The 57,671-nt window shown below is 57.4% G+C and carries 44 protein-coding genes and 1 tRNA gene (1 of these 45 only partly in view); 15 read left to right on the top strand and 30 right to left on the bottom strand.

Annotated elements, in window-relative coordinates:
• On the bottom strand, positions 1-98 hold the 5' portion of the coding sequence (locus tag ABUK73_RS08680; RefSeq protein ID WP_353576921.1) for a flagellin N-terminal helical domain-containing protein. 781 nt of this gene lie to the left of the window's left edge; only the first 98 of its 879 coding nucleotides appear in the window; the start codon lies at positions 96-98; its stop codon lies off the left edge, out of view.
• A gap of 381 nt (positions 99-479) precedes the next feature.
• Here ABUK73_RS08680 and ABUK73_RS08675 point away from each other — a divergent pair, with 381 nt between their 5' ends.
• Positions 480-2,402: an O-linked N-acetylglucosamine transferase, SPINDLY family protein gene (locus ABUK73_RS08675; protein WP_353576920.1), complete on the top strand. Its 1,923-nt coding sequence runs from the start codon at positions 480-482 to the stop codon at positions 2,400-2,402.
• Between the two features lie 89 nt (positions 2,403-2,491).
• Here the strand turns inward: ABUK73_RS08675 and visR are convergent, their stop codons facing one another.
• The 15 genes from visR to ABUK73_RS08600 form a co-directional block, all read right to left on the bottom strand.
• Positions 2,492-3,238, bottom strand: coding sequence for a transcriptional regulator VisR (gene visR, locus ABUK73_RS08670; RefSeq protein ID WP_353576919.1), 747 nt, complete (start codon positions 3,236-3,238; stop codon positions 2,492-2,494).
• An 11-nt stretch (positions 3,239-3,249) separates the two neighbouring features.
• Entirely contained in the window at positions 3,250-3,981 is a 732-nt protein-coding gene (gene visN, locus ABUK73_RS08665; RefSeq protein WP_353576918.1) for a transcriptional regulator VisN, read from the bottom strand.
• Between the two features lie 361 nt (positions 3,982-4,342).
• Entirely contained in the window at positions 4,343-6,031 is a 1,689-nt protein-coding gene (fliF, locus tag ABUK73_RS08660; protein WP_353576917.1) for a flagellar basal-body MS-ring/collar protein FliF, read from the bottom strand.
• Between the two features lie 123 nt (positions 6,032-6,154).
• Positions 6,155-13,324 (bottom strand): beta strand repeat-containing protein, encoded by a 7,170-nt coding sequence (locus ABUK73_RS08655; RefSeq protein WP_353576916.1) that lies wholly within the window; start codon positions 13,322-13,324, stop codon positions 6,155-6,157.
• A gap of 311 nt (positions 13,325-13,635) precedes the next feature.
• Complete coding sequence (gene glf / locus ABUK73_RS08650; protein WP_353576915.1) at positions 13,636-14,793, bottom strand: UDP-galactopyranose mutase; 1,158 nt, start codon at positions 14,791-14,793, stop codon at positions 13,636-13,638.
• Positions 14,794-14,900: 107 nt separating this feature from the next.
• A complete protein-coding gene (locus ABUK73_RS08645) occupies positions 14,901-16,952 on the bottom strand; it encodes an O-linked N-acetylglucosamine transferase, SPINDLY family protein (RefSeq protein ID WP_353576914.1) in 2,052 nt (683 codons plus the stop codon).
• Positions 16,953-17,178: 226 nt separating this feature from the next.
• Entirely contained in the window at positions 17,179-17,562 is a 384-nt protein-coding gene (gene cheT, locus ABUK73_RS08640) for a chemotaxis protein CheT (RefSeq protein ID WP_353576913.1), read from the bottom strand.
• 104 nt (positions 17,563-17,666) lie between these two features.
• Positions 17,667-18,212 carry a chemoreceptor glutamine deamidase CheD gene (cheD, locus tag ABUK73_RS08635; protein ID WP_353576912.1) on the bottom strand — a complete coding sequence of 182 codons (546 nt, stop codon included), beginning with the start codon at positions 18,210-18,212 and terminating at the stop codon, positions 17,667-17,669.
• Positions 18,209-18,598, bottom strand: coding sequence for a chemotaxis response regulator CheY2 (gene cheY2, locus ABUK73_RS08630; RefSeq protein WP_042618009.1), 390 nt, complete (start codon positions 18,596-18,598; stop codon positions 18,209-18,211). Before cheY2 ends, cheD begins: the two co-directional genes overlap by 4 nt.
• The gene (cheB, locus tag ABUK73_RS08625; protein ID WP_113089698.1) at positions 18,598-19,653 is read right to left on the bottom strand and encodes a protein-glutamate O-methylesterase CheB; all 1,056 of its coding nucleotides are present in this window, start codon (positions 19,651-19,653) and stop codon (positions 18,598-18,600) included. Before cheB ends, cheY2 begins: the two co-directional genes overlap by 1 nt.
• Positions 19,650-20,558, bottom strand: coding sequence for a protein-glutamate O-methyltransferase CheR (gene cheR, locus ABUK73_RS08620; protein WP_113089697.1), 909 nt, complete (start codon positions 20,556-20,558; stop codon positions 19,650-19,652). Before cheR ends, cheB begins: the two co-directional genes overlap by 4 nt.
• A gap of 13 nt (positions 20,559-20,571) precedes the next feature.
• Positions 20,572-22,830: a chemotaxis protein CheA gene (locus ABUK73_RS08615; protein WP_353576911.1), complete on the bottom strand. Its 2,259-nt coding sequence runs from the start codon at positions 22,828-22,830 to the stop codon at positions 20,572-20,574.
• Between the two features lie 16 nt (positions 22,831-22,846).
• Positions 22,847-23,212, bottom strand: coding sequence for a chemotaxis response regulator CheY1 (gene cheY1, locus ABUK73_RS08610; protein WP_113089695.1), 366 nt, complete (start codon positions 23,210-23,212; stop codon positions 22,847-22,849).
• A 2-nt stretch (positions 23,213-23,214) separates the two neighbouring features.
• Complete coding sequence (locus tag ABUK73_RS08605) at positions 23,215-23,508, bottom strand: STAS domain-containing protein (RefSeq protein WP_113089694.1); 294 nt, start codon at positions 23,506-23,508, stop codon at positions 23,215-23,217.
• On the bottom strand, positions 23,508-25,109 hold the full coding sequence (locus ABUK73_RS08600; RefSeq protein ID WP_353576910.1) for a methyl-accepting chemotaxis protein: 1,602 nt from the start codon (positions 25,107-25,109) through the stop codon (positions 23,508-23,510). Before ABUK73_RS08600 ends, ABUK73_RS08605 begins: the two co-directional genes overlap by 1 nt.
• A 506-nt stretch (positions 25,110-25,615) precedes the next feature.
• Here ABUK73_RS08600 and ABUK73_RS08595 point away from each other — a divergent pair.
• From ABUK73_RS08595 to ABUK73_RS08560, 8 genes are all read left to right on the top strand, one after another.
• The gene (locus tag ABUK73_RS08595) at positions 25,616-26,011 is read left to right on the top strand and encodes a hypothetical protein (RefSeq protein ID WP_353576909.1); all 396 of its coding nucleotides are present in this window, start codon (positions 25,616-25,618) and stop codon (positions 26,009-26,011) included.
• A gap of 99 nt (positions 26,012-26,110) precedes the next feature.
• A complete protein-coding gene (locus tag ABUK73_RS08590; RefSeq protein WP_353576908.1) occupies positions 26,111-29,029 on the top strand; it encodes a monovalent cation/H+ antiporter subunit A in 2,919 nt (972 codons plus the stop codon).
• Complete coding sequence (locus ABUK73_RS08585) at positions 29,029-29,364, top strand: Na+/H+ antiporter subunit C (RefSeq protein ID WP_062586443.1); 336 nt, start codon at positions 29,029-29,031, stop codon at positions 29,362-29,364. The genes ABUK73_RS08590 and ABUK73_RS08585 overlap by 1 nt, the downstream gene beginning before the upstream one ends.
• Entirely contained in the window at positions 29,361-31,007 is a 1,647-nt protein-coding gene (locus ABUK73_RS08580) for a monovalent cation/H+ antiporter subunit D (RefSeq protein ID WP_353576907.1), read from the top strand. The genes ABUK73_RS08585 and ABUK73_RS08580 overlap by 4 nt, the downstream gene beginning before the upstream one ends.
• Positions 31,004-31,492, top strand: a complete 489-nt coding sequence (locus ABUK73_RS08575; RefSeq protein WP_353576906.1) for a Na+/H+ antiporter subunit E — start codon at positions 31,004-31,006, stop codon at positions 31,490-31,492. The genes ABUK73_RS08580 and ABUK73_RS08575 overlap by 4 nt, the downstream gene beginning before the upstream one ends.
• Positions 31,489-31,770, top strand: a complete 282-nt coding sequence (locus ABUK73_RS08570) for a K+/H+ antiporter subunit F (RefSeq protein WP_113089690.1) — start codon at positions 31,489-31,491, stop codon at positions 31,768-31,770. Before ABUK73_RS08575 ends, ABUK73_RS08570 begins: the two co-directional genes overlap by 4 nt.
• Positions 31,767-32,111: a monovalent cation/H(+) antiporter subunit G gene (gene mnhG, locus ABUK73_RS08565; RefSeq protein WP_353576905.1), complete on the top strand. Its 345-nt coding sequence runs from the start codon at positions 31,767-31,769 to the stop codon at positions 32,109-32,111. Before ABUK73_RS08570 ends, mnhG begins: the two co-directional genes overlap by 4 nt.
• 290 nt (positions 32,112-32,401) lie before the next feature.
• A complete protein-coding gene (locus ABUK73_RS08560) occupies positions 32,402-34,246 on the top strand; it encodes a methyl-accepting chemotaxis protein (protein WP_353576904.1) in 1,845 nt (614 codons plus the stop codon).
• Positions 34,247-34,331: 85 nt separating this feature from the next.
• On the opposite strand, the gene ABUK73_RS08555 is transcribed toward ABUK73_RS08560, so the two are convergent.
• A complete protein-coding gene (locus ABUK73_RS08555) occupies positions 34,332-37,841 on the bottom strand; it encodes a hybrid sensor histidine kinase/response regulator (RefSeq protein WP_353576903.1) in 3,510 nt (1,169 codons plus the stop codon).
• 210 nt (positions 37,842-38,051) lie between these two features.
• On the opposite strand from ABUK73_RS08555, the gene mscL reads away from it, so the two are divergent.
• The gene (mscL, locus tag ABUK73_RS08550; RefSeq protein WP_353576902.1) at positions 38,052-38,495 is read left to right on the top strand and encodes a large conductance mechanosensitive channel protein MscL; all 444 of its coding nucleotides are present in this window, start codon (positions 38,052-38,054) and stop codon (positions 38,493-38,495) included.
• A gap of 93 nt (positions 38,496-38,588) precedes the next feature.
• Positions 38,589-39,761, top strand: a complete 1,173-nt coding sequence (locus tag ABUK73_RS08545) for a pyridoxal phosphate-dependent aminotransferase (protein ID WP_353576901.1) — start codon at positions 38,589-38,591, stop codon at positions 39,759-39,761.
• A 91-nt stretch (positions 39,762-39,852) separates the two neighbouring features.
• Here ABUK73_RS08545 and ABUK73_RS08540 read toward each other — a convergent pair whose 3' ends face one another.
• The 6 genes from ABUK73_RS08540 to motA all read right to left on the bottom strand — a co-directional run bounded on the left by ABUK73_RS08540 (position 39,853) and on the right by motA (position 45,023).
• Positions 39,853-40,302 carry a hypothetical protein gene (locus ABUK73_RS08540; protein WP_353576900.1) on the bottom strand — a complete coding sequence of 150 codons (450 nt, stop codon included), beginning with the start codon at positions 40,300-40,302 and terminating at the stop codon, positions 39,853-39,855.
• Positions 40,303-40,307: 5 nt separating this feature from the next.
• On the bottom strand, positions 40,308-41,387 hold the full coding sequence (gene flhB, locus ABUK73_RS08535; protein WP_353576899.1) for a flagellar biosynthesis protein FlhB: 1,080 nt from the start codon (positions 41,385-41,387) through the stop codon (positions 40,308-40,310).
• A gap of 127 nt (positions 41,388-41,514) precedes the next feature.
• Positions 41,515-42,558 carry a flagellar motor switch protein FliG gene (fliG, locus tag ABUK73_RS08530; protein WP_113089682.1) on the bottom strand — a complete coding sequence of 348 codons (1,044 nt, stop codon included), beginning with the start codon at positions 42,556-42,558 and terminating at the stop codon, positions 41,515-41,517.
• Between the two features lie 27 nt (positions 42,559-42,585).
• On the bottom strand, positions 42,586-43,128 hold the full coding sequence (gene fliN / locus ABUK73_RS08525; RefSeq protein WP_113089681.1) for a flagellar motor switch protein FliN: 543 nt from the start codon (positions 43,126-43,128) through the stop codon (positions 42,586-42,588).
• Between the two features lie 66 nt (positions 43,129-43,194).
• Positions 43,195-44,154, bottom strand: a complete 960-nt coding sequence (locus tag ABUK73_RS08520; protein ID WP_454892342.1) for a FliM/FliN family flagellar motor switch protein — start codon at positions 44,152-44,154, stop codon at positions 43,195-43,197.
• Complete coding sequence (gene motA / locus ABUK73_RS08515) at positions 44,151-45,023, bottom strand: flagellar motor stator protein MotA (protein WP_113089791.1); 873 nt, start codon at positions 45,021-45,023, stop codon at positions 44,151-44,153. Before motA ends, ABUK73_RS08520 begins: the two co-directional genes overlap by 4 nt.
• Positions 45,024-45,276: 253 nt before the next feature.
• Between motA and flgF the strand changes: the two genes are divergently transcribed.
• From flgF to ABUK73_RS08495, 4 genes are all read left to right on the top strand, one after another.
• A complete protein-coding gene (gene flgF, locus ABUK73_RS08510; protein WP_353576898.1) occupies positions 45,277-46,011 on the top strand; it encodes a flagellar basal-body rod protein FlgF in 735 nt (244 codons plus the stop codon).
• Between the two features lie 16 nt (positions 46,012-46,027).
• Positions 46,028-47,419: a flagellar protein export ATPase FliI gene (gene fliI, locus ABUK73_RS08505; RefSeq protein ID WP_353576897.1), complete on the top strand. Its 1,392-nt coding sequence runs from the start codon at positions 46,028-46,030 to the stop codon at positions 47,417-47,419.
• A 14-nt stretch (positions 47,420-47,433) separates the two neighbouring features.
• Positions 47,434-47,997 (top strand): flagellar protein, encoded by a 564-nt coding sequence (locus ABUK73_RS08500; RefSeq protein WP_353576896.1) that lies wholly within the window; start codon positions 47,434-47,436, stop codon positions 47,995-47,997.
• 252 nt (positions 47,998-48,249) lie between these two features.
• Positions 48,250-49,398 carry a glycosyltransferase gene (locus tag ABUK73_RS08495; protein WP_353576895.1) on the top strand — a complete coding sequence of 383 codons (1,149 nt, stop codon included), beginning with the start codon at positions 48,250-48,252 and terminating at the stop codon, positions 49,396-49,398.
• Between the two features lie 137 nt (positions 49,399-49,535).
• Here ABUK73_RS08495 and ABUK73_RS08490 read toward each other — a convergent pair.
• The 7 genes from ABUK73_RS08490 to ABUK73_RS08460 form a co-directional block, all read right to left on the bottom strand.
• Positions 49,536-49,611: transfer RNA gene (locus tag ABUK73_RS08490), tRNA-Phe, on the bottom strand.
• Between the two features lie 354 nt (positions 49,612-49,965).
• Positions 49,966-50,373, bottom strand: a complete 408-nt coding sequence (locus ABUK73_RS08485; RefSeq protein ID WP_353576894.1) for a hypothetical protein — start codon at positions 50,371-50,373, stop codon at positions 49,966-49,968.
• A 190-nt stretch (positions 50,374-50,563) separates the two neighbouring features.
• Entirely contained in the window at positions 50,564-51,055 is a 492-nt protein-coding gene (locus ABUK73_RS08480) for a histidine kinase (RefSeq protein WP_353576893.1), read from the bottom strand.
• Between the two features lie 284 nt (positions 51,056-51,339).
• Positions 51,340-53,556: an FAD-dependent oxidoreductase gene (locus ABUK73_RS08475; RefSeq protein ID WP_353576892.1), complete on the bottom strand. Its 2,217-nt coding sequence runs from the start codon at positions 53,554-53,556 to the stop codon at positions 51,340-51,342.
• 31 nt (positions 53,557-53,587) lie between these two features.
• Positions 53,588-53,788 (bottom strand): hypothetical protein, encoded by a 201-nt coding sequence (locus tag ABUK73_RS08470; protein WP_353576891.1) that lies wholly within the window; start codon positions 53,786-53,788, stop codon positions 53,588-53,590.
• A 14-nt stretch (positions 53,789-53,802) separates the two neighbouring features.
• The gene (locus ABUK73_RS08465; protein WP_353576890.1) at positions 53,803-55,011 is read right to left on the bottom strand and encodes an acetyl-CoA C-acetyltransferase; all 1,209 of its coding nucleotides are present in this window, start codon (positions 55,009-55,011) and stop codon (positions 53,803-53,805) included.
• A 312-nt stretch (positions 55,012-55,323) separates the two neighbouring features.
• On the bottom strand, positions 55,324-57,120 hold the full coding sequence (locus ABUK73_RS08460; protein ID WP_353576889.1) for an acyl-CoA dehydrogenase C-terminal domain-containing protein: 1,797 nt from the start codon (positions 57,118-57,120) through the stop codon (positions 55,324-55,326).
• Positions 57,121-57,671: the final 551 nt, after the last annotated feature.

Below are 57,671 nucleotides of genomic sequence, written 5' to 3'. Positions count from 1 at the left end.
GTGGACACGCGGTCCTGGGTGTTGCTGAGGTTCGAATTTACGCTGCGCAGTGTCTGCAGTGCGTTGTTGGCGCTGGAGTTGAAGTTGATGCTAGACATAAGTTGCCCCTTTAAAAAACGCGGTACATGAGAGGGACATGCCGGGTTACAAGTACCGGCGCGAACGGTTCGGCATCATGCCACTCGGTTCCGGTTTTCTTTTTTGGACACCAAACCCGTCACGCAGAGACCAAAATGCGCGGCAAGCATTTCCAAGTTCTTAATTTCACAGACCTCACGAAACCCTTCGATTTTAATGGTTAATGTTGCGCAAACTGTTCAAACCGCTGTTAACCCAATTGGGACAGGTTTGCATGGATTAGACCTGCTTCATGCAAGGTTCGCGGCGTAACATCTGATCGAATTCTAAATAGCCAAAGATCCGAGTCCCCTATGGGCCGCTGTCGATGATCGAGCTGGCGAGAGGATAGAACGGGACAAATGTTAAACGAAATCAGCTATTCCGTCGCATCGAAGCATTTCAAAACGGGCCGTTATACCGAAGCCCTCTCGACGCTGAACAAGCTGCTCGATACCAAGCGTGACGCACGCACCTATGCGTTGCTGGCAAAAACCTGCTTGCAAGTTGGCATGGTCGATCAGGCTGCCACATCCTACGAGCTTGCCTATCAGCAGGATGGAATGGATGCTGAAAGCTATCTCGTTGAAAGCATCAAGCTTTATTTCAATAGCGGGCAGAAGGACAAAGCTCTGGCGCTGTCCAACAAGCTGATCCACCGGTTCCATAAATATCCCGAGATCACCTATATCGTCGGCACGACATTGCTGGAGCGCGGAGAACCGAGGATCGCCCGGGCGCTGAAAAGCATCCTGATGAAAAGTGATAACATCGATCACGTCAAGCTTGGTGCGCGTATCGCCATCACAACGTGGGATTTGTTCGATCCGAAGGACATCGAGACGGCAAGACAGCTTCTGGCCAAATTGCCACGCCAGCAAGCGGTGCGCCTGATGTATCTCGTCTTCTGCCGCGAACACAGCAAGTTCGACGCCATCGAAAAACATCAGCCGATCATCGATGCCGCCATCGCTTCGGGGGAGACGGCCTTTCTTTCACTGGATGGCACCTTCTTTAACCTGCACTGGACCGGTGACGAGCATATCAACCAGCTTGCCCGCAGCAACACCCCGGTTTTCACGCCTGAGATGAGCATCAAGCGGCGGCAGATGCCGCATGAATGGGGCCAGAAGATACGGATCGGTTATCTCTCCTCCGACTTCTTCGACAAGCACGCGACCATGAAGCTGATCCGCCGGGTGCTGGAACTGCATGACCGCGACCGTTTCGATGTCACGCTGTTTTGCCACTCGGACCCCGACCTCATCCAGACGAACGAAGCCGACCGCGAATTGTGGGGCCATGTCGTTACCATCCGTAACATGACGAACGAGGAAGCCCTTGCCGAAATCAAGGCACGCGGCATCGACATTCTCGTCGATCTGAAGGGCCATACGGCCGGAAACCGCACAAAGATTCTCAATATGGGGGCAGCCCCTGTGCAGGTCGCCTGGATCGGCTTTCCGGGCTCTACGGTCAATGTCGATCTGGACTATGCTGTTGGCGACCATTACGTGCTGCCGGATAGTTCCAAGCCGCATTATTACGAGAAGTTCGCTCGCCTTCCGGAAACCTACCAGCCGAATGATCCCGTCAACCGTCCTTTGGCCAAGCAGATCAGCCGCGCAGAGGCCGGACTGCCGGAAGACGCCTTTGTTTTCGCGTCCTTCAACGCAAACCGCAAGATCACACCGAGAACTGTGGAACTGTGGTGCGAAATCCTGAAGCGCACGCCCAACAGCGTGATCTGGATTCTGCACAACAGTCAGGACAGCAAGACGCACATTCTCGCGAAATTCATCGCCATGGGCATTCCTGCCAAGCGTGTGTTCTTCATGGGCAAGCTGGAATTCAGCCTCCACCTCAACCGTATTACCGTTGCCGATCTCGGTCTCGATACCTTCCCGGTCAATGGCCACACGACGACATCGGAACAGCTTTGGTCAGGCCTGCCGGTGTTGACCGTCAAGGGCACGAACTTCGCATCGCGCGTGAGTGAAAGCCTTCTTCATGCTATCGGCACACCGGAGCTTATTGCCGAGGATGAAGCGGCCTATGTCGAACAGGCGGTGTCCTACGCCCTTGATCCGGCGCCGCTGAAAGAAATTCGCGCCCGTATCGATGCCAACCGGTTCATGATGCCGCTTTTCGACGCGGAACGTTTCTGCCGTCACCTGGAAGCTGCCTATGTCGCGATGATCGACAAGGCGAAGGCAGGCGAAGCGCCCGATCACATCGACGTACCGGCTCTTCCGCCGCGCACTGAGCCATTCGAAGTCCGGTAAAAATATGGGCTGGAGAACCATCGGTTCCCAGCCCATTCTCGGTATAAATTATCAGGCAGCGCCGCTCACAAAGCGGCGCTTTTCGCATTCTAATGGATGTAGCCCATGCGGATCGCTTTCGCGATGGCCTGAATGCGGTTGACAGAATCGAGCTTGATGGTGGCTGAACCGAGATAGGCATTGACGGTATGAACCGACAGGCCGAGCTTCACAGCAATTTCTTCGCTGATCCGGCCATCACCAGCCAGTTGCAGGCAGGCAACTTCGCGTTCGCTCAGCGATTCCGCTGGCGTGACCCGACGCTCATCTAGCGCGAGTAAATCCACCATGATTTCGGTGCATTTGATATGCTGCTCTAGAACCAGCTCATTATCCAGCAAAAGGCTGCCACCGCAGAAGACCACATATCCGTTACCGATGGTGCCAAGGCGAACCGGCAGGGCCAGTCCTGCATAGGACAGATCGTCATTGGCAAGCCTGAGCATTAGGGCGGGAACATCGGGTATATCCGAAAAACCCGTGCCGCTCTCGCTCTTCCAGATCACCGGCAGCAGCGAGCGTTCCAGATGATCCAGCAGGGGTTCCCCCATGGCCTGAACCAGACGCGCGCTTTGATCGCTGGCGTTCATGCCCCAGTTTTCCAACTCGCAAAACAACTTGCGCTTGTTGGGAAAACCCGATGCCACAGCCCGTAGGACGACGAAATTCTTTGCCCCAAGAATGCGTTGCATGGCCACCAGTTTGGGGAAAAGATCGGAACGGCTGGTCGAGGTACCGCTACGCACAGGCGCGCTCTGTCCCAGGTTTGTCGCCTCAGAATCCTTGTAATAGCCCATCCGACGCACCTTCAAACGAGATTATTACGAACCGCATAGGCAATGGCCTCTGAGCGGGTCTTGGTTGCCGTCTTGCGCATGACGCTGGTGATGTAGTTGTTGATCGTGTTGCGAGAGATACCAAGGATGGTCGCCATCTCGTCACTGGTCTTGCCTTCTGCAATCCAGAAAAGGCACTCCAGCTCACGTTCTGTCAGGTCGATGTCCCGCTCCACGCGCGATTCCGCCACGATGCCGGAGCTTGCGAAATATCCTGTCAGCATGGCCGCCTCCCGCAAGCGGTCCTCCACGGGCACGCTGTCTTCAGCAAACAAAAGCAACAGCGAAAAGCGAACGCGGCCGACGCAGAAGGTCAATGCGCAATATTTGCGGTCCAGACCGTGGGCAACGACGGCATCGTCAGGCAGGAAGAGCATGCGGGGCTTCAAGAGCGCGAGACACTTTTCCATTTCGCTAACGCGGTTCTGATTGTTGGTCAGCTCAGCGCCCAGGCGTCGCACGAGGTCGAAAGGCCAGTCGGAAGTGATGATGAAGTTGAGGCCCGCTTCCTGCAGAAGATCTTCGCGAGCGAGAAGATAATGCGATGCGCCTGCAAAGGACGCAAGCATTTCCACGGCGGCTGTAACGTTGCCGTCAGAAGCCGCAACCGAGATATTTCGAATGAGTTGATCGCGCGGCAAGGACTTCACCGACCTATCAAACGGCGCAGCCGACAACCTGCGAACATCAACATCCACCTTCAATAGCCTACGCCCTCTTACTCTCCTTTCGGAGATCATTTAGCCGGGATGGAAATCATTTCCATTCAGAAACACAAACACGTACCCACGTTTCGCATCCCTGGTGACCGAATCATTATATTTTAGGAGACGATACGGGAAACGCCATAAGCAGTCGAAGGCAATCCCGCATTTTCATCTCTTTGTCATGCAACCGAAAGCATATTGATGTTCTCGGCCTCGCACAGAGTTGATTTCATTATTCCAACGTAAATTGTCGACTTGATGAACAAAGCGTAAATTACGTTTTAAAACAGAACATGTGCGCCTGCGCGATGCAAGAGATAAAACGGATAAAGGCCGGTTTGAGACCGGCCTTTTTGATTTATGCTGCTTTTTCGATAGCCCACTTGCGGAGGATTTTTGCAGCGCGCTCTTCGCTGATTTCCACCATGCGGGAGAGACGACGTTCCGGTCCTTCGCGCACCCGGCGATTGAAGTCGCCCTCGCCACTGTCTCCGGAGAGAAGGTCGTCGGTGCTGTCGAAGCCGAAGTCGGCACCGAACCCGTCCATGAGGCCACCACCACCGCCTGCGCCACCCAGCGCAGGAGAGAAGTCTGGCAATTCGAGACCGGCAGCATCCGCGCCGAGCTCCGCAGTCGCGGCGGAACCGTTGGACATGGAGCGAACGATCGGACGCACACCCAGCCAGACCACGAGGAAGGCGACGGCAACGAAGGCGAGCGAGTTGATGATGCCTGCCGAGTTGCGGCTCAGCACTTCCGTCACGCCCGGGCCGGCCACAGCCTGATCGAGAAGCTGGGTTTCGAGGAAGTCCATCGCGGTAATCGTGACCACGTCGCCACGGGCGGTGGAGATACCGGCGGCGGATGCCACGATCTTCTGCATCTCTGCCAGATAGGCATCGGTTTTGGCCTGATCGGCAGGTTCGCCGATCATCTTTGCAAGACGGCCCTTGTTGACGACCACGGCAATCGAAATCTTGTCGACGGTGTAACCATTGCGCACGGTCGCAGTCGTCTTCGAGTTGATTTCGTAGTTGGTTTGCTCTTCCTTTTTGGCGCTCTCATCCGACGACTTTGGACCGCCACCGCCACCCTGTGGGGCAGCCTGCGGAACATTCTGCTCCACGGTCGCAGCCGTATCCGGCGTCGTTTCCTGAGACTTCTGATCTTCCTTGGTCGTGCGTACCGAGCGTTCGACGCGCGATTCGGGATCGAAAACCGTTTCCTGAATCTGTTGGCTGTCGGTGTTCAGCTCTGCCGTAACGGTGGAGCGAAAGTTATCCATGCCAAGAAATGGCGCAAGCGCCTTGTCGATCTTGCCTTCGAGTTCCTGCTGAACGTTTTGCGACAGCGTCAGCGAGCGGTTCAGTGCACCGTTACCGACATCATCACCGGAGGCCAGAAGCTGTCCGGTCGAATCAAGCAGGGTCACGTCATCGACCTCAAGGCCGGGAACGGCGGAGGCGACGAGGTGACGAATGGACGAAGCGGCCTTGCGGCCTGCAGAGGTGCTAGCACGGATCATGACGGAGGCAGTGGGCTTCTGCTCTCCACGACGAAAATTGCCGACATCCGGCATGACGATGTGCACGCGGGCAGCGGCAACGCCGTCGATCTGCTGGATAGAGCGCCCGATTTCCCCTTCGAGGGCACGGACGCGGGTCACTTCCTGCATGAAGGATGTCAGTCCGAGCGAACCGACATTGTCGAAAAGCTCGTAGCCAGCATTGGTGCTGTCTGGAAGGCCCCGTTCTGCAAGCAGAAGCCGGGCCTTGCTTGTCATACCAACGGGTACCTGAAGGCTGGTCCCATCCGCACCGACCTGGAAGTCAACATTCGACTCGGCAAGAGCGATGCTGATCTTGTTCAGATCCATGGTTTCGAGGCCAACATAAAGTGTTTCGTAAGCAGGCTTGTTCACATAGAGCGCGGCAGCGAGAATGATTGCCATGGACAGAACGCCCACACCACCCAGCACCAAAAGCCGCGTCTGGCCCAGAGCCGCGAAATTTTTTAAAACCTGAGGGAATTGATTAAACAGATTCATTCTGTCCCGCACCGTCATTCAAAAAGAGTCGAGACCTTCTGGTCCCGATAGCAAATTAGACGGTGAAGCTTGCGCGAGCGTTTCCCGACTGGCTTTTCCAGCAAGGCCGCTCGCGCCATATCATTACGCGGCCATGTAGCGTGAAATGATCGACGCAACCTGGTCGGAGGTCAGGGAGCCCATATGCGTGTTCAACAGCGTATCGATCTGCTGGTTGGACAGGCTCTGAAGCGTATCGGTCGAAAGACCGGCGACGCCGGAGGAGCTGAGGGCGGCAATATCGGAGGTGGAGAACTTGCCGATATTTTCCTTCGACAAGGCCGCAATCTGCTTCGAGGTCAAGGCGCCGACCTGCGCGGGCGTCAATGCCTCGCTCTGGCTTGTGGTCAGAACGGCAATCGCACTGGTCGCAAGGCCCGATATTGCGCCTGTGCTGAGGGCGATAATATCATCCGTCGAGAACAAGGCGATATCTTCGGTACCCAAGGCTGCGGCCTGAATGGCGGTCAGCGCATTGAGCTGCGTGGTCGTCAGGGCATCGACCTGCGCCGTGCTCATCGTTACCACCTGATTATAGCCCAGAGAGCCGACCTGACCCGGCGTCAGAACCTTGATATATTCTGTCGTCAGCCCCGAAATGATCGCCGTCGATAGCCCTCTGATCGCGGAGGAGGCAATGGCGGCGAGATCAGCCGTCGAGAATGTGGACATGCCATCGGTCGTCAAGCCAGACAAGCCATCGGCGCTCAAGGCCGCAATCTGTGCCGTCGAGAAGGAGTCGAGCTGATCCTTGCTCAGCGCCGCCACCTGCTTGCTGGTGAGGCCGGAAATGCCCGCGGTTCCAAGGCCTGACAGTTCCGTAACGGACAGCGAGGCGATGAAATCGGTGGAGAGCCCGCCAATGGCCGAAGAACTGATCGCGCCGATCTGCGCCGGGCTCAAAGTATCAAGCTCGTCCGCCGTCAGTCCGGAGATCGCGGTGGAGGTAAACGCGTTGATCTGCCCCGTCGACATGATGTGAATCTGCTCGAGGCTGAGCGCCGCAACCTGATCGCTCGTCAGGCCTGCAATACCGCCCGTGCTGAGCGCTGCGATCTGTCCCGTGGAGAGCGCGGCGATGTCCGCCGTCTTCAAAGCCGCGACCTGCTGGGATCCGAAGGCCCCGACCTGCGTGGGAGAAAGCGCAGTGATCTGATCGACCGTGAGCGCTGCGACCTGCGCCGTGGACAGGCCTGAAATACCTGCAGAACTCAGTGCGTGGACCATCTCGGTGGAAAGCGCAGCCAGTGTTGCAGTCGGAATGCCGACGATTGCCGCAGAACTGATCGCGGCCAGATCGGCAGTCGAGAATGTCTTGAGATGGGCAAGCCCCAACGCCGCCAATTGTCTGGAACCAAGTGCGGCGACCTGATCGCTGGTAAACGCTTCCACCTGATCAGGGCTGAGAGCCGCAATCTGGTTGCTCGTCAGGCCGGAAACGCCCGACGTACTCAAAATGGCGATCCTGCTTGTGGACATGGCCGCCAGAGCTGCCGTGGACAGTCCCTGAATGACATGGGACGGCAAGGCGGCCAGATCATCGGTGGAAAAGAGATCGATATCGTCAGCGCCAAAGGCCGACAATTGCGCGGACGACAAGGCAGCGATCTGCGTTGGTGTCAGTGCCTCGACCTGATCGGTCGAGAGCTTGTCAATCTGCCCTGTCGAAAGACCGGCAATGCCCGCGGTACTCAGCGCCATGATCTGTGCCGAGGACAGCGCTGCAATGCCTGCGGTGCCGAGTGTAGCAATCTGTTTGGAACCAAGCGCGCCCATCTGAACGGTCGTCAGCGCTTCCAACTGCTTGCTGGTCAAGGCTGCGACCTGCGTCGTGGTCAAGCCTGCAATGCTTGCCGTGCCAAGAATGGCGATGCGTTCTACGGGCAGAGCGGCAATCGTGTCCGTGGACAGGCCGCTGATCGCAGTGGACGTCAACGCCGCAAGTTCATCTGTCGAAAGCGCTGCGAAATCATCGGCACCGAAGGCGCTTAGCTGTGTCGATGTCAACGCAGCAACCTGCACTGAGTTGAAAGCCTCGATCTGGACGACCGAAAGCGCGGCGATCTGATCCGTCGTCAGCCCGCCAATGGCCGCAGTGCTCAAGGCCGCGATTTGAGTGGCGGACAAAGCGCTTGCTCCGGCGCTGCCAAGTGCCGCCACCTGTTTGGAACCGAGAGACGCGATCTGCGCCGTCGTCAATCCCTGTAGCTGAGCGGACGTCAGCGAGCCGATCTGCCCGGTCGACAGGCCGGGTATGCTGGCAGACCCCAGAGCTGCGAGCCTGTCTGCTGACAGACCGGCAAGCGTGGTTGAAGAAAGACCAAGGATTGCGCTGGATGTCAGTGCTGCGAGTTCGGCGGTCGAGAAGACGGCAAGATCGTCCGAACCCAGCGCGCTCACCTGCGATGATGTTAAAAGTCCGACCTGCGCCGTATTGAACGCTTCGACCTGCACGGTCGTCAATGCGCCAATCTGCTCTGCCGTCAGACCTGGGATGCCCGCGGAACTCAAGGCAGCGATCTGACCCGTCGAAAGCGCGGCAACACCGACCGTTCCAAGCGCGGCGACCTGCTTGGAACCAAGAGCTGCCACTTGCACCGTCGTCAATGCTTTAACCTGATCGGTCGTCAGGGCTGCAAGCTGCGTTGTTGTCAGACCAGGAACACTTGCCGGTGACAAGGTTGCTATGACGGACGGGTCCAGTTTCGCTAGCGTTTCAGTTGAGAGACCGGAAACGCCATTGCTGGAAAGAGCAGCAATATCTTTTGTCGAGAATACAGCGAGATCAGCCGTACTCAGAGCCGCTACCTGTGCGGAGGTGAGTGCCGCGACCTGCACTGTGGTCAGCGCTTCTGCCTGTTCGGTCGTCAAGGCCACAATCTGACCCGTGGACAGGCCGGTGATACCGTCCGAACTCAAAGCGGCAATCTGGCTCGTTGTCAGTGTGGCGACACCGGCCCCAAGTGCTGCAACGTGCCGCGACGACAGGGCCGCAACCTGGGTGGTCAGGAGTGCCTTGATCTGGATGTCTGTCAGCGCTGCGACCTGACGGGTCGATAGGCCGCCAATGCCGCCCGTGCCCAGCGCCGTCAATGTTGAGGTGGACAGCGTTGCAATTGTATCGGACGACAATCCGGCAATCGCCTGTGAGCTGATCGCTCCAACGGCGGATGGGGAAAGAGAATCGAGATCGTCCGCACCGAATGCAGAGAGCTGCTGAGAAGTCAGAGCCGCAATCTGTTTGGTCGATAGTGACGCGATCTGACCCGTACTCAAGGCGGAAATCTGACTGGTGGTCAGACTTGCCACAGCATCCGTGCTCAAGGACGCGATCTGGCCGGCTGTCAGCGCAGCAATGGTGCTTGTCGGAAGTGAATCGATGATACCGATGTTGAGCTTTCCAATTTCTTCATTGGAAAACTTCTTGATATTGTCTGCTCCCAACGCGGTTATCTGGGCAGTTGTCAGCACGCCAACTTGAACCAAGGTCAGGGCTTCAGCCTGCCCCGTGTTCAACGTTGCGATCTGCGCGGTCGTCAGACCAGAAATACCGCCCGTGCTGAATGCAGCGATCTGCCCTGTCGAAAGCTTGCCGATATCGTCAGACCGAAGAACAGAAACCTGGTCAGCCGTGAGGGAAGAAACCTGCTTGGTCGTCAACTTCTGAACTTGCTCAGCGGTCAGGGCAACAACCTGCTTGGTGGTCAATCCGGAGATGCTGGCCGGGTTCAAGGAAGCGATATCCGTAGACATGGCAACCAATGCAGCCGTGGACAGGCCGGATATTGCGCCGGAACTGATGGCTGCAAGTTCTTCTTTGGTGAAGTTCTTGATGTTGATGTCTTTGATGGCTTCCAGCTGGTCGGCACTCAGCGCGCCAATCTGCGTGCTTGTCAGCGCATCAACGCTCTCGCTGGAAAGTGTGCCAATCTGCTGTTTTGAGAGACCAGAAACTCCCGCTGTCGATATGGCGGCAATCTGTAGCGTGCTTAGAGCCGTTATATTGCCGGTACCAAGTGCTGAGATTTGAGCAGAGCCCAACTGGCCGATCTGCTCTTTGGAAAGCACCGCCAATTGCTCGGTTTTCAGTGCCGCCACCTGGCGGTCCGTCAAACCTTTTACCGCCGTCGTGTTGATACCCGAGATTTGTGTCGTGGTGAGCGATGCAAGTTCGGCAGGACCGATGGCGGCAATCTGAGCAGAGCTCATGGCCGAAACCTGATCCTTGCTAAGGGCGGCCAATTGATCGGTATTGAGGGTGTCGATCTGGTCGGATGTCATGCCCTTGAGCGACGTCGTAGACAATTTCTTGATCTGGTCTGCCGTCAGTGCTTTGACGACGGCCTCACTCAGGCCCGATATCGCACTGGAATTGAGCGCGGCGATATCTGCCGTTGAAAACGTCGCAATATCATCCGCACCCAGGCCCGCTGTCTGGCTCGATTTCAACGCGCCGATCTGAATCGTGGTCAAGGCATTGACTTGAAGTGTTGTGAGAGCCGCGATCTGATCGGACTTGAGGCCCGCAACTGCTTTAACGTTAAGAGCCGCGATCTGGGCGGTCGATAGCGCTCCCAAAGCATCATTCGACAGGCCAGCGGCACCGGACGCGCTGATGCCGACAATGGCTTCAGCGGACATGCCCTTGATGTTTTCAGCCTTCAACCCGGCAATTTGCGCGGAGCTGAGAGCTGCGACCTGGGAGGAAGACAGGGCAGCGATCTGGGTGCTTGACAGTGCGGACATCTGATCCGCACTCAGGGCGCCCAGAGTTTTCGCCAATATCGACGAAATCTGTTTGGTATCCAAGGCCGCGATAGAGGTTGACGTTAGGGCAGACACTTGCGTGGAGCTCAGCGCCTTGATCTGGTTGGTCGACAATGCGGCAACCTGCGTCGAACTCAAGGCTGCGATCTGCGTAATCGTCAGTTTTGATATCGCACTCGTATTCAACACAGCGATGTTTTCCGCTGTCAGCGATGCCACGACAGAGTCCGATAGCCCTGTGATTGCCCTGCTGGTAAGAGCGGAAACAGCGGACGTCGTCAGAGAGTTCAGGTCAGTCGCATCCAGGGCAGCAAGCTGTGTTGCGGTCAGCTGACCGGCTTGCGCGTTCGAGAGCTTGCCAAGCTGCTCGCTGGAAAGCACATTGAGCTGGTCTCCCGTCAGCCCGGCTATGGCTGCTGTGCTGATGGCTGCTATTTTATCTGATGTGAGCGCGGCAATGACCGCAGTGCTCAGTCCCTGAATGGCTTTGGAGCCGATTGCGGCAATATCAGCCGTGGAAAACTTGGCGATATCGGCTGTTCCCAGAACGCTGAGTTGCGCCGAGCTGAGCGCCTTGACCTGTGCAGATGAGAGCGCTTCCAGCTGTTCTACGGTCAGTGCCGCGACCTGTGCGGTCGAAAGGCCAGCAATCGCCGAGGTGCTTAGGGACGTGATCCGGTCCTCTTTAAGCGAGCTTAGATAGTCCGTCGTCAACGACTTGATCTGCGTGGTTTTGATCGCGCCCAGCTGCCTGCTCGTTAATTCGGCCAGCTGATCAGATGTCAAGGCAGCGAATTGCTCGGATGAAAACACGGCGATGGCCGCAGTGCTGAGAGAGGAAATTTTATCCGTCGAGATACCTGCCACGGCAGCCGTGCTGAGGCCCGCTATCGCCTTGGTCGAAATCGCAGCAATTTCATCTGCCGTGAAAGAGTTGATTCCCTCAGCACTGATGGCTCCAATCTGGGTGGAACTCAGCACTTTGACCTGTGCCACAGTCAGTGCTGCGATCTTTTCGGTGGGGAGTGCGGCCAATTGATCGGTCGTGAGTTTGGCAACCGCGCTGGTGGAAAGAGCCGCGATCTGGTCTGTCGTCAGCTTGGCTATGGCGTCCGGATCGAAGCCGGAAATTGCTTTGCCTGACAAGGATGCAAGTGCAGAAGCGTTGAAAGATGAGATATCGTCTTTCGAAAAAACCGACGCCTGGGCAGAGGTCAATGACGCCAGTTGCGTAGAGGTTAGAGCGGCGAGTTGAAGAGTGCTGAGTGCTCCGATTTGATCAGTAGTGAGCTTGGAGAAAGTATTGGCACTGATCGCTGCTACCTGTTGCTCCGTCAAAGCCGCAACGGTATCTGTGCTCAGACCCGCTGCCGCAGCGCTGGTGATCGCTGCCATGTCCGCAGTTGAAAAGGTCTTGATCTGCTCATCACTTAGGCTTTGAATCTGCGTGGAGTTCAGCGCCTTGACCTGAGTCGCCGTCAGCGCCTCGCCCTTGTCGTTCGAGAGCTTTGAAAGCTGCTCCGTCGTCAGGCCCGGAATGGCTCTCGTACCCAGGGCTGCGATTTGGGCTGCGGAAAACCCCGAAAGATTGTCGGCCGACAGCACTTCAACCTGCGTCGATTTGAGGACGCTGACCTGTTTCGTCGTCAAACCGGAGAGCTGATCTGACGACAGGGCGGCAATCTGTGATGTCGTGAGGCTGGCGATAACTGCCGTACTTAACCCGGCGATACCAGATGAAGAGAGGTTACTCATATAATCAGGACCAAGGGCCGTGATCTGGGCGGCTTTCAACGCGGCAACCTGACCAGATGTCAGCGCATTCACTTGGTAGGAACTTAACGCACCGAGCTGCTCGGTCGTCAGCCTGGAAACAGCATTTGTGCTCAACGATGCCAGCTGCTCATCCGTAAGGGACGTGAAGACCTCGACACTCATGCCGGGAATGGCGCTTCCGCTGAGGGCACCGATCTGCTCCGTCGAAAGCAAAAGAAGGGAAAAGCTCGTTAAGCCTGCGATACCCTTGCTGGAAATCGCGGCCATATCTGCTGTTGAAAATGTCTGGAGATCTTCTGGCTCAAGCGCCGCGATCTGATCGGAACTCATCGCGCCAATTTGCGCAGGAGTAAACGCTTCAGCTTGATCCGGCGTCAGATGCCCAAGCTGCTCGGTGGTAAATGCTGACACCTGCCCCGAGCTTAGGGCTTCAAGAGCGAGTTTGTTCAGAATGCTGATCTGGTCCAGCGTCAATCCGACCATTGAGCTGGTTGAAATCGCGCTGAGCTGCTTGGGGCTCATGGCCTGAACGTCTTCAAGTTCCAGCGCGCCGATCTGTTCGGCTGAAAACGCGCTGATCTGTCTTGACGAAAGAACCTTGACCTGCTCGGTCGACAACGCCGCCACATCTTCTCCAGACCAACTGGCAACCGTCGCCGTGGACAGTTTCATGATTTGGCTGGTGGAGTAAGAAGGTACGATCGATGTCATGTGCAGGCCTTGGTCGCGAGTTCAAATATCGAAAACAAACGGTCGAGGCCGCAGGACCTCAGACGAAGGCCGGAACACAAACGCGCGTTCTTCCCGACCCCTTGTCACGCAGAACACCACTTGGCCAAAGGCCAAAGGCAGCATCCCCCGTTGACAATCCTAGGTTTGGTTGCTTGCGCGAAGCTTTCAGTTTTTCCGAAATAGAAACCCTGAGTATCCATGGTCAGGGCGCAGTTGTGCCCCCCGCAATGCGACCAGCACTACGGCTCAGAGACCACAAATTTACTTTGGCTGATACTTGATGCCGATTGTTAGAGCGGAGGGTTGAGGAAGGAAGGCATTGCCTCTTGCTTTTCTGCAAGCGCAAGGAACAGGCGGGATGTATCCAGCGCTTCCCGGATCGTCACATCCATGTCCAGATAGCGATATGTCCCGAGCCGCCCCACGAATGTTATGCCGTTCTCGTCATTGGCAAGCGAGACATATTGAGCAAGCTGCTCTTTTTCCTTCACCAGACGTATGGGGTAGTAGGGAACATCATCCGGGCCGCATTCACGGGAAAATTCACGGTAACAGACTGAACTCTCGTGCTTTTCCCAAGGTGAGAAATGCTTGTGTTCAGTGATGCGGGTATAGGGAACGGAGACTTCTCCGTAATTCATCACCGCACAGCCCTGATAATCGCCCTCATAGGTGAAGCGTTCAAAATCAAGCGTGCGATAGCCCAGGCGGCCATTGGCATAATCGAAATAGCCATCGAGTGAGCCGGAATAGAAGGTGTGGTCGTAACCGCTCACATCATCCCGCGTGAAATTGCTGTTCAGGTGCACGCGAATATTGGGATGATCGAGAATACGCTCGACCATGGGCGTGTAGCCGGTTTCCGGCATCCCCTGGAATTTATGGAAGAAATAATCGTCGTCGTAATTGAAGCGCACCGGCAGTCGCTTGAGGATCGACGCGGGCAAATCCGTTGGCGAGCAACCCCATTGTTTCTGGGTATAGCCTTGGAAAAATGCCTCATAGAGATCGCGACCGACGAAGCGAAGCGCCTGCTCCTCAAAAGTCTGAGGGTCTTCAATCGTCTTGTCGGCCTGCGTGTCGATGAAGTCCTTCGCCTCGTCCGGGCGGAAGGTCTTGTCGAAAAACTGGTTGATGGTGTGCAGATTGACGGGGAGCGAAAACACCTGGCCCCTGCTCGTCGTTTTCACGCGGTTCTTGTAGGGCATGAATGTCTGGTGGCGGTTGACGTATTCCCACACCTCGGCATCGTCGGTATGGAAAATATGCGGGCCATAAACATGAACCATCACGCCCGTCTCGGCATCCCGTTCCGTGTGGCAATTGCCGGCGATGTGGTCGCGCCTGTCGAAGATATCGACCTTATGACCCGCTTGCGCAAGTTCGCGACCAATAACGGCACCGGAAAGCCCGGCTCCGACAATAGCAATCTTCTTGGACTGAGACACTCTCGACCTGCCTTGTAATGATATGTCAGAGCGCCCTGCATTCCCTTTGAATGCTGAGACGCCCTGATTATTCCGTTGCCCGCATGAAAACGCTTAGATTTTGGCTTTTAAGCCGTAGCGGAGGTCTCGCTGGTCCACAACCGATTGTCGAACGGTATGGGGGAGAATTCGTGCCATTCACGCAGTTTCTGGAGATATCGTGCGCGATAACTTTGCTCATCGACGAATTCCAGATTTTCCAGAACGAGTTCAGCGCCGATTTCGTAATAGATGTCCAGATTGCTCAAATCCGGAACCGGTGTTTCTCCACGCTCGGCTTCTCCCTGCATCTGCCAGTACAGCTCTTCCAGACGGCGTGCCAATCCCGGAATATCGCGCAGTATGCTCTTCTCGCGGTTGGCCTGAATCTTGTCCCTGACGATTTTCAGCGTTGCAGGCGCCTTGGCATAAGCGATTGCCTTGGCGACATAGTCCTCGGGACCATCGCAGATCAGTTCAGGCACGCCGGTCGCGGCAACGACGCTGCTGCAGAAGCGCGCGGCAAAGCTCTTGCCGGGGAAGGTGAGAACCGGAAGTCCGACCGTCAACGAGTCCGCTGCCGTCGAATGCGCGCCGTAGGGGAAGGTATCGAGGAAGAGGTCCGCGACCGCGATGCGTGCCAGATGCTCGGCATTCGCTGCCTTGGGCGCAAAGATGATGCGCTCCTGTGCAATTCCGGCCTCTTCGGCCAGTTGTCGCAGCCGTTCGTCGGCTTTCTGGTGGCCGCTCAGCAGCCAAAGCACGCTGTCGGGTGTTGCCGTCAGGATCTTCGTCCATTGATCGAAGGTGCTGGCGTTGATTTTCTGCATGCCATTGAAGCAGGCAAAAACGAAAGCATCCTTTGGCAGTCCTGCCTGTTCACGCGTTGGCTTTTCAGCGATAATGCGCTTGCGGTCAATCGGCTGGTTGCAGGCGATGCGCAGGACCTTTTCCGTGTAATAGATTTCGCTTTCGACCGGGACGATCTGCGGATCGGCAATCATATATTGATGGAACGGGCTGCCCATCGAGCCGGGGTAGCCACAGAAGTTGACGATGACAGGCGCCGGGCGATAGCCGAAAATCTTCGTTCTGGCGTGTTTCGTGTAACCATTGACGTCGATGAGAACATCAACCTCGTCTTTGGCGATCTGACGGGCGGCTTCTTCATCGGAGAGCCCACCAATTTCGCGCCAGACATCCACAACGGCCTTCATACGTGTCTGCGTTGGGTCGTTGGCAACAGGGTCACCGCAATAATAGGCGTAGATTTCAACGTTTTCCTTGTCGTGCAGCTCCAGCACTTCGCGAAGCGCAAAGCCGACGGCATGGTCACGCAGGTCCGAGGACACATAGCCAACGCGCAGGCGCGCGCCCGTTCCGGACTTCTGCTTGACCTTGTTGCGCGGGAAATTGCTAAGGTCGAGACGTCCGACGAAACCCTTGTTGTATTCCCAGGCCTTAGCAAGCTGGAACATCGGATCGTCTGAATAACATCCCAGCGTCAAAGGTGACATGGAATCGACCAATTGACGTTTGGTGACGTGGTTGGACGGGGTGAGAACCGGCCATTTGCACTGCCGCTGCCGAATAGCGCTCCAGTGCTGCCCGGTTTCCTTCTTTTCGGGTCGCAACTCCAAGGCCTGCCAGAGCACAGTCTCTGCTTCCTCAAGCAGGCCCGCATTTTCCATGACGCGGCCGATGTGCTGCAACGCCATCACCCGGTAGGACAGACGGTCCGCCGTCGTCTCGGCCGTGCTGTTGGCAAAGCCTTGCCACTGCATGATGGCCTGCGGGGACAGACCACTGTCTTCATAAGCGCGGCCCAGATTGATGTGGGCAGGCCCGAATACGGGATCGATCTTCAATGCCGCCTGCAAGGCGTTAATCGATCCCGGCATATCATCAAGCTGGCGCAGTATGACGGAGTAGTTGAAATAGACCATCTGGATTCCGGGGTGGGAATCATTGAATGCCAGCCAGGTCTTGTAAAGCTTCACGGCATCGGCCAGGCGGCCTTCCGCGCCCAAGGTTTCGGCGAATTTCAACACGTCCGTCAGAGCCAGACGTTGCGTTCTCGCCAACTCCAGCAGATTTTGCAGAAGCGAATTGGAAAATTCCCCATGTGCCACAGTATTCATCAATCATAACCCCGGAGCTGGCGTGCACGATGGCAACAAACCGCTATTTGTTTAGAACCGGTGGCGAGATTAATACTTTGAAGCTTGTGCGGCGCTTTACTTGCACGAAAACCGTGCGTTTTGTCGCCTTATCCAACACATTTTTCGTTACACAAAGGCAAAAGGGCACCACAAGTGTGCCCTTCTCTTAAATCTGGCGTCTATTTACTGGCCGATTCCTATCAGCCTAAAACAGGTCGAAATCGCCGGAAGCCTTGTCGAGTGGCTGTGAATGGCCGTGGCGCAAGCCAGCGCCAAGAGCTTTTTGCATTTCTGCAAGCTTGACGAGGCTGAGTGCCGTGGAAACATCGACGGCCCATTCCAGCGGAATAAAGCCGGTGATCGTGTCGATGAATTCCGCAAGACCGCGCGTTTTCTGAACCGCAAGATCGATGCCTTGCAGGAGCCGCATGCCTTCGGTCGAGACTGCACCATTGGTCGCTTCAAGCAGTTGCGGCTCTATACGCTCGATGAGGTAAGCCACGTCGTGCAATTCGGAAACGACCCGCATCAGAACGTCGGGAAGCGCCTCTTCGAATGCTGAAAATTCCGCGTTCTCTGCGATCTGCATGAATACTCCGTGGCCAATATGCCGAACCGAAAAGAAAAAACCTATTTCGGCCCGATGCTGAAACAAAATGATGGAACGGCGTGAGCAATCGCTTTGTGCGCCGTTTAGAAAAATTCGATGTCGCTTGCCACTGGCTTTGGTGCCGGTGCGGGGCGTCTTTCCAGAGCAACCGTCGACTGCGCTTCGGCTCCGCTAAGCGGATGCTGACGCGCGCGACCGGAAACCGGCCAGAACTCCACCTTGCGGCCCGAGTCCCCTCCCGTCGATTGCCCGAGAAGACGAATGCCTTCGTCCTTTAGAAACTGCACCGCGAATGCGGCGTTCTGCTCGCCGACATTAGAGAAGCTGGCAATCGTCTTCGCCCCGCCGAAGATTTTTGCCTCGAGACGATCACGGCGTGCCCCCTGCTTGAGCAGGCCGTTGATCAGCAATTCCATGAGATGCACCCCGTAACGGGTCGCATCTCCACCCCCCATACCCCCCGTACCCGGCAGCAAGAAATGGTTCATGCCGCCGACGCCCGCAACGGGGTCTCTGAGACACGCAGCCACGCACGAGCCGAGAATGGTCGTCAAGACCACATCGGGATCGTTGGCGATCTTGTATTCGCCCTGGATAATGTGCACGCGCTTGGCTGCGGTTTCGATCATTTCAAGGATCCAAATACGGCTTCGATTGCCGCCTTCATCTTGTCGATGGAGAATGGCTTTGCCAGAACGTTGTTTGCACCGAGCTGAGCTGCCTTCTGAACCAGCGCGCGGTCGCCCTGCGCGGTCAGAATGATGAAGGCTGCCTTCTTGGTGGTTGGGTTCGTGCGAACCGCCTGCAAGAAGCCAAGACCGTCCATCTTGGGCATGTTGAAGTCGGAGATGACGAGATGATGGGGCTGCTGCTCCATGATCTTCATGCCCTGCTCGCCATCGCCAGCGGAGGTGATCTGCTTGAAGCCGAGCTGCGTCAGTGCATCACTGAGCAGGAGGCGGCTTGTGACCTGATCGTCAACGATCAGAACTTTGATTTTTTCTGCAAGAGACATTAGTCGGAACCTTCTTTTCGGGCAGCAGTAAGTTTCAGAATTTCTTCGCCGATGGCGTTGAGCGGAAGCTGTTGTTCAACCGCACCAAGCTCATGAGCGACCCTCGGCATTCCATAAACGACGCAGGTTTTTTCGTTTTGACCGACGGTACGCGCACCGGCATGACGCATTTTCAGCAAACCGGCAGCACCGTCGCGACCCATTCCGGTCAGGATGACGCCGACCGCATTGCGTCCGGCAAGTTCGGCCACGGAATCGAACAGAACGTCCACCGATGGTCGATGGCCATTAACAGGTTCTTTTTCCAAAAGCCTGCAACTTGGTGCGGAATGATTAACGACCTGCAAATGCCGCTCACCGCCGGGTGCGAGGTATATTTTACCGGTCTGGAGCCGTGCCCCATCGGTTGCCTCTTCCACCACGGGTGCGCAGAGCCGGTTGAGACGTTCGGCGAAGCTTTTCGTGAAGGTCGATGGCATGTGCTGGGTGATGACCGTGGGCGGGCAATTGGCCGGAAACTTCTGCAGAACAGAAATCAGAGCCTCCACACCGCCGGTCGATGAACCGATGGCAACGATCTTGCGACCCACACGATAATCGCTGACAGCCATCGGCGCCGCGATAGCAGGCTTTTCGGCAGCGACATTGCGATAGCTCTGGTGCTGCGAACGCGCCGCCGCCTTGACCTTTTCCGCCAGATCGCCAAACGGCCTGCTGTCACCGGGTGCCGGTTTGCCCACGCAATCGAAGGCACCGATTTCGAGCGCCGCCAGAGATGCGCCGGCACCGCGATGCGTCAGGGTCGAGACCATGATGACCGGCATGGGCCGAAGCCGCATGATCTTTTCCAGAAATTCAAGGCCGTTCATTTCCGGCATCTCGATATCCAGCGTCACGACATCCGGATTGAGTTCCTTGATTGCCGCACGCGCTTCCATGGCATTGCCTGCCTGACCGACCACGTCAACATCGGGGTCAGCCTTCAGCACAGCCGAAATCAGCCCACGCATGGTGGGTGAGTCGTCAACAACGAGAACCCGTGCCGGTGAAGTCATGCTTTCCTCCCGCCGGGTTTGCCGATGAAGCGATAGGTGGTGATGCCGGTATTGTCGAACAGGGCCTTTGGATCACCCGAAACACGCTCGGAGTGGCCGATGTAAAGATGTCCACCTTCCGGCAACAGACCCGCAAAACGCGACCAGATTTTCACCTGCGTCGGCTCATCGAAATAGATCACCACGTTGCGGCAGAAAATCACGTCGAAACCGCCCTTGAAGGGCCATTGCGTCATGAGGTTCAGCTCGTTGAAAGTGATGAGTTTTTTGACCTTGTCGCTGATCTGGTGCTTGCGGCGACCGCCGACATCCACGTCCTGAAACCATTGCTTGCGCATGGCCGGAGACACGGTTTCGAGCGCGTTCTCGTCATAGACCCCTGCTCTCGCCTGCGCCAGAATCTTGGGATCGATGTCGGTTGCCAGAATCCTGAAATCGTAGTCGGCGGCGTTTGGAAACATCGCCAGGACCGTCAGCGCAATCGAATAGGGCTCCTGACCGTCGGAGCAGGCAGCAGACCAGATGCGAACGCGGCCACCCGTCTTCGCCCGGTTGATGAGGCCCGGCAGGACTTCATCGCGCAGATGCTCGAAGTGATGGTTTTCGCGGAAGAAGCGGGTGAAATTCGTCGTCAGATGCGACAGCATTTCCCTGCGCGCATGCGCGCCTTCCTGCGAGGAAACCAGAGTGCAATATTCCCGAAATCCGGACAGGCCCAGATTGCGGATGTGTTTTGACAGTCGCGAATAAACGAGCGACGCCTTGGTGTCGTTCAGATAGATACCCGCATCGGCATAAATCATCGCGGCGATTTCGGACAGGTCGCGGCGTGTCAGCGGATATTCTCCGCTGGCAAGCACTTCGTCCGGTGATAGGCGTTGATCGTTAAACTTGAGCGCTGTCATTCATCACCACTTTTCAACCGGCTGCCGCAAGAGACATCTCTTGCTTGAGAGACTGGCCACGAGACGCGCCGACAACAGCATCCACATCCAGAATGAGAGCCACACGACCATCACCGAGGATGGTTGCGGCAGCAATGCCCGGAACGTGGGTGTAGTTGGCTTCCAGCGACTTGATCACGACCTGACGCTGCCCCTGGATGGCATCGACCATCAGAGCGCGCTGGCCGCCGCCTTCCGATTCCACCAGAAGGGCAACACCGTCCACCGGGTTTGCCTGTGTGGCGCGGAAGTTGAGAATGCGACCGACATCCACCAGCGGGCAGAAGGAGTTGCGGATCGAGATCAGGCGCTGGTTGGAACCGAAGGAGTGAATGTTCACGGCTTCCGGCTGCAGCGTTTCGACAATCGCCGTCAAAGGAACGACGAGCGTCTGACCGGCAACCGTCACCACCATGCCATCGAGAACGGCAAGCGTCAGCGGCAGGCTCATGGTGAAGGTCGAGCCGAGGCCCGGACGCGAGGTGATGCTGATGCGGCCACCGAGTGCCTGGATCGAGCGCTTGACCACGTCCATACCGACGCCACGACCCGAAATATCGGAAATCTTGTCGGCGGTAGAGAAGCCCGGTGCGAAGATCAGGTTGTCGATTTCTTCGTCCGTCAGGTTGGCATCGGCAGCGATCAGGTCGTTGTCGATGGCCTTCTGGCGAACGCGCTCGCGGTTGATGCCCGCGCCATCGTCCTGAAGTTCGATGAGAATACGGCCCGAGCGGTGCTTTGCCGTCAGCTTGACGGTGCCTTCCGGGTTCTTGCCGGCGGCTTCGCGCTTTTCAGGCGTTTCGATGCCGTGGTCGACGGCATTACGGATCATGTGCGTCAGCGGTTCGGCCAGCTTGTCGATGACCGTCTTGTCCACTTCGGTGTTTTCACCCTCGGTGATCAGGCGGATCTGCTTGCCGATCATGTCGGCAACTTCGCGGACGATACGCGACATGCGCTGGAAGACAGGCTTCACAGGCTGCGCGCGGATGGCCATGACGCTATCCTGAATTTCGCGCGTCAGCTGCTGAAGTTCTTCCAGACCCATGTTGACGGCGGATGTGCCGGTCGTGTCGTTTTCGATCACGCTCTGCGACAGCATCGCCTGGTTGATGACGAGTTCGCCGACGAGGTTGATCAGGCGGTCAACGCGGTCGAGGTCGACGCGGATGGTCTGGCCGGCGCTTGCATTGGCGGCGTTGGCAGCCGCTGCAGCGGCAGCCGGTGCTTCCTTCTTCTCGGAAGCGGCAGAAACGGTGCGCGTGACTTCGGTCGCGGCGACGGCTGTTGCAACGGTCTTTGCAGCAGTCGTCTCGTCTGCGGCATCAGACATGACGGCGGGTTCGTCGGCGACTTCATCCAGAACCGAAAGATCGAACGGCACCGGTATCATCGGCAGTTCTTCTTCAGGCGGGGTTTCCTCGACGATCTCGGTGATTTCCAGATCGCAATCCCACTCCGCAAACTCGAAAACGGTGCGGATGCCAGCGGCACCCTTGTCCGTCTTTATCGTGATCTTCCACTGGAAATAGGCAGCTTCCGGCTCGATGTTTTCGAGCAGCGGCAATGCGGTCATGTCGCAGTTGATGCTCATCTCGCCGATGCGCGAGAGGTCGCGCAGCAGAAGCGCGGATTCATTGCCCTTGGTGTAGAGCGATGTCTGCGGCTTGAAGACGACGTTGAAGGACGGTGTTTCCATGAGTGGAACCGTGTCGTCTTCGAAGTCGCCGAAGGAGAAGGCGACGGGCTGGAAGCCACTGTCGTCGGTCGGGGCAGGTGCTGCGGCAACCGGTGCTGGTGCTGCGGCTTTCGGTGCTGCCGGTTCCGAGGCTGCACTGGGCGAAACCTTTTCGCCATTGGCAAGCGCTTCCAGTTCCTTGACCAGTCCGCGCGTGCGGCCTTCCTCGACGCTGCCACCATCACGGGCGGCATTGGTCAGATCGGCCAGAACGTCGGCCGATTTCAGCATGACCTTCAGAACGTCCTGATCGGGCTCGAGCTTGTTCGAGCGCACGCAATCCAGAGTCGTTTCAAAAACGTGGGCGAAGGCCACGAGATCTTCGAGACCGAAAGCACCCGCTCCACCCTTGATGGAATGAACGGCACGAAACACAGCATTCACGGTTTCCGGGTCGCGGTCGCCGTCGTTCAATTTCAGAAGACCCGATTCCAGTTCGGCGAGCTGTTCCTCGCACTCCTGGAAGAAGATTTCTTTGATTTCGTTCATATCCATCGTGAGTGGTCCCGTATCAAGCAGTTACGCGTTCAATGGCATCGATCAGCTTTACAGGATCGAACGGCTTGACGATCCAGCCGGTCGCGCCTGCCTGGCGGGCACGATTTTTCTTCTCGGCATCGCTTTCGGTGGTCAGCACGAGGATCGGGATCGCACGGTATTTTTCGTTGCGGCGAACGCCTTCGATAAAGCCGAAGCCATCGAGACGCGGCATGTTGATATCCGTGACGATGACGTCTGGATCGCAGCCCTCGAGAACTTCAAGTCCTTCGACGCCGTCTTCCGCCTGGATCGTTTCGAAACCCGCATTATTGAGCGTGACCAGCAACATGTTGCGGATCGTTCTGGAATCGTCGACGGTCAGAACCTTCTTCTTCATTTCTATGCCTCCTTCGGGAGCATATGATCGATGTCTACGCCGATCAGTTTAAGGGTTTTGTCAAAGGCATCCGATGCCTTGGAAAAAGTGAATGGTTTGCCATCGGCTTCCCAAGCCTTGATGCCAGCCATCAAGACCTGGGCGCACTGTACGCCCACGCGCTCGACCTCGGAGGCATCCACCGCAAGCGGGGCACCCCTCATTTCCATCAGTTTTCCGTGCAAGACGGATGCCTGATTGAGGTCCAGCACCGGTGACAGTTTCAATGTCGACTGCGCTGCTTTCCTGCCTGCCATCAAATCACTCCTTGGCGTCTGAATTGTTGCTGCACGTAGCCGTAATCCATGCGTTCCTCGCGCAAGGGTGCCACGTTTTGCTGATGCTGATACTGTCTCGTAACCGGCTCTGCCGCCGCGTGCATCTGGCGGGCAATGCGGAATTCGCGCACCGTCCGGCCCAGTTCGAGAATAACCGTGTGCAGATCGTCGGCCTCTTGCGCCGTCGTCGTCAGGCGGCTGGCGGCGCGATCCGACTCCGCGCCAATCGAGCCGAGTTCGACCGCGACCGTCTGGAGGCTGGTGACGTTTTCGTCGGTGCGGCGGGCAACATCGCCGATCATATCGCTAACGCCGGAAACCTGACGAACCACGCCGCCAATGGCTTCCTGCGTGCGATTGACCATCCGTACGCCCGCATCGACCTGCGTCTTGGTGCCGTTGACGAGGTTCTTGATTTCCCGTGCCGCATCCGCGGAACGCTGCGCCAGCGCGCGCACTTCCTGCGCAACGACAGCAAAGCCGCGACCGCTTTCGCCCGCACGCGCCGCTTCGATACCGGCATTGAGCGCTAGCAGATTGGTCTGGAACGCGATCTCGTCGATGGAGCCGATGATACGACCAATCTGTTCTGCGGATTGTTCGATACCGGCCATGGCGCTTATCGCCTCACCGACAGCCGTGCCGCTTTCGGTGGCGGCATTGCGTGCCTGCAAGACCGCGCTTTCGGCTGCGGAAATGCGCTCGTTGCTGGTGCGGACTTCGCCGATGACGGAGCCGAGTGAATCGGCAGCGCTGGTGAAGCGTTGCGCCTGCTGGGAGGAAGCGGAGGCCATGGCCCTGCCCTCACCCGCCAGTCGTTCGGTGGCGGCATGCGCATCATGAATGCCCGCTTGAGCAGCGGACATGGAGGCCTCGATCTTTTCCAGCGCGCCATTGAAGGCAGCTGCCAGATCGCGGTAGGCCTCAGGGATATCGCCAGTAATGCGTGCCGTCAGGTCGCCTGCAGCAAAAGCGTTGAGCGCATCGCCCAACAGGCGCTTGGCACCGGCCTGATCGTCTTCGCGCTGCTTTGCCAGTTCCTGATTGTGGCGAATGCGCAATTCGTTGAAGCGTAGCGACACCGCAATCTCGGTATCGACCATGACAAGCCGCACCACGGCTTTGACGGCCTCTGCCAGTTCTTTCTGGCGCTTGCGGTTGCCGGGCAGAAACGAACGCGGTGCGTGATCGGCAATCAGGCCGCCGAGAAGATTTTCCAGCACCACGGCATGTCCGGCCACGTGCCAGCGCGGGTCGAGACCCATGCGGCTTTCGGTGTCCGATAGCACCTTGATACGTTCGGCATAGACGGCATCGAAGCGCGCATCCGTCAAAACACCCCAATGGGCGATCTGGAGATCGTGCAGCCTGTCGAGCTGATTTTCGCTTTCGAAGGACGGGGAACAGTCGGGCATGGACTGGAAGCGCACCATCAGGTCGCGCAGGCCCGCCTTGACGTGGGGCTCCAGCATGGTGCGGTAACGGCGCAGCAGATCGCACTGGTCTTGGTCAAGACCAGCAAAACGCAACCGGCCAGCCAGGCTACCGCCTGTTGCCTTTCGCGTTTGATCTGTTGGCAAATCCTGCCCCAAGCGACGTCCCCAATAACTTCGCCGGGAGTGAACCGGCCAATGACCGATTGAGAATGCCAGTATCCAAGGGGATATTTCACGGTGATGCGCATCCCGAGGGGATGACGCACTGACGCTGCTGAGCCTTCTGCAATCGAAGATAATACCGGATCAGTCCCGGTACGGCAGGGCGGCGTCATGCCTGGAAGAAGATTTAGTCCAAATCTTCATTCCGCCGTGAAATACGTCCAATCTTTATGGTTAATTCCTTGCTTGAAGGTTAAGAAAGCGCGGTTTCACCTAAGATTGCTAAAATTTGTTATGCACTTTACCTTTCATAACATTTAACACGACTGGATTCGTTCAAGAATCGCTATTTTTGGAAAAGATTTCTTATTTTTAGGCCTCTCGCGCTGGACAACGGCAACACCGTTCCCCTAAAACAAAATCACACGATATCCGCTTCCATGGTGATGTTTCAACGAAACGCTGACGACGACTGAGGAGACACGATTTTGCCATGGATCGGGAAAAGCCGCTGCGCCCCGCTTCACTCCACGAGGCTGATCGATGTCTTTGTCGCGGGCATGCTCGTTTTCATGGGAATTCAGGCCGCCGCAAACGCAAGCCCGGTTCTCAAACCGCACCGCCTCGAACGCTCCCATCTGCCACAGCAGACATTGCCCTCCGGTGTTGAGGCACGGGATGAATTTGACGGTCACGTCGCCATTTGCGATATCTGCCGTCACACGCTCGATCACGACTTTGTTTACGGGATTTTATCGGTTCCCGCACTGGTAACCGACTATAGGAAGGCCCAAATCGGGCTTGAAGACCTGCACTCCGATTTGCCTGGTCTTCGTCTCGCCGGAACGGTCTCGCCTCGCGGTCCACCGAAAACAAGCACATAGCCGTCGCGGCCTGTTTCTCTGTCTCCTTCCGACGGATCTGGCGAAGCTGACGGACGCAAGAACCGCCAAACCGCAACGCCAGAGAAATTGCCCGCCTATATGAGCCTTGAAGTCCTACTTCCCATACTGATTGCCCTGCCCTTCATCGGCAGCATCGTCACCGCCGCGATGCCGCGATATGGCGCCGCGCGCGCGCCCGCAGCGGTGGCCGGTAGCATTGCCTTGTTCGCGCTGCTCACCACCATTTTTCTCTACGGCAGCGTCAAGGGTGGCGCGGTTATCAAATATGACGTCGAATGGTTGCCGCAGCTCGGTCTCAACTTCACGCTGCGGCTGGATGCCTTCGCCTGGATGTTCATCATCCTGATCACCGGCATCGGCTTTCTGGTGGTGCTTTACGCCCGCTATTACATGTCCGCGGAAGACCCCATTCCGCGTTTCTTCGCCTTTTTCCTCTCCTTCATGGGCTCGATGCTGGGCATCGTGCTATCAGGCAACGTCATTCTTCTCTCGATTTTCTGGGAACTGACCAGCGTCTTCTCTTTCCTGCTGATCGGTTACTGGCACCACAACGCAACCGCCCGCGACGGTGCGCGCATGGCGCTGACCGTCACGGGCATTGGCGGCTTTTGCCTTCTGGCCGGTCTGCTGATCCTCGGCCACATGGCAGGCAGCTATGATCTGGACGCTATCATTGCCAAGGGAGGCGATATCCGCGCGCATTCGCTCTATGTCCCGGCACTCGTCCTCATCCTGATCGGCGCGCTGACGAAAAGTGCGCAGTTTCCATTCCACTTCTGGCTTCCCAACGCCATGGCTGCACCGACACCGGTCTCGGCCTATCTGCACTCTGCCACCATGGTAAAGGCGGGGGTGTTTCTGCTGGCGCGGCTTTGGCCGGTTCTGGCAGGAACGCCGGAATGGTTCTGGCTGCTCGGTTTCTGCGGCATCATCACCCTGCTGCTTGGCGCCTACTTCGCCATGTTCCAGCAGGATTTGAAGGGGCTACTGGCCTATTCCACCATCAGCCATCTCGGCCTGATCACCACGCTTTTGAGCCTCGGCAGTCCGCTGGCGGCTGTCGCGGCCATCTTCCACATGATGAACCACGCCACCTTCAAGGCGTCGCTGTTCATGGCGGCTGGTATCATCGACCATGAAACCGGCACCCGCGACATGCGGCGGCTGAGCGGCCTTTATCGCTTCTTACCCGCCACCGCCACGCTTGCCATGGCGGCCAGTGCGGCCATGGCCGGTGTTCCCCTGTTCAACGGCTTCCTGTCGAAGGAAATGTTCTTCGCCGAATCCGTCGAAACCCATGCAGACTCTCTGTTGGACAAGGCGCTTCCCTATGTCGCGACCCTTTCGGGTGCATTTGCGGTCGCCTATTCGCTGCGCTTCATCCACACGGTCTTCTTCGGCCCGCCCCCGCACGATATTCCCAATCCGAAGCCGCATGAACCGCCGCGCTGGATGCGTTTTCCCATCGAGTTTCTGGTTCTTGCCTGCCTGATCGTCGGCATCGTTCCGAGCCTGTCCATCGGTCCCTTCCTGCATTCGGCAGTGCTGTCTGTGCTCGGTCCGCAGACGCCGGTTTACAGCCTGTCGATCTGGCACGGCTTCAACGTTCCCCTGATGATGAGCCTTGTCGCTCTCGTCGGTGGCGTGGCGATCTATGCGGCGCTTGGCGGCTATTTCTCCCGCTGTGAGGATGGCCCGCCGGTCTTCCGCCACCTGCGCGGCCAGCGCATTTTCGAGCGTATCCTCGTTACCGTGTCGTGGAAATGGGCACGCTGGCTGGAAAGCACGCTCGGCACACGCCGCCTGCAGCCGCAACTGCGCATGCTGATCCTGGTGGCGCTGATTGCCGGCTTCTCGCCGCTTGCCGCCTCGACTGTTTCGCTGACGCTGCCCAGCGTCACCTCCTTCGATCCGATCTTTGCCATTCTGTGGGCCATCGGCATGATTGCCGCCATGGGTGCGGCCTGGCAGGCCAAGTATCATCGCCTTGCCGCCCTCGTCATGCTCGGTGTCTCCGGCCTCGTCACCTGCCTGACCTTCGTGTGGCTGTCGGCACCGGATTTGGCCATCACGCAGTTGCTGGTCGAAATCGTCACCCTCGTGCTCATTCTGCTTGGCCTGCGCTGGTTGCCAAAGCGCATGGTCAAGGTGGACAACAACAACGAGCTGCCCTCGCAGCTTCGTCGCGGGCGCGATTTCCTGCTTGCGGTCGCCTGCGGTATCGGCATGAGCGTCATCGCCTTTGCCGTCATGACGCTGCCGGTGCCCAACACCATCGCCAACTACTTCCTCGACAAAGCCTATTCGGAAGGCGGCGGCACCAATGTCGTCAACGTCATTCTGGTGGACTTCCGTGGCTTCGATACGATGGGTGAAATCGCGGTTCTGGCCATTGTCGGCCTGACCGTCTTTGCACTGCTGCGCCGTTTCCGCCCGGCGCATGAAAGCATCGGCATGCCCGAGCAGCAGCGCATCCAGAACGCCTTCGATGCCGATAGCCCGGAACGCAGCAAGGGCGATACCGTGCGCGATTATCTGCTGGTGCCATCCGTCATCATGCAGTGGATGTTCCCCGTCATCGTCACCTTCTCGTTTTTCCTGTTCATTCGCGGCCATGATCTTCCCGGCGGCGGGTTCTCGGCGGGCCTGACGCTGGCGGTTGCTTTCCTGCTGCAATATCTGGCGGGCGGCACCCGCTGGGCGGAAGACCGTATCCGCATCCTGCCGCTGCGCTGGATGGGCTTTGGCCTGCTGATGGCGGCCTCGACAGGTATGGGGTCATGGTTCCTGGGTTATCCGTTCCTCACATCCTATTTCCAGTACACGGACATTCCCTATATCGGCAAAATGCCGACGGCGACGGCGCTGTTGTTCGATCTCGGCGTCTTCTCGCTGGTGGTCGGCGCGACCGTCCTTATTCTGATAGCATTGGCGCACCAATCGCTGCGTAATTACAAGATACGTACGCCCGACGCCGCAAAAGCGGAGGACGCGTAATGGAACTCATTCTCGCCATCGGCATCGGTGTCATGACGGGATCAGGCGTGTGGCTGATCCTGCGTCCGCGTACCTATCAGGTCATCATCGGTCTTTCGCTTCTGTCCTATGCCGTCAATCTCTTCATTTTCGGCGTGGGCGGCATCAAGACCAATGCGCCTCCCCTGCTGCTTGACGGTGTCATCACCTCGACGCTAACGGACCCCGTGCCGCAAGCGCTGGTGCTGACGGCCATCGTCATCGGTTTTGCAACGACAGCGCTCTTTCTCGTCGTGCTACTTGCCGCACGCGGCCTGACCGGCACGGACCATGTCGACGGGAGGGAAACGAAGTGAATTTCCTGCCTTCGCACATCGTCGTCGCACCCATTCTGGTGCCGCTGATAACAGGTGCTATTCTGCTGTTCATCGATGAACGAAAGCGCACCACCAAGGCGGTCGTCAGCGTTATCTCGACCTTCCTGCTGCTTGCCGTGGCCATCGCCCTGTTCGTGGAGGTGAACTCCACCGTTAACACCGAGGTCGCCGCTGTCATCTCGACGGGCGTCTACCTGCTCGGCAACTGGCCAGCACCTTTTGGTATCGTGCTGGTGGCGGACCGCCTGTCCGGGCTCATGGTGCTGCTCGTGGCGCTGTTGGCCATACCCTCGCTCATCTATTCGCTGGCGAAGTGGCACAAGGCCGGTGCGCATTATCACTCGCTGTTCCATCTGATGCTGATGGGTGTCAATGGCGCGTTTCTGACGGGCGATCTGTTCAACCTTTTCGTCTTCTTCGAAGTCATGCTGGCAGCCTCCTACGGTCTGCTTCTGCACGGTTCCGGGCAATTGCGCGTCAAGGCAGGCTTGCACTACATCGCCATCAATCTGGTCGCCGCCCTGTTCTTCCTGATCGGCGTCAGCCTCATCTATGGCGTTACCGGCACGCTGAACATGGGTGATCTCGCCCAACGTATCGCAGGCCTCAATCCAGACCAGCGTATGCTGCTGGAAACGGGCGCCGCCGTGCTGGGCATCGCGTTCCTCGTGAAAGCGGGCATGTGGCCTTTGAACTTCTGGCTACCGTCAGCCTATACCGCCGCATCCGCACCGGTTGCCGCCATCTTCGCCATCATGAGCAAGGTCGGTATTTACGTCATTGCGCGACTATCCTTTCTGCTGTTCGGCCAGACGGCAGGTGAATCCGCCGGTTTCGGACACGATGCTCTGCTGGTGGGTGGTATCGCCACCATCGTCTTCGGCACTATCGGCGTCCTCGCGTCACAGGCGCTTGGCCGTTTGGCAGGCTTTTCAGTTCTCGTCTCTTCGGGCACGCTGCTGGCCGCCATGGGTACCGGTAACCCCACCGTCGCTGCGGGCGCGCTCTACTACCTTGTCTCCTCCACGCTCACCATCAGCGCTTTCTTTTTGCTGATCGAGCTTGTGGAACGCGGGCAGGATGCCGGTGCCAACGTGCTGGCCGTGACCATGGAAGCCTATGGTGACGGCGAGGAGGACGAAGAAGAAGACGAAGTCGGCGTTACCATGCCCGGCACCATGGCCGTTCTCGGCACCTGCTTTGCCGCCTGCGGCATTCTTCTCGCCGGTCTGCCACCGCTATCGGGCTTCATCGCCAAATTCTCCATGCTATCCGCCATCCTCAATCCTTCCGGACTCGGCGCGGACGACAGCGTCTCGACCCTTTCCTGGTGGATCGTTTTCCTTATCGTCTTCTCCGGTCTCGCTGCGCTGATCTCCATGACGCGCGCGGGCATCCGCACCTTCTGGGGTTCGCTGGAAGGCACGGTGCCCCGCGTTCTCGTCATCGAAATCGCACCCATCCTGTTGCTTCTGGGCATGACCTTGGCAATGACGGTCGCTGCTGGTCCCATCATGCGCTACATGCAGGAAACGGCCCGTATTCTCGATCTTCCGGAAAGCTACATCCAGGGCGTGATGACGGCACCGCGTGCCGTTAGCGGACAGGGAGCAGCGCCATGATATCCCGCATTCTGCCCTACCCGCTGCTGACGCTTTCGCTGATCATTTTCTGGATGACGATCAACAGCTTTTCGCCCGGCCATCTGCTGCTGGGAACGGTGGTGGCGATGGTCGCTTCCTGGGCCATGGCGTCGCTGCGCCCGCCAAAACCGCGCATCCGCAACTGGCATCTGGTCATAAAGCTGATTGTCATCGTGCTTTACGATATCATCCGCTCCAACATCGCGGTTGCCTTCATCATTCTGTTCAAGCGTGACCGGAAGGTCAAATCGGGCTTTCTGACCATCCCGCTCGACCTGCGAGACCCAATGGGTCTTGCGGCTCTGGCCGTGGTGCTGACGGCAACGCCGGGCAGCGCCTGGCTGGAATATAACTCGTCGCAGGGCACGCTTCTCATCCACGTTCTGGACGAGGTCAGCGATGCGTACTGGCAGCACCTCATCAAGAGCCGATATGAAAAAATGCTGATGGAGATATTCGAATGAGTTCGGTTATCCTTTTCTGGTCGTTTTCGATCGCCCAATTGTTCCTGGCCATCGCAATGGCCATATCCGTCTATCGCATAGCCATCGGCCCGCGCGCGCAGGACCGTGTGCTGGGCGTGGATACGCTTTACGTCAATTCCATGCTGCTGGTCCTGACCTTCGGGCTTCGCACCGGAAACGACGTCTATTTCGCGGCCGCCCTGTTGATCGCCATTCTCGGCTTTGTGTCCACGGTGGCCCTTTCGAAATTCATGATGCGCGGAGAGGTGATCGAATGAGCGAAGTTGCCGAATTCCCCCTCTGGGCGTCGATCCTCGTCGCCTTCTTCGTACTTCTGGGTTCATCGCTGGCGCTGATCGGCACGATCGGCTTTGCCCGGCTGCAAAGCTTCTATGAGCGTCTGCACGCCCCAACACTCGGCACCAGCTGGGGCACGGGCGGCATCGTCATGGCGTCGATCATATATTTTTCCGTGTCTGGCCAGCGACCGGTCTTCCATGAAATCTTCATCGGCATTTTCATGACGGTCACCACGCCCGTCTCGCTGATGCTTCTGGGCCGCGCCGCGCTCTACCGCGACCGCGCCGAGCAGAATCCCAATAGCCGCCAGAGCCTGTAAGATTACCGCAAGGGCAGACATTGCAAAGCAATAGCAATTGTCTTGCCTTTGCGTGTAACGATCATCACCACCACAGCAAAAGTGATGAAAGATGATAAGCTGTAAAACAGCTTCGAAACACGACATGCGCGATTATTTCTCTAATATTGCAATAATTTCCTATATTTGACTGCTGTCAAATAGGCTGAAAAGCCCAATGTTATCGTGGAGTTACCCCCGCCCAATATTCCCTGAATTTTAACGTTTTTCGTTCATTGTGGCAAAATTCAGTAATTCTCGGGGATATATGTATGGCGAGTTTCTTTTCGAGATCGATCGTTGTTCAGATGGTCTGTCTGACCATCGCGCTCATTTTTCTTGGCATTGTTGCCGTGGGTACCACGACCTATTTTCGTCTGAAAGACGACGTCATGGAAAGTGCACTTCTGGATACGCGGCGCGCGGTCAGAAGCATGGCTATTCTTTATGAGATGAAGGTTGGTGGAGCGACGGTCGCTATTGAAAACGGCGAATTGAAATCCGTTAGCCGTCCCAGCATCGGTACGCTGCTCGATTTCGATCTGGTCGATCGCACCGGCATTGCCAATGGTGGCGTCGCTACCGTGTTTCAGGCACAGGGCTCGGATTTCCTCCGTATCTCCACCAACGTGAAAAACGAAAAGGGTGAACGCGCCGTCGGCACCAAGCTGGCGCTCGACAGCCCGGCCTATGCCAAGATGGTCAAGGGCGAGGCCTATTTCGGTGAGGCCAAGCTCTTCGGCACGGACTACATGACCGCTTATCTCCCGGTCCTGTCCAAATCTGGAACCGCAGTCGGCATTCTCTTCGTCGGCGTGCCCATGACGGTTTATCAGGGCCATATCGATGGTTTGCGCAATATCGTTCTGTGGTGCGGCTTCGGCGTCATGCTGGTCTTCGGTCTGCTTGGCTATTTCGTCATCAACCGCGCCCTGCGCCCCCTCGGTCTTCTGACCAATGCGGTCAAGTCGCTGTCGGAAGGCAAGCTGGATACGGATATCCCCTATACCCAGCGCAAGAACGAGTTCGGCAACATTGCCCGCGCATTGGAAGTCTTCCGTGAAAACGCGCATGAAAAGTTGCTGATTGAAGGCCGTAGCGCAGAAGAGCGCGCCGAGGCAGAAGCCGAACGCGGTCGCAACGATGCCGAAAAGCGCGAAACGGATCGCCAGATCGATTTCGCGGTCACCCAGCTTGCCGGCGGCCTTGCCCGTCTTTCGCAAGGCGATCTGACCCAGACAATCGACTCCCCATTCTCGGGCCGTCTGGAGCAACTTCGTACGGACTTCAACACATCCTTGGCCAACCTCAAGGACGTGCTGGCGCAAATCCGCGAGAGAACGCTGGTCATTCAGCACAACGGCATGGAAATGCGCGAGTCCTCCAACGACCTGTCTCGCCGCACGGAATCGCAGGCTGCATCGCTGGAAGAAACGGCTGCTGCCGTCGAGGAAATCACCGTTACCGTGAAGTCTTCGGCTGAACGCGCCCGTGAAGCCAATCAGGCCGTTCGCGTCACACAAAAAAGCGCCGACAGCTCCGGCTCAGTCGTCAAGAACGCCATCGACGCCATGGGCCGCATCGAAGATGCATCCAAGAAGATCGAGCAGATCATCGAAGTCATAGACGACATCGCCTTCCAGACCAACCTTCTGGCGCTCAACGCCGGTATCGAAGCGGCTCGCGCCGGTGAAGCAGGCAAGGGCTTTGCAGTCGTCGCTCAGGAAGTTCGCGAACTTGCCCAGCGCTCTGCCGATGCTGCCCGCGAAATCAAGACGCTGATCAACCAGTCCACCAATGAGGTCGGCACCGGCGCGCTTCTGGTGCAGGAAGCCGGACAGGTTCTGTCCGACATCAGCCAGCAGATCGTCGTCGTCAGCAAGCATGTCGAGACCATCGCGACCGCCACTGCCGACCAGTCATCCGCGCTTCAAGAAGTCAACGGCTCCGTCAACCAGATGGACCAGATGACCCAGCAGAACGCCGCTATGGCCGAAGAGTCCAGCGCGGCGACCCAGATGCTGTCCGAAGAAGTCGAAGCCCTGCTCGGTCTGGTGCAACGCTTCCGCATTGGCCAGGAAGGTCACCAGCAGGATCGTTACAGCCGCGCTGCTTAAGACCAACCACCGCTTCAGAACCAAACATAAGGGCCGCTCGATCCGTATCGAGCGGCCCTTTTCTGTTCAGCTCTACCGACCCGCCCTACTCCGCAGCCGCACGCGTTACACTGAAGACCTGATTAATATAGGCCCTCAGTGCTGCTGGCCGGACTGGCTTGTGCTGGACGGCAATGCTTTCCTTTTCCGCCTGCGCACGAACCTCCGGCGTTCGATCCGCCGTGATGAGCAGTGCTGGAATGTCTCGCTGGTAAAAGCGCCTCAGGCGCAACACAGCGTCAATGCCGTCGCCATCATCAAGATGATAATCGGCAACGATCATATCCGGCGCGGGGACTTGCGCTTCCAGCATGTGATCGATGGCGGCAAGGGACGCTGCCTGACTGACCTCACAGCCCCAGCCGGACATTAGCAGCGCCATGCCTTCCAATATCTTCGGCTCGTTATCGACACAAAGGATGTGAAAGCCATGCATTTGATTGGTGATGGGCTGCGGCGTGCTCCGCTCCACCGCCTTGTCCGCGCGGCCATGCGCGACCTCGCGTGGCAGATGAACGCGAAATGTCGTGCCCCTGCCCTGAATGGATGAAAGATGAACCGGGTGATGCAGGATGCGCGACAGCCTGTCCACGATAGACAGGCCCAAGCCCAGCCCCGCTGCCGTCTTCGCCCCCTCGTCCAGCCGCGCGAATTCCTTGAAGATGGTGCGGAACTTGGAAGACGGAATGCCGATGCCGGAATCGGTGACCTGAATCACCGCCTCTTTGCCGCGCCGTCGCACGCCGACGATCACCTTGCCGGAAATGGTATATTTGATGGCGTTGGAAACGAGGTTCTGAACAAGGCGGCGCAGCAGATTGATGTCTGACTTCACCGTCAGCGATGTCGGCATGACGATGAGTTCAAGGTTCCGCTCCCGCGCCATCGGGGCAAAATCCGTCTCGATGCGCTTGAACAGATCATTGAGCGATACGGAGGCCATGCGTGGCTTCATGGAGCCGGTATCGAGGCGGGAAATATCCAGCACCGCGCCCAGAATTGTTTCCACCGACTCCAACGCGGAATCGATGTTCTGAACTAATGCGCCATTATCTGACGTGCCCATGCGCTCGACAAGGGCAGACGAATAAAGCCGTGCGGCATTCAGCGGCTGAAGAATATCGTGGCCTGCGGCGGCAAAGAACCGCGTCTTGCCGATATTGGCCTCATCTGCCGCTGCACGCGCTTCCGCCAGTTCGTGGTTGACGCGGGTCAGCTGGCCGGTGCGTTCTTCGACGCGCTGTTCCAGCGTTTCATTGGCCTGTTTCAGCGCCTGGTCACTGGCAACACGCTGGGTTATATCGGTGAAGGTCGCAACGATGCCCTTGTCCGGCATGGCGTTGGAGCGCACTTCGATGATCCGCGCACCGCCCGCCAGCACCAGCGAGAATGGCATGTCCATCGTCAGAAACAGGTCGATGGTCTGGCGTTGCTGGCCGCTATCAATATCACCCCGTTCCTCCAGCATAGCCACGATCTCGTTGAGCGGCAGGCCGACCCTGCCGAACTGCTCCGGCAAATCGAGCAGGGTGCGAAAGCGTCGGTTCCAGATGGTCAGTTGCTGGGAACTGTCGAACACGGCGATGCCCTGATCCATCTGCGCCAGCGCCGTTTGAAGCATGTCCTGGTTATATTGCAGCGCCTCGCTGGCCTGATCCAGCAGCCAGACCGTATCGGCACTGGTGTCCTCTGCCTTCTGCAGGATCAGCGACAGAACGAGCCGCGCCGAAGACGAGCCGATCGCGCTACCCAGCAATTGCTCGGAGAAATGGATCAGCGCCATATCCGCCGGCTGGTCGTCTTCCAGCTTACGTCCCGCGGTTTTTTCATAGGCCGACAGCGAACGCAGCATCCGCTCTTCGCCCAGATAGCGTGCCACCGCCGTTTTCAGGTCGCCTACGCTGACGCGCGTTTTCCAGCCGCGCGTCGCGAATTGCGATTTGGAATGGCGCTTGACGAAAATGCCAGACTGGATGCGTTCCACCGGACGAGGATTGCGCGATAGCGAGCCAAGCACGAAGGCAGCACAATTGATCAACAGGCTGAGCGTTACCGCATTGACCAGCGGATCGGCTCCCGGTCCGCTGAATAGCGTCGTGCCAGGCAAGAGAAAGCTCAGCACAGTCGCCGCAATATGGGAATTATCCGGCCCGCCAAGGCTCGGCAAAAACAGCAGATAGCCCCAGACGACAAAGCCGGAACTGAGGCCCGCAATGGCGCCCCGCGCATTGGCGCGGCGCCAGATCAGCCCACCCAAAAGCGATGGTGCCATCTGGGCAATAGCAGCGAAGGCCAGCAGCCCGATGGATGCAAGACCGGATGCGCTGTCTGCCGCCCGGTAATAGGCATAACCCAACAATAGAACTGCAAAGATCGCCGTGCGCCGAATGTTGAGCAGCGTCTTGGCGAAATCATCGCGATGCGAGGAGCGGTTCAACAGTTTCTGCCGCAGGAAAATCGGCATCAGAATGTCGTTGGACACCATGATCGACAGCGCGACAGAGGCGACGATGACCATGGCCGTTGCCGCAGAGAAGCCGCCGATGAAGGTGATGAGCGAGACCACCGGCATCTGGTTGACCAGCGGCAATTGCAGCACATAAAGGTCCGCGTCGCCGGTGCCACCCAGCGTCAGCAGACCGGCAATGGCAATGGGCAGCACGAAGATGTTGATGGCGATGAGATAGAGCGGAAAGAGCAGTCCCGCCATGCGCAGCTCATTCGGCGTGCGGTTCTCCACCACTGTGACATGGAACTGGCGCGGTAGCAGGATGATCGCAAAGGCCGAGAGCAGTGTCAGCACAATCCAGCGGCTGATCGGCGTCTGGTAGGACATGGCCTGCATGACCTGACTGTTTTCGGAGGCGAGCTTCCAGAGCTGTGAAGGACCATCGAACAGGAAGAACACGACATAGACGCCCGCCGTGCAGATGGCGACCAGCTTGACCACCGATTCCATCGAGATAGCGAGGATCAAGCCGTCCTGATGTTCGGTTGCGTCCGTGTGGCGGGTTCCGAAAATCACCGCAAAGCCCGCCATGACCACCGTCACCAGCAGAGGCAGATCGAGAAAGTAGAGATTGCCGCTGCCGATCCCGTAATCGCTCGGGTCCACCATTGCGGCAACGGAATTGGACACGGCTTTCAGCTGAAGCGCGATATAGGGGATCGCGCCGACAAGGGCGATGATCGACACCAGCGTCGCGACCGTCGGGTTCTTGCCGTAACGCGCCGCGATGAAATCGGCGACCGATGTCAGCTTTTCGGCCTTGGCCAGTTCCACGATCCGTCGCAGGATCGGCATTCCCAGCGTGAAGGCGAGAATGGGACCGGTATAGATGCCGAGGAATTCCAGCCCGCGTTCGGATGCGAGGCCCACCCCGCCGAAATAGGTCCATGAGGTGCAGTAGATGGCAAGGCTGAGCGCATAGACAATCGGCCTGCCCCGGTTGGATGGGGTTTTACGACGGCTCTTGCGGTCGCCATAACTCGCCACTGCAAAGAGCAGCAGAATATAGGCGAATGCCGATCCGAATATGATCCACCCAGGAAGCACTTGGCTTTTCTCTCCCACCATCCTCTTGGCCAAGCATAGGATAGTTCCGGGAAAATGAGAATTGCCCGGGACTTGGCATAAAGTTTAAGACGGTGGAACCAACCAGCTTTTTGCTTCGTATATCTGCACATTCGAAAATTGAATGTTATTATGTGTTTGCCGTGGCAGCGCGCTCCGGCTGAGAGAGGGCTTCAAAGAGGGACATCTGGAATGCTCAACGAGTTTAAAACGTTTATCGCCCGCGGCAATGTCATGGACCTGGCTGTGGGTGTCATCATCGGCGCGGCCTTCAGCAAGATCGTCGATTCGGTGGTCAAGGATCTGATCATGCCGCTCGTCGGCGCCGTGTTCGGTGGTTTCGATTTTGCCAACTACTTCCTGCCGCTCAGTTCGACAGTGACGGCAACGTCGCTGGATGCTGCGCGCGCACAGGGCGCGGTTTTTGCCTATGGTAATTTCATCACCGTCGTCATCAACTTCCTCATCCTGGCCTGGATCATTTTCCTGATGGTCAAGGGTGTGAACACGCTGCGCTCGTCGGTCGAGCGTCAGAAAGTCGAGGAGAAGAAGGAACCGGCACCGCCACCGGAAGACGTGCGGCTTCTCATGGAAATCCGCGATCTGCTGAAAAACGCCGATACCAGTCGCGTCTGATCCATCAGTAAAATCCGTGGTCTCTTCACGGAAAATCATGCACAGTAGGCTTTTCATGCGTTAAGAAGGCACTCAAACGGAGTGCCTTTTTTCATGTCGGTTCTGCAAAGTCTAAGTGCCCGCTCTCTGGCAACGCCGGAAAGCGGTATCGTCGAAGTCAAGAAATACGCCCATGCCCGCGAAAACCTGCTGCCACTCTGGGTCGGCGAAGGTGATCTGCCCACACCGGCATTCATTGCGCAGGCAGCAGCCGATGCGCTGACCGGCGGCGAGACATTCTACACATGGCAGCGCGGCATTCCGGAACTGCGCGATGCGATGAGCCGCTACTACCAGCGCCACTTCTCCGCAAATCTGTCGCCCGAACATTTTTACGTCACGGGCTCGGGCATGCAGGCCATCGTGCTTGCCGTCCAGGCGCTCACCTCTCCCGGTGATGAACTGGTTTACATCACGCCGACATGGCCAAACATCGTGGCCGCCATCGGCGTTGCGGGCGCAAAGGCCGTGCCTGTCGGTATCGATTTTGAAAACGGCAAATGGGATATCGACGTCGCCAAGCTGGAACAGGCGATTACGCCGAAGACCAAGGCGCTGTTCATCAACACGCCCTCCAACCCCACGGGCTGGACGGCGACGCATGACAATCTGCGCGATATTCTGGCGCTTGCCCGCCGCCACGGTCTGTGGATCATCGCCGATGAGATCTATGCGCTGTATCACTATGCCGATGCGCGCGCGCCATCCTTCCTCGATATCATGGAAGAGGGTGACCGCATCATCTTCGCCAATTCCTTTTCCAAGAACTGGTCCATGACCGGTTGGCGCGTGGGCTGGCTGGTCGCCCCGCCGGAGATCGGTCAGGTCATCGAAAACCTCATCCAGTATTCAACGTCGGGCGTTGCGCAGTTCATGCAGCGTGGGGCCATTGCTGCACTTGACGATGGCGATGATTTCATCAAACAGAACTTCGCCCGGGCCGCCAAATCCCGAGATATTCTTTGCGATGCGCTGATTGCGACCAACCGCGTCGAAACGCTGAAGCCCGATGGCGCACTCTACGCCTTCCTGAAAATCGATGGGATCACGGACAGCCGTGCTGCCGCCTTCGATATCGTCGATAAGGTCGGTGTCGGACTTGCACCCGGCACAGCCTTCGGGTCTGGCGGCGAGCTTTTCCTGCGCGCCTGCTTCCTGCGCGATCCGGTCCAGATCGAAGACGCAGCCGTTAGACTGTCGAGCTATATTCTCGGCAAAAACATCTGACAGAAACATATCGCCACCGATAATCGATCAAGATCATCGGTGGCGTTGCAATCAGCAAGGCAAAGCTTGTCTAGACGCGCTACGCGTTAGATCAGTGCGTGGCACTGGCCGCAGGCTTGTCCCGGTCGCGATAGAACGAGGCGTGGCGCAAACTATCCTCCAGAAACGCCGTATTTTCGTTCGGGTCACTCGAAGGGTTCTGGAAGTTGATGTAGTTGATGTTGACGCCGGCATGGTCCTTTTCCAGCATCAATTGCGCATAGATGGTCACGCCTTTCGGCTTGATTTCCAGATCCAGCGTGATGGACGGATAGGTGTCCCAGTCCAGCTTGTAATCGCCGCCGATTCCAAAATAGACCGTGCCTGGATGGAAGTAGAGCTCAGCTGCCGAATCAACCAGATCCGACAGGCTGCTATAATATTCGAACTTCAGAAGGGAGATCAGGTCTCCCGCATCGATCAAGCGGAGCTCGGCAGCCACAGGGCCGATTGCACGAGCCAAAATTTCTTCTCTTTCAGCCGAATATGAGCATTTTTTCATATTGATCAGTTTACCCGTCTTTTGTTTTGGCGTGCGGCGTAAACCTTGTGAATCAGTTCCGCCACGGCCTTATAAAATACTGACGGGATGACACTATCGACCGAGACTTGCGCAAACATGGAGCGGGCGAGTGGCGGGTCTTCAAAAATCGGTATTCCGTTTTCGGTCGCGATCTCTCTGATTCTCAGAGCAATCAAATCCTGACCCTTGGCGACCACGATGGGCGCGTCGCTTTCTTCCTTCACATAGCGCAGCGCAACGGCATAGTGGGTCGGGTTGGTAATGACGAGGGTGGCGCGTGGCACACCGTCCATCATTCTGCGGCGGGCGCGGTCACGGGCAATCGAACGCTGACGGGCCTTGACCACCGGGTCACCCTGCGATTGCTTGTATTCGTCCTTCACTTCCTGCTTGGACATTTTCTGCTGGCTATGCCAGCGATAATTGGCCCAGAAATAGTCGGCCACAGCCAGAATGCCGGTCGAGAAGAGAACGACGACCACCATCTTCTTCAGAACTTCGAAGCCGGTGGACATCATGGCGTGCGGGTCAGTCATCAGGGCATCGAGAAGGCGGTAATAATCAGCCTTCAGCGTCATCACCATAATGATCGCGACGACGACCACCTTGAACAGCGACTTGCCGAAATTGACCAGACCGTCGACGCTGTAGATTCGGGTAAAGCCCGCAATAGGCGATATTCTGGATGCCTGAGGAGTAATCCGGTCCAGCACGAATTGCGGAAGATTCTGTGCGAAGGATTGGCCAAGGCCGAAAACGATGAACAGGATCGCGGCGGGCAGAAGCATCACGCCGACTTCCTTGGAAAGATGCAGACCGAGCGACACCATGTCCGCTGCGGTGTTCAGCCGCCATTGCTCGGGACGTTCGAGAATGTCCTCGAGCGTCTCACCCAGTCTCTTGATTCCATCAGGCACGAAAAAAACGAGGTAGACGTAGAAGGCGAGCGTCGAGGCAAACAGCGAAGCTTCGTGCGATGAGGGGACATTACCCTTCTCCTCCGCGTCGCGTAGTTTTTTCTCTGTTGGTTCTTCTGTTTTACTGTCTTTGTCTTCGTCCGACAAGACACGTCCCCTCAATAGAAAAAAGCCCGCCGGAACTGGCGGGCCGTTATTGACAGGGTATAGAGGGGCGCTTCGCCCCGCAAGCCGCCTCGGCTGGCCACACAGGTTTTATAGGCCCGTGAGGCTTTTAGGCAGCGGCTGACTGATCGGCAGGCGCCGCTTCCTTCAGCAATATCTGGCCCGAATTGGCCAGACGGATGGCTTCCTGCGCAACGGCGCGGCGGGCAATCGCCACTTCGCGCGTGTTGAGCGATGCTGTCGGCACGGCAAGATCGGATTCGATCATGCGGCGCTGACGTGGGCTGATGCTGGACAGCACACATTCCTTGATCTCTGCCGTGGCGCCGCGAAGCGCCATGGTGAGAATGTCCGCCGACACATCGTTGAGCAGCGAAACGCGGCTGCGCTGCGGCATGTACATGAGATCTTCGAAGAGGAAGATCTTCGGCTTGACCTTGTTTGCAGATTCCTTGCTGAGCGTTTCGAGCGAGCTGAGCAGGGTATCGACCTGCGGCTTGTCGAGTTCGTTCATCAGGTCTGCAACCTTTGCGGAGCCGCCTGCATTGCGCTCTGCTTCGAGTTCCGCGATCAGCGTTATGACGCGCTTTTCGATGATCTGTGCGGCGGCGGGGCTGACTTCCTTCATGTTGACCGTACGGTTCATGATGTCGGCGCGCTGCTCGTCCGGAATGGTCAACAGCACCTTTGCGCCGAAGGAGGATGGGAGCATGGAGAGGATATAGGCGATGGTCTGCGGATGCTCGCGCATCAGGAACTTGCCGATGAACTGCGGGTCCGCATCCTGAAGCTGGTCCCAGATGGATGCTTCGAACGCCTGGAAAGCGGCACGGCGGCCCAGAAGACCGTCAACCTCTTCCGGTGTCAGACCTTCTTCCAGAATGCTTTCGATGGCCTTGGCATTGTCCATGAGGCCAGTGCCTTCGGTGAACAGGTCTTCAAATTCCGCCACGATCTGCGCGAGCTCGTCTGGCGGAATGACGCGGAGTGTCTGGGCCGAATTGATGATGGTCTGCAACTCGGCCTGCGTGAAAAACTTGAGGAGTTTTCCGGCCACGCCTTTTCCCATCGCCAGCAGTACGGCGGCGGCTTTATCAGCCTGAGACAACGGCTTCCCAGCAATTGGGTTACCGAAATCTTCAAAGTCCATCATGGTCTTTCCTCTCCGTCCCCACAGGGATTAGGCTTTCTTCGTACTCATCACTTCGATCAACTTCACACCGAAACGCGTATCGTCGTCTTCCAGCACGGTGATTTCGCCGCGTGCGATGCAGCGGCCATTCACCATGATATCCACGGGCTCACCGATCTTGCGCTCAAGCGCGATCGTTGCACCCTCTTCCAGACCCATCAATCCCGAAACCAGCATGCGGCTGGTGCCGAGCACGATCTGGACATCAATTGGAATATCCATGATCAGATCGAGGTTGTCGGACAGTCCGCTACCCAGCGGCGACGGCGATGAGGCCAGCGGTGCGGATGAGGAGCCGAAATCCGACATGCCGAAGCTGTCTATTCCGCCACCGAATGCCGCCAGATCGTTGCCAGCCGGCTCGGCACTTGCCGAACCGAAGTCACCGAAATCGCCAAAATCCCCAAGCGATCCTTCCGAATCACTCTTCAGCACGCCGCGCAGATCGCCAATCGCCTGATCCAGATCGCCTGTATCATCAAGCGAAGGCAGCAAATCATCGTCGGTCTTTGGTGTCTTTTTCGTAGCCATGCGCTAATTATTCCCTTTGAAACTTGCGTCAAGCTGCCCACGCCTCCAGGGAGGCATGTTCAAGATTTAACCCATCAAATGTCTTAGAATTTCATCGTCCGTGCTGACGTTGTTTTTCACACGAACCGTGTATCTGTCCCCTGCGCGACCAAACTCGCAGTTGTACATATTGGCGCCATTGGCGCTGACCTCGACGCAGATATCGTCCTGGCGGATATCGCGGAAGGGAATGACATCGCCTTCCACCAACCGCGAGATCGTTTTCAGCGTCAGGCTCTGCAGCCTGATCTTGGCTTCCAGCGTCACCTGCGAACGCTTCACCTGTTCGGAGATCATCTCCATCCACTCTTCCTGCTTCTTCAGCGCCTGCGGCGATGGTTTCGGCGCAACGATGGTGGTTTTCAAAAGCGTGCGCTGCGGAATGACCATGGCGAATTCGGACGAGACCTTGCCGATATCGACCTTGAGGCGGACCAGCATGCCGAACTGCGCAGCGATAGCCTCTTCGAAGGCGCTCTTGCCATTGCCGTTGAACGGCGGGTCGATGGTTGGTTCGAAACCACCCGGTGCATTCACCGCCGAACGCAGAACGTCACCCACGCGGCCCATGACGAGGGCGGCGAGGTCGAGCTCGATCTGCGATAGCGCGCGAACTTCCGGCTCCATGATCGTATCGGGTGCCGCACCCAGCATGCGCTCCATCAAAGCCATGATGAAGGCTGTGCCGGTGGCCAGCATGAAGTTGGGGCACCAGTTGCGCAACGAGCAGTCGGCCACGGCAAAATCCTTGCCGAGCTTCTGGATGAGATCGGTCATCAGACCGGATTCGCAGCCGACATAATCGACGTCGATGCCGATGCCCGTCTCGCTGTGGAAGATATCCGGCAGGAAGTTGCTGTAAATCTGGCCGATATCGGCACCGATCTTGGCAACCTTCTTGCCGTCGCCCAGGCCACCCGTCAGCTTTGCGAGAAGCGCCGGGTCCATTGCCGTGACATTCGTTTGTGCAGCATTTGCCATCATCAAGCCGCCTTCTGGTCGCCGCCCGGGTTCATCATTTCCTGCTCTACGGCATCGATGGATGGACGCTCGTAACCGGAAATCGTCTTGCGGCCATATTCGAGCGCGACCTGTGGCACCGAGCCGTTCATATAGGCCAGCAGCGTCTGCTTCACGATGATGTAGAGGCGGTGCTGCTTGGTGCGCACGATCTTGATCTGCGACGTCAGCGGGTTACAAATCGAGTAGGACAGAATGATGCCAAGCATGGTGCCGACGAGCGCTGCACCGATGAGGCCACCGAGAACGGCAGGCGATTCGTTGATCTTACCCATGGCCTTGATAACGCCGAGAACGGCGGCGACGATACCGATGGCCGGGAAGGAGTCACCCATCGCGGTGATGGCGTGATACGGCTTCAGCTTGTCGTGCAGGATAGTCTCGATTTCCTCATCCATCAGCGCTTCGATTTCATGGCTGCGCGCATTGCCGATGATGATGAGGCGAACGTAATCACAGATGAAGGATGTGAGTTCCTTGTTCTTCAAAACCGACGGAGCGGTCTGGAAGATGGAGGACTCGTCCGGGTTATCGATGTGAGCTTCGATCTCGTTGCGCGATTTCGTGCGCAGATCGCGCATCAGCGAGTAGAGAACACCGAGGACGTCGAGGTAATTGCGTTCTTTCGGCACTGAGAACTTGAACGCCTCGCCAATGGCTTTACCGCTGTCCTTCACCACCTTCATCGGGTTGGCCATGATAAAGCCGCCGAGGCCAGCACCGCCGATGATGACAAGCTCAAACGGCTGGAACAGCACGTCCAAATGGCCGCCCATGGCCATGTAACCGCCGATAATACAGCCGAAGGTAATGACTAGTCCGATAATAATGTTCATCTGAAGCTCGCGTCTGATGCCAATTTCGCATGTCAGGGATATGGGACATGCCTTGTGCGAGGCTGGCTTGAAAGCCGGAGTTGCAGAGTTTGTCTCCGGCCACGCCTTTTCAGAGCCCTCCGCTTTTCTCTCTTCTAACCAAGCTGCCACTCAAAAGCTTCGCACAAGCAAGCGTCCCTAGTTTGGGGAACACTATGCGGGTGACGTGTCGTTGCGCGCCCACCTTTCTTAGAGTTCCGCACAGGAGACCGACATGCAGTCTGGTATTTACGTAGGCATTTCCTCCCAGATCGCACTGGAGCGCCGCCTTACGACCATTGCGGACAACATCGCCAATATGAACACGGTCGGCTTTCGCGGTACGGAAGTGAAGTTTGACCAGGTGATGAGCCAGACACGCAACGATCTCAAGGCAGACATTTCCTTCGTGACGCAGGGCAGCGACTATCTGTCCACCCGCAATGGCGAAATGATCCAGACGGGCAACTCCTTCGACTTCGCGCTTAAGGGTGATGGCTGGTTCGGCATCAACACTCCCGCAGGTCAGGTCATGACCCGCGATGGCCGCTTCTCAATGGCAATCACCGGCGAGTTGGTGTCCACACAGGGCTATCCGGTGGTAGATGCCGGTGGCGCGCCCATTCAGCTCAACCCGGCAGCCGGTGAGCCGACCGTCGGATCCGACGGACGCATCATGCAAAATGGCACGACCGTTGCCCAGTTGGGTCTTTTCACTGCCGATGCGACCAAAGGTTTCATGCGCTATGAAAACAGTGGCGTGATCTTCTCACAGGCACCGCAACCCGTGGTCAACGATTCCTCTGTCGGCGTCGTTCAGGGTTATGTCGAACAGTCCAACATCAATCCCATCAACCAGATGACGCAGCTCATTCAGGTCAACAGGGCTTTCGAAGGCATCTCCTCGCTGATGAAATCCACCGAGGATTCCTTTTCACAGGCCGTCCGCACCCTTGGTGGCGGGCAGTAACCGGCGCTTGATGTAAATGGAAACCGAGATCCAGCCGACCATCTTTCCGAAACTCGAAGCCCTGGCACAGATGCTGGACGCGCAGATGTCGTCCGGCATGCCCATGTCGCGCGGCGGACGGGTCAGGACCATCGCCGCTGGCCACTACACGGTCAGCGGGCTTTCGGAACATGTCCGCCTTGGCGAATTCGTGGTCCACAAAAGCGCCACGGGCCTGCATCTGGGCGAAGTCGTTCGCGTTGAGCCGGACCTGATCTATGTCTGCGCCATCGAGCCGGGTGACCCCATCGGCGTCAACGATATTGTGCTGCGCGAAGGCGAATTCCGCGTCGAACCAGACGATAGCTGGTGCGGGCGCACCATCAATTCTCTGTGCAAGCCCATCGATAACAAGGGCCCGCTGACGAAGGGGCCGAAGAAACGATCCGTGATGACGCTGCCGCCGCCATCCATGACACGCAGCCGTGTGGACACGGGTTTCCGCACCGGCGTCAAAGCCATCGATATCTTCACACCGCTCTGCCTCGGCCAGCGCCTTGGCATTTTCGCGGGCTCGGGCGTCGGTAAATCCACACTACTTTCGATGCTGGCCCGTGCCGATGCCTTCGACAAGGTCGTCATCGCGCTTGTCGGCGAACGAGGCCGCGAAGTGCGCGAATTCATCGAGGATACGCTCGGTGACAACATGCAGAAATCCATCGCCATCGTCGCCACCAGTGACGAAAGCCCGATGCTGCGCAAAATGGCACCGCTGGTTGCCATGACGATTGCCGAACATTTCCGCGATAAAGGCGAAAACGTCCTCTTCATCGCAGACAGCATCACCCGTTTCGCCCACGCCATTCGCGAAGTGGCGATTGCCGCCGGAGAGCCACCGATTGCGCGTGGCTATCCCGCATCGGTCTTTACCGAACTGCCGCGCCTGCTGGAGCGCGCAGGTCCCGGCGAAGAAGGAACAGGCACGGTCACCGCTATCATCTCCATTCTGGTGGATGGCGACAACCACAACGACCCGATTGCCGATTCGACCCGCGGTATTCTCGATGGCCATATCGTTCTGGACCGCTCGCTTGCGGATGAGGGCCGATATCCACCCATCAACCCGCTGGCGTCGATTTCCCGCCTGTCCCACAAGGCATGGACGCCCGACCAGCAGAAGCTGGTCTCGCGGCTGAAGTCGCTGATCCACAATTTTGAAGAAACCAAGGATTTGCGCCTGATCGGCGGCTATCGACCCGGCGTGGACGCCGAGCTCGACATGGCGGTCAGGCAGGTTCCTTTCGTTTACGACGTGCTCAAGCAATCCCCCGGCGATGCCACAGTCATCGACGCCTATGCGGAACTTGCCAACGCACTCAGAAACGCTCCGGTCAACAACCAGCCAGCGCCCGTGCAGCGGCGGGGGTAATGATGATGAAATTCATGAGACAAAGACAGACCAAAGAAACCAGTGACACCGTTGAGCGCAAGGCCCGGCAAAGACGTTCGATACGCGACTTCGACCGGTTCCTGACCGGCGGCCTCATCATCGTGGCCGGCGCGGCTGCCGCCCTGCCGTGGTATGTCTTCTTCAACCCCGAAAAATTCGGCATCAGCGGTGCAGGCTGGGAAGCGCTGAAAAACGTGCCTCAACGCCAGGGTGGCGGGGTCGATACGGTGATCCCCCATTTCGACGAAGGCCTCACCTCCAATGGCCGAAAAGATATACCCACTCTCGATCTCGACGCCCTGACGACAGCAGCCGTGCAGACTGATGGCACTGGAAAAAACACCAATTCCGATGGAAAGTCTCAGCCCTTCCCGGGCGGCACCCGTTTCAAACTGCTGCATGTCTCAAATGGCCGCGCACTGATCGAAGACAAATCCGGCATGTTCCTCGTCCAGATCGGCTCAACCCTGCCCGACGAGAGCAAGCTTCTCTCAATGAGCAATGTCGATGGCAAATGGCAGATCGTGACATCCTCGGGCGAGATGTACACGGAGTGATATCCGTCTGCGCATCGCCTTCTCCAGACAGGGGACGCGGTGCGAAAAGCCGTTTTAAACCTGAGCTGCAAATCATCGGGAACGCTGGATAAAGGCTGGTGACGAAGCTGCACGTCGTGTGCGATGGCACTGCTCCAGCGCTTATGAAATAAATTTACGAAATACTTATTTTTTTATCGACTACTGACGGGCGTTAATTCATAGCTTGTCCGCCTTGGGCGTCCATTTTCCGTCGGTATCAAGAGAGTTATAATGAAAGTCGCTGTAGTTCATGACTGGCTCCCTGTTTTCAGCGGTGCGGAGCAAGTATTGTCGGCAATAATGCAAAGCACCGGGCCGAGCGATCTCTACACATTATTTAATTTCTTGAACGACAGCGACTTGAAGAAAATCGGCGCCAAGGAAATTTTCACGAGTTATCTTGATCGCCTCCCTCTCCGAGAGAATTATTATCGATACACGTTTCCCTTCTGCCCTTCTGCGATAGAGAGTTTTGACCTGGCAGACTATGATTTGGTTCTGTCGTCCAGCGCAGCCTTTGCCAAGGGTGTCATCGTCCACCCCCATCAACGCCACATAGCCTACGTCCATACCGCCGTGCGCTACGCCTGGGACCAGACATTTGAATATATGCGGCGGACATCCATGTCCAAGCTGCCGTTCGGCCCAATATTACGCCATTCACTCCACAAGCTGCGTATTTGGGACGTCAGATCGGCGCATGGAGCGGATGTGCTGCTCGCCAACTCTTCCGTCGTCCAACGGCGTATAGAGCAAATTTACGGACGTCGTTCCTACGTCCTGCACCCTCCCGTCGATGTGGATAGTTTCCCGATTCAGACGGAAAAGGATGATTACTACGTCTGCGCTTCGCGGCTCGTCCCCTACAAGCGCTTCGATCTTGTCGTTGACGCATTCAAAGACATGCCAAACCGCAAACTGATTGTCTGCGGCGACGGTCCGGAACTAAACCGGCTCAAAGAACGCGCAGGACCAAATGTCACCTTCACCGGTCATCTGCCGCGCGCTGAACTCATCAAAACGATAAGCCAGGCGAGAGCATTTATCTTCCCGGCCTACGAAGATTTCGGCATCGTCATGGCAGAAGCTTTGTCTGCCGGAACTCCGGTGATTGCATATACGCGGGGCGGCGCCCAAGACATCGTCGTGCCTCACGGGGAGCGCGATGCGACCGGCGTGCTGTTTCCAACACAAACCGCAAAAGCAATTGTCGATGCCGTGGATCAGTTCGAAAGCGCCCGCAACGAATTTTCACCGGAAGCCTGCCACGCCCGCGCCAATCTATTCGCGTCCCACAACTTCAATCGCAAGCTCGATCAGTTCATTGCATTGACGATGGACAAGAATTTCTCGCGCGATACTTTGCTGACTGTTGAGTAGGGTTGGTGAGTGAGGTAATTGGAGAAGTCTTTTGGTGAGTTACATACCGGAGACCAGCCAAGCACTCTCGAGAACGCAAGCGCCCTATCAGCGGGAATATTATTTCCAAAACACACACTTTCGCTGATGAAGAAAAATGGTGCCCGAAGGCGGATTTGAACCACCGACACGCGGATTTTCAATCCGCTGCTCTACCAACTGAGCTATTCGGGCACTTCAGGCTCTGACGAACCATCGCTTTTGGTAAGCGCCGGAGAAGCTTGCTGCCCCGGAAGTGAGCGGGGTTATAACATCTTGTTCGGCCATGGCAAGCGCTTGACGAAACTTTTTTGACAGTTTTTTTGAAGCGCCTGTGGATGGTTGTTGCAAGGGTCTTTTCTCATGGCGAGATGGTCCAATGTGAGCCTGAAACTTTCTCCGGACGGAAGGGCGCAAAATGGAAAACCTCATCCTTCTAGGCCCTTACGGGCACCTAAGGATGCGATGTGCTACGTTGCGACTTTCCCAGCATGTTAGATGGTCTGTACGTCAACGACCATAAACGTGTCGCCAAAATGATGAAGCGCATCACTTCGATCCGGCGGAGAGCCCCAGCGCAAAAGGCACTGCTGCGACCAGAAGCGCCATGATGGGGGACGAGGCGAAGATACGACCGGCGAGTGAGGTGATGGCGACCGATCGGACGACGGGGAGCCAGTTTGCTATATCGGCGCTGTGGTGGGATTGTTGGGGCTGGGCTTTGCGGGAGGATTGTGCGGCCTGAAGCTTTTCTACGTCCTTGCGGATGGCGTCGATCTGCTGGCGAAGCTCATCGACTTCTTTGCGCAACGATGCGTCAATGGTCTTCTTTTCGGGAGCTTTGGCGCGGGCGGCGGGCTTTCTGGGTGTTGTGCTCATGTCGTCTTCCAGTTCAGAAAGTTCGTCTTCAAGATCGGATGGTTTGTCGAAACCATGGGAACGTACCGGCGCCCTCATTCAATTTTCCTCTCGCATAAACGCGTAATGACGCCGCGAACACCGCGGCCTGGATGGATAGTCTGCAAACGCGGGACATGAGAAAAGGATGCAGCGTTCCGGTCAATCTGGGAGGCAAAATCAAAAGGCCCGCTTGCATGCCAGCGGGCCTTTCATAGAACAGTATGTAAATCGAGCCCTTCGGCAGGGCTTATTTCACTGGCTTCAGCGATTGTAGAATGCTGACCAGTTCCTTGTGGTGTGCATCCTGTGTGGCTTTCGTACCCCAATAGGTCACGACCAGCATCTTGCCTTCTCTTGGCGAGGCAAAGCCGAGGGAAACGTCAACCGGGCCGTCTTCATCCTTGCCATCGAATTCAATGCTGCCGAATCTCATGCCGTTGATATCGACATCGCCGGAATCGGACTTCGAACTGGCATCGATTTCCACGCCATTATCCGTCAAAAACTTGATGGCATCGTCGATGACCTTGTCCATGGTCTTGTCGCTGGCAACATCGATGGAGAAGTAGATCGCAGCATCAGGCGAAGTGGCGTCAATGCCGGTTTCGGTTTCCTTCGGGCCCCAATCGTCAGGGATTTTGACCGATGCTATGGGCGCTTCGCTGGGAAACTTGAGTGTTTCTGCCTGCGCAAAAAACGGCGCCAGCGCAAAGGCGGCGGCCAAAATGGTTCTTTTCATGGGAAAGTCCTCTGGGATTGAGGCGCTTAAGATTGGGTGGCAAAGGTGCCCCAGCCGTTGCCAAATTCGATATAAAGGAAAAGCCGTTATTATGTCATCATAATAATCTCAAGTAATGAAGAATGCTCAGAGCAAAGTTAACGGGCCAGAGGCCGACCATTCCTGTAAAAATTCTCTATAATCTTTATATTATACATCGATGAAGCAATTCCAGATTGTTATCGACATGGCCAGATACAGAAACAGGCCCCGAAGGGCCTGCTGATGGTTGAGTGATTTTGGTCTTAAGCGGCTTTTGCAGCAGCGCCATAGGGATCGAACCGGCCGTAGAAGGTATCGCCCTTGGCGGCCATATCTTGCAGCAACGGGGTGGGCTTGAAGTGCGGGCCGTAGGTTTGGCTGAGCTTTTCGGCCAGTGCCACGAAGTTGGCCACGCCCATGCCATCGATGTAAGACAGCGCGCCGCCGGTGTAAGGCGCAAAGCCGAAGCCGAGGATGGAGCCGACATCGGCTTCGCGCGGATCGGTGACGATGCCTTCTTCGACCGTGCGGGCCCCTTCCAGAGCGATGGTGACGAGGAAGCGCTGTTTCAGCACGTCCATGTCGACATCCTCAGGCTTCTTCTGCGCAAAGAGGCCTTTCAGGCCGGGCCAGAGAGACTTTTTGGCAGGCTTTGCCGGATAATCGTAAAAGCCCTTGGCGTTCTTGCGGCCAAAGCGGCCCTCGCCTTCCACCATGTTCTTGACAAGCTCCATATGGCGCGGATCGACAGCCTTTTCACCGAGGTCGGCGACGGTGGCCTTGAGGATCTTGTAGGAGAGGTCGATGGCGACTTCATCGTTGAGCGCCAGTGGACCGACCGGCATACCGGCGAATTTCGCGGCATTTTCGATCATGGCGGCAGGCACGCCTTCGATCAGCATGTCATAGCTTTCGGCCATGTAACGCAGCACGCAGCGATTGACGAAGAAGCCGCGCGTGTCGTTGACGACAATCGGCGTCTTCTTGATTTTCGCGACGTAGTCCAGTGCCACGGCCAGTGCCTTGTCGCCCGTTTCGTTGCCGAGGATGACTTCCGTCAGCATCATCTTTTCGACCGGCGAGAAGAAGTGGATGCCGATGAAATCAGTCGGACGCTTGGAATTCTGCGCCAGACCGGTGATGGGCAAAGTGGAGGTGTTGGAGGCAAAGATCGCGCCTTCCGGCAGCACGGCTTCCACCGCTTCGATCACGGCCTTCTTCACGTCGCGGTCTTCGAACACGGCTTCGATGACGAGGTTTGCGGTCTTGAGCGAGGCATAATCCGAGCTTGGCGTGATGCGGGCGAGGATGACGGCACCCTCTTCCTGCGTCATGCGGCCCTTTGTGACGCTGTCCTTCACCAGACCTTCGCAGGTCGTCTTGCCCTTGGCGGCGGCCTCGTCATCGCGGTCGATGAGGGTGACGTCGAGACCGGCAACGGCGGTGACGTAGGCAATGGATGCACCCATGAAGCCAGCGCCGACGACGCCGACATGTTTCAGATCGCTCTTGGGCTGGCCAGCCGGGCGACGAGCGCCCTTGCCCAGTTCCTGCATGGAAATGAACAGCGAGCGGATCATCGCAAAGGCTTCCTTCGAGCGAAGGATTTCCGTGAAATAGCGCTGCTCCACCTTAAGGGCGGTGTCGAAGGGCAATTGCAGGCCTTCGTAGACGCATTTCAGAATGGCGAGTGCCGCCGGATAATTGCCAGCGCTTTCGCGGCGCAGAATGGCTGGGGCTGCGGGCCACAGCTGGGCTGCGGCAGGCGTCCAGATGCCGCCGCCGGGGGCCTTGAAGCCCTTTTCATCCCATGGGGCAACGGGTTTCAGGCCGTCCTTGATCATCTGCTTGGCGGCGGGGATCAGTTGATCCGGTTCAACCACCTGATGCACGAGGTTCATGGACTTGGCGCGGCTTGCCGTCAGCGACTGACCAGTCGTCATCATTTGAAGCGCGGATTGCGCATCAGTAAGGCGCGACACGCGCTGCGTGCCACCGGCACCGGGGAAAATGCCGACCTTGATTTCCGGCAACGCCAGCTTGACGCTCTTGGCGTTGGAGGCCACGCGACCGTGGCAGGCCAGCGACAGTTCCAGCGCGCCACCCATGCAGGTGCCGTTGATGGCGGATACCCATGGCTTGCCATTGGTTTCGATCTTGCGGAACAGGCCATTCATCTTGCCGACGAGATCGAACAACTTCTTGGACGCTTCATCCGGGTTCTTCGCCTTCTCTTCATTGTAGAAGGAGAACATGGACTTGATCATCGACAGATCAGCGCCGCCGGAAAAGCTGCTCTTGCCTGAGGTGAAGACCACGCCCTTGACCGCAGCATCCGCCACCGTCGCGTCAACGATCGCGTTCAACTCTTCCATGACCTCCGCCGTAAAGACGTTCATGGATTTTTCCGGCATGTCCCAGGTTACAAGGGCAATGCCGTCTGCGTCTGTTTCGACGGTGAAATTGGTGTAAGTGCTCATAGTGGGATTCCTCTTCCCTGAATTTCTTGTGCTAACCGAAGACGCCGAGCAGGTAGCAAGGCAGAACGACAAGCAGAGCAAGAACGATGATCAGTCCTCGCCTCTCTGCTTTCATCCGTGCGTGGCTTTCGGCAGGCGTAATGCGACTGGCTGCTTGAGCAGCGGTGGCCATATCCTTGTCGAGTTGCCTCGTCTGGAAGTGGCGCTTCGTCTCGTTTTGATGGCCCGCCATGCTCGTCGTCCCAATCAAACCCGCTCGATAACCGTTGCCGTGCCCATGCCCGCACCGATGCAGAGCGTGACCAGTGCGGTATTGAGATCGCGGCGTTCCAGTTCGTCCAGAACCGTGCCGAGGATCATTGCGCCGGTGGCGCCCAGCGGGTGGCCCATGGCAATCGCGCCGCCGTTGACGTTCATCTTGTCGTGGCTGATGTCGAAGGCCTGGAGGTAACGCAGCACGACGGCGGCGAAGGCTTCGTTGAGTTCGAAAAGGTCGATATCGGCAATCGACATGCCGGTTTTGGCCAGCAGCTTTTCTGTGACGTCAACCGGGCCGGTCAGCATCAAAGCCGGGTCGGAGCCGATATTGGCGAAGGAGCGAATGCGGGCACGGGGTTTCAGGCCCATGCTTTCGCCGCCAGCCTTGGAGCCGACGAGAACCGCAGCAGCACCATCGACGATGCCCGACGAGTTGCCCGCATGGTGGACGTAGTTGATGCGCTCGACTTCCGGATGCGCCATGATGCCGACGGCTTCGAAGCCACCCATTTCGCCCGGCATCTGGAAGGATGCGTTGAGCGAAGCCAGCGCCTGCATGTCCGTGCCTGGGCGCATATGCTCGTCACGGTCGAGAATGGTGATGCCGTTCTGGTCTTTGACCGGAATGACGGAGTTCTTGAAGTAGCCGTTTTCCCAGGCGTGCGCTGCGCGCTTCTGGCTTTCCACGGCAAAGGCATCGACGTCATCGCGGCTGAAACCGTATTTGGTAGCGATGAGATCGGCGGATACGCCCTGCGGCATGAAATAGGCCGGGAAGCTGACCGAGGGGTCCATGTACCAGGCACCGCCGGACATGCCCATGCCGACGCGCGACATGCTTTCCACACCGCCCGCGATGACGATCTCGTCGGCACCGGCTGCGATCTTTCCGGCTGCGAAATTGATGGCATCAAGACCGGAAGCGCAGAAGCGCGAAATCTGCATGCCCGGTGCCTTGGTGGAATAACCGGCTTCGAAAGCCGCACCCTTGGCGATGACGGCACCGGCATCCATGACCGGATCGACACAGCCCATGATGATGTCATCGACGGTGGATGTGTCGAGGCCATTGCGGTCGCGGATGGCTTCCAGCGTCTCGGCGGCCAGACGAACGGACGGCACTTCGTGCAGCGAACCATCCTTCTTTCCGCGCCCGCGCGGGGTGCGAACGTGGTCATAAATGTATACGTCAGTCATTTCTCATCTCCCTGCACTGCGAACAGTGCTTAAAACTTTACGTTAGCGTCCACTTACCTCGACGATCGGTCTCGGCGGAAACAAGAAGCCCTTTTTTCCTCAGCTCTGTCGCAGCCCAGCGCATATCGTACTGCCATGAATAAACATATCGTACTGCCATGAATAAAAGAGGTCATGACCATGGAGGTCTTTCTCGTGATGCTTCCATATGTGCTGAGCGACATATAGGATTGAGCCCTCTCCGCTATTTGCTTTCAGGGCTTCAATAACCCAGTCCTTTAAGTCAGCTTTAGCGACCATCAGCCAGTTACCTCAAAACGCCTCAGCAGCCAGTTCCATCATCGTATCGGCACCGGCCTCGATGCGGATCTTGCGAACCGCTGTTTCCGGCAAAATGCGCTCCATAAAGAACTTGGCCGTGACGAGCTTGGTCTTGAGGAACTGCTCGTCGGAGGCGGAACCGGATGCAAGTGCCGTCTGCGCTGCCTTTGCCATGCGGGCGTGCATGTAGCCGAGAATGACGAGGCCGAAGAGGTGCATGTAATCGGTCGAACCGGCACCGGCGTTGTCGGGCTTGGCCATGGCGTGCTGCATGAACCACATGGTTGCCGCCTGAAGGTCGTTCAGGCCCTTCTTGAGGCCCTTGGTGTAAAGCGTGAGGCTCTCGTCAGCGCGGTTTTCCTCGCAGAAATCACCGATGTCCTTGAACAGCGCCATCACGGCACGACCACCGTTGAGGCCGAGCTTGCGGCCGACGAGGTCGAGCGCCTGAATGCCGTTGGCACCCTCATAGATCATGGTGATGCGGGCATCGCGCACATACTGGCTCATGCCATGTTCTTCGATGTAGCCGTGACCGCCGAACACCTGCTGGGCCATGACGGCGTGGTCGAAGCCCTTGTCGGTCAGCACGCCCTTGAGGATAGGCGTGACGAGGCCGAGAATGTCGTCTGCCGCCTGTCGCTCCTTCTCGTCGGTCGCGCGGTGGGCGATGTCGGATTGCAGCGCGGTCCAGAGCAGGAACGCTCGGCCAGCCTCGTTATAGGCCTTGATGGTCATCAGCGTGCGGCGAATGTCCGGGTGGACGATGATCGGATCGGCCTTCTTGTCCGGGGCTTTCGCACCGGAGAGCGAACGACCCTGAATGCGCTCGCGGGCATATTCGACGGCGTTCTGATAGGCGATTTCACCGACCGACAGGCCTTGCAGGCCAACGCCGAGGCGGGCTTCGTTCATCATCACGAACATGGCCGACAGGCCCTTGTTCTCGGCGCCGATGAGATAGCCGGTCGCATCATCATAGTTCATGACGCAGGTGGAGTTGCCGTGAATGCCCATCTTGTGCTCAAGCGCGCCACAGACGACGCCGTTGCGTGCGCCCACGGAACCATCGGCGTTGACGAGGAACTTCGGCACGATGAACAGCGAAATACCCTTGGTCCCCTCTGGCGCACCTTCGATGCGGGCGAGAACCAGATGGATGATGTTGCTGGTCATCGAATGTTCGCCAGCCGAAATGAAAATCTTCTGGCCGGTGATCTTATAGGAGCCATCGCCCTGCGGCACGGCCTTGGTGCGCAGAAGGCCAAGGTCGGTGCCGCAATGCGGCTCGGTCAGGTTCATGGTGCCGGACCATGTGCCCTCGACCATCTTGGGCAGATAGGTCTGCTTCTGCTCGTCGGAGCCATGCGCCAGAACGGCGGCAATCGCGCCCTGCGTCAGGCCGGGATACATCATCAGCGACAGGTTGGCGGACGACATGAACTCGCCGACGGCAGCGTGCAGCGTGTAGGGAAGGCCCTGCCCGCCAAACTCTTCTGGAACGGCAAGACCGGTCCAGCCGCCTGCGCAATAGGTATCGTAAGCCTGCTTGAAACCATCCGGCACGGTCACGGTGCCATCTTCGGCGCGCTTGCAACCCTGCTGGTCGCCAGACAGGTTGAGCGGGAAGAGCTGCTCTTCTGCCAGTTTCGCGGCCTCGCCGGTGATCGCATCGATCATATCGGGCGTGGCGTCTTCAAAACCGGGAAGATTGTTGTAGCGCTCTATGCCGAGCACATCGTTCAGAATGAAAAGCGTGTCTTGAACTGGGGCCTTGTAAACAGGCATTACCGATGATCCTCCGCATCGTTTGCCGGACCGCTCCGGCGTCAACATAGGGACCACAATATTTGACGTGCGCGTAAACGTCAAATAGCTTTCAGCAGATTTTTGAGATGCCACTCACCCTTAGACAAGACCCATGTAAATCTAATGAATTTGCCGCGTCAAATGCCTGTGAAACGGCATATATGAAGAAAAAGTTAAATAAGCCAACGCCCTGTTAACCATTTGTTTACCAAATATGGCGAAATGTTCAAAGTCATAGGACTGCTTCGCGAACCGGGGCGTTCGATGAGCAAAAAAGCAAGAACTCCGTGTTCCGCACCGGGACTACCAGCGGAACAGTTAAACCGGGCAAACGACGAAGCGAGCAGGAAGATGAACGGATTGCGATCGAATTCCCATCGTCAAAACGACAGATCGTCTCTGGACGCGCTCAACCGCACCATTGAAGGCCTGGAAGCCCGGATCGAAGATCTGCTGGGCACCAAATCCGCTCGCCCTGCTCATGAAACACATACGCCACGCGCAGAGACTGAACGTGCAGGATTTCAAAA

The organism is Agrobacterium vacciniicorymbosi, from assembly GCF_040427045.1.
Taxonomy (GTDB): domain Bacteria; phylum Pseudomonadota; class Alphaproteobacteria; order Rhizobiales; family Rhizobiaceae; genus Agrobacterium.
Note: the sequence above shows the minus strand (reverse complement) of the source record. Positions and strands in the feature narration are given on the sequence as shown.

Excerpts from the sequence above, each read along its gene's own strand:
- ABUK73_RS08675 (WP_353576920.1), top strand. The coding sequence starts at position 480 with ATGTTAAACGAAATCAGCTATTCCGTCGCATCGAAGCATTTCAAAACG.
- visR (WP_353576919.1), bottom strand. The coding sequence starts at position 3,238 with ATGGGCTATTACAAGGATTCTGAGGCGACAAACCTGGGACAGAGCGCG.
- fliF (WP_353576917.1), bottom strand. The coding sequence starts at position 6,031 with ATGAATCTGTTTAATCAATTCCCTCAGGTTTTAAAAAATTTCGCGGCT.
- ABUK73_RS08655 (WP_353576916.1), bottom strand. The coding sequence starts at position 13,324 with ATGACATCGATCGTACCTTCTTACTCCACCAGCCAAATCATGAAACTG.
- ABUK73_RS08645 (WP_353576914.1), bottom strand. The coding sequence starts at position 16,952 with ATGAATACTGTGGCACATGGGGAATTTTCCAATTCGCTTCTGCAAAAT.
- cheT (WP_353576913.1), bottom strand. The coding sequence starts at position 17,562 with ATGCAGATCGCAGAGAACGCGGAATTTTCAGCATTCGAAGAGGCGCTT.
- cheD (WP_353576912.1), bottom strand. The coding sequence starts at position 18,212 with ATGATCGAAACCGCAGCCAAGCGCGTGCACATTATCCAGGGCGAATAC.
- cheY2 (WP_042618009.1), bottom strand. The coding sequence starts at position 18,598 with ATGTCTCTTGCAGAAAAAATCAAAGTTCTGATCGTTGACGATCAGGTC.
- cheB (WP_113089698.1), bottom strand. The coding sequence starts at position 19,653 with ATGACTTCACCGGCACGGGTTCTCGTTGTTGACGACTCACCCACCATG.
- cheR (WP_113089697.1), bottom strand. The coding sequence starts at position 20,558 with ATGACAGCGCTCAAGTTTAACGATCAACGCCTATCACCGGACGAAGTG.
- ABUK73_RS08615 (WP_353576911.1), bottom strand. The coding sequence starts at position 22,830 with ATGGATATGAACGAAATCAAAGAAATCTTCTTCCAGGAGTGCGAGGAA.
- cheY1 (WP_113089695.1), bottom strand. The coding sequence starts at position 23,212 with ATGAAGAAGAAGGTTCTGACCGTCGACGATTCCAGAACGATCCGCAAC.
- ABUK73_RS08605 (WP_113089694.1), bottom strand. The coding sequence starts at position 23,508 with ATGGCAGGCAGGAAAGCAGCGCAGTCGACATTGAAACTGTCACCGGTG.
- ABUK73_RS08590 (WP_353576908.1), top strand. The coding sequence starts at position 26,111 with ATGAGCCTTGAAGTCCTACTTCCCATACTGATTGCCCTGCCCTTCATC.
- ABUK73_RS08585 (WP_062586443.1), top strand. The coding sequence starts at position 29,029 with ATGGAACTCATTCTCGCCATCGGCATCGGTGTCATGACGGGATCAGGC.
- ABUK73_RS08575 (WP_353576906.1), top strand. The coding sequence starts at position 31,004 with ATGATATCCCGCATTCTGCCCTACCCGCTGCTGACGCTTTCGCTGATC.
- ABUK73_RS08570 (WP_113089690.1), top strand. The coding sequence starts at position 31,489 with ATGAGTTCGGTTATCCTTTTCTGGTCGTTTTCGATCGCCCAATTGTTC.
- mnhG (WP_353576905.1), top strand. The coding sequence starts at position 31,767 with ATGAGCGAAGTTGCCGAATTCCCCCTCTGGGCGTCGATCCTCGTCGCC.
- ABUK73_RS08560 (WP_353576904.1), top strand. The coding sequence starts at position 32,402 with ATGGCGAGTTTCTTTTCGAGATCGATCGTTGTTCAGATGGTCTGTCTG.
- mscL (WP_353576902.1), top strand. The coding sequence starts at position 38,052 with ATGCTCAACGAGTTTAAAACGTTTATCGCCCGCGGCAATGTCATGGAC.
- ABUK73_RS08545 (WP_353576901.1), top strand. The coding sequence starts at position 38,589 with ATGTCGGTTCTGCAAAGTCTAAGTGCCCGCTCTCTGGCAACGCCGGAA.
- ABUK73_RS08540 (WP_353576900.1), bottom strand. The coding sequence starts at position 40,302 with ATGAAAAAATGCTCATATTCGGCTGAAAGAGAAGAAATTTTGGCTCGT.
- fliG (WP_113089682.1), bottom strand. The coding sequence starts at position 42,558 with ATGATGGACTTTGAAGATTTCGGTAACCCAATTGCTGGGAAGCCGTTG.
- fliN (WP_113089681.1), bottom strand. The coding sequence starts at position 43,128 with ATGGCTACGAAAAAGACACCAAAGACCGACGATGATTTGCTGCCTTCG.
- motA (WP_113089791.1), bottom strand. The coding sequence starts at position 45,023 with ATGAACATTATTATCGGACTAGTCATTACCTTCGGCTGTATTATCGGC.
- flgF (WP_353576898.1), top strand. The coding sequence starts at position 45,277 with ATGCAGTCTGGTATTTACGTAGGCATTTCCTCCCAGATCGCACTGGAG.
- fliI (WP_353576897.1), top strand. The coding sequence starts at position 46,028 with ATGGAAACCGAGATCCAGCCGACCATCTTTCCGAAACTCGAAGCCCTG.
- ABUK73_RS08500 (WP_353576896.1), top strand. The coding sequence starts at position 47,434 with ATGAGACAAAGACAGACCAAAGAAACCAGTGACACCGTTGAGCGCAAG.
- ABUK73_RS08495 (WP_353576895.1), top strand. The coding sequence starts at position 48,250 with ATGAAAGTCGCTGTAGTTCATGACTGGCTCCCTGTTTTCAGCGGTGCG.
- ABUK73_RS08485 (WP_353576894.1), bottom strand. The coding sequence starts at position 50,373 with ATGAGGGCGCCGGTACGTTCCCATGGTTTCGACAAACCATCCGATCTT.
- ABUK73_RS08480 (WP_353576893.1), bottom strand. The coding sequence starts at position 51,055 with ATGAAAAGAACCATTTTGGCCGCCGCCTTTGCGCTGGCGCCGTTTTTT.
- ABUK73_RS08475 (WP_353576892.1), bottom strand. The coding sequence starts at position 53,556 with ATGAGCACTTACACCAATTTCACCGTCGAAACAGACGCAGACGGCATT.
- ABUK73_RS08470 (WP_353576891.1), bottom strand. The coding sequence starts at position 53,788 with ATGGCGGGCCATCAAAACGAGACGAAGCGCCACTTCCAGACGAGGCAA.
- ABUK73_RS08465 (WP_353576890.1), bottom strand. The coding sequence starts at position 55,011 with ATGACTGACGTATACATTTATGACCACGTTCGCACCCCGCGCGGGCGC.
- ABUK73_RS08460 (WP_353576889.1), bottom strand. The coding sequence starts at position 57,120 with ATGCCTGTTTACAAGGCCCCAGTTCAAGACACGCTTTTCATTCTGAAC.